Below are 57,671 nucleotides of genomic sequence, written 5' to 3'. Positions count from 1 at the left end.
GCATTTGCGGCCGTCCAGCAGCCCGGCCTCGGCCAGGATAAACGCGCCGGTGCACACCGAGCAAATGCGGATGCCCCGCGCGTACTGCTCGCGCAGCCAGGCAAAAAAGCCGCTTCCCTCCTGCCTGAACGCGGCGGAGCGCAGGTATTCCATGTCCACCCCGGGCACGAAAATGAAATCGCCGGCTTCAACCTGAACATCCTCAACAGGCACCAGCGGCCCCAGGCCCAAACCGGCCGAGCTGGTGCTCACAGCACCGGCATAGGAACAATACGTAAGCTGATACGGCCGGCCATATTCGGCCGCTTCGTAGAAAACCTGCACCGGTCCCGTTAAATCGAGCAGGTGCACGCCCGGCGGCACTACAAACACAACGTGGGGCAAGATTTTCATTTATATGGTTGAATTTCTGAGTCAAAAGTACTGGCTCAGAAATTCAACCATCCGCCATTCACCGGACATATCCAGACAACGTTTTTACAGCCGCTCGCGCACCTGGCGCAGCACCCGCTCCACTTCGTTGCGCATGTCGCCGCTGTCCACCACGTGGTTGTTGTTCATGAAGGTGAAGGCCACCAGCCGGCCGCTTTTGGTGCGTAGGTAGCCGCACACGTTGAGGTTGTTGCTGAGGGTGCCGGTTTTGCCCCACACCCAGGGGCCGGTGGCATCGTGGTAGCGCTTGCGCAGGGTGCCCTGGCCGCCGCCGGCCGCCAGCAGACTCAGCAGGCGGCGCTCGGGTACTTCCTGGTGCAGCTTGAGCAGCAGCGCGGTGAGGGTGCGCGGCGTGATGAGGTTGAGGCGCGAGAGGCCGGAGCCATCGACCCAGAAAACCGGGTCGGGCAGGCCGGTGAGCAGGTTTTTGCGGGCGTAGCGAATCACGCGGCCAGTGCTGAGCGAGTCGTGCTTCCCGATTTTGGTGCTGCACATCAGCAGCAGCTGCTCGGCCAGGAAGTTGTCGCTCACGCGCAGCATGCGGCGGTAGAGGGAGTCGACGCGCAGCCCGTTGAGTGTCCGGATAGAGTCCAGCCCCGGCCGGGGCCGCCAGATGGCCCCGGTGGTGGCACGGCGCAGGGTGTCGCCCAGCAGCCGCAGCATCAGCCCGCTGCTGGTCACGAAGGGGGTTTCATCGACCCACTTTTTGGTGGTAGGCAGCACGTAGAAGCGGTTTTCGTGCAAAGCCCGGATGACGTGCGTGTCCTTATCTAGTCCCGGCGTAAGCAAATCTGGGCCGGCCGGCCCCACCAGCGGCGCGAAAAAGCGCGGCAGCACCCGCACCCGCGACTGCGCCGCCAGTCCCGGGCGCACGGCCGCCACGCCCCCAGCGCGGGCCGGCGGGGGCGGCGTGGCGTAAAAGCGCACGGTGTTGCCGTAAATTGGGAAGGCATCGCGCTCAGGCTGGAAATAGTAGCCGTAGTCGTCCCAGGTCCAGCTGGGGCCGAAGGGGGCCACGCAGGCTATGGCGCAATAGGCCAGGCTTTTTTCGGGCCGGTGCAGCAGGAAATTGAAGGCGCGGCGGCTGGGCACGTCGCCGTGCAGCAGGGTGGGGTCGCCGGTGCCCTGGAAAAACAGGGTGTCGTTGCGGCTGAAATAGCGCAGGCTGGGCAGCGAGTCGCCGAGCAGGTGCAGGCCGGTGTAGAAGCTGAACAGCTTCATGTTGCTGGCCGGCGTGAAATACTTGGTTTCCTGAAAGCCGTAGAATGGCCGGGTGCTGTCGGCGTAGGCCAGGCTCATGCCCACCTGGTGCTGGGCTAGCACCGGCGAGGCCGCCAGCAGCGAATCGAGCCAGGGCAGGCGCGGGCCGGGCAGCGGCGCGGCGGCCACCGGTGGCTTCTCGGGAGCCTGGGCGCAGGCCGATAATTGGGTGGTACCAATAGTAAGTAGCAGCAGGAAATAGAGCGGACGTAGCATGGGCCGCAACTTACGCAGCAAACGGGGCTGGGGTGGCTTTTTGGGGGAGAATTTGCGCGTTTAAAATGATAAACAGGCCGTCATGCTGAGCGCAGTCGAAGCATCTCTACCGCGCAACGAATCAGATTTAGTATTGCGGTAGAGATGCTTCGACTGCGCTCAGCATGACGGCCTGCGTGAGGTTATATAAATCAAAATCCCTCCCACTCGGTTGTTGTCAACTTTTCCATCATACGCAGAAAGCAACCGCATATTATGTCCACTAACGCCCTCTTCGCGCCCTTCGCGCTGAAATCCCTCCAACTCAAAAACCGCATTGTGATGGCCCCCATGACCCGCTCCTTCTCGCCCAACGGCGTGCCGGGCGCGGACGTGGCCGCCTACTACCGCCGCCGCGCCGAGGGCCAGGTCGGCCTCATCCTTTCCGAAGGCACGGTGGTCGAGCGCCCGGCCTCGTCCAACGACCCCAACATCCCGCATTTCTACGGCGAAGCCGCGCTGGCCGGCTGGCAGCACGTCATCGACGAAGTGCACGCCGCCGGGGGCAAAATGGGCCCGCAGCTCTGGCACATGGGCGTGATGGCCGAGCACCGCTCGGGCTGGAAGCCGTCGGAAAACTTCGAAGGGCCCTCTGGCCTCATCAAGCCTGGCCAAGCCACCGGCAAGGCCATGACCGAAAACGATATCACTGACACCATCGCCGCCTTTGCCCGTGCCGCCGCCGATACCAAGCGCCTGGGCTTCGACTGCCTGGAGCTGCACGGGGCGCACGGCTACCTCATCGACCAGTTTTTCTGGGCCGGCCTGAACGAGCGCACCGATGCCTACGGTGGCGACAACCTCACCCAGCGCAGCCGCCTCGCCGTGGAATTAGTGAAGGAGGTACGCCGGGCGGTAGGCGAGGATTTCGTCATCAGCCTGCGCCTCTCGCAGTGGAAGCAGCAGGACTACACCGCCAAACTGGCCCACACACCCCAGGAAATGGAAGCCTGGCTCCAGCCCCTGGCTGAGGCCGGCGTGGACATTTTCCACTGCTCGCAGCGCCGCTTCTGGGAGCCCGAGTTCGAAAGCGAAGGCTCCGATTTGAACTTCGCCGGTTGGGTGAAAAAGCTCACCGGCAAAACCACCATCACCGTGGGCTCGGTGGGCCTCTCGGGCGAATTCCTGGCCGGCTTCGCGGGCGAAGCGTCCGAGCCGCAGGGCATTGAGGAGCTGCTGCGCCGGCTCGACCGCAACGAATTCGACCTCGTGGCCGTGGGCCGCCAGCTGATTGTGGACCCGAACTGGGTGGAGAAAATCGAGCAGGGCCGCGCCGACGAGATGGTAGGCTTCAGCCGCGAGGCGCTGCGCACATTGGTGTAATATTCCGGCAGGTGAGCGGGCCGCTTTTCGGGGCTTGAAAAACGTAGAATCCCAGTCGCCCGGCAACGCGGTGGCTGGGATTTTTTGCTATAGAGCGATTCGCAGGAGAGTGTACGATGTAGGGGCGGGGCCTGCCCCCGCCCCTACACCGGCCTGAGCAGCCCATGATGGCCCTGAAACATATTCGCATTTTTTTACAGATATGTTTCAAACCTTGAAACATATTCCTTATTTTTAGTCGAATAAGTTTCAAGCCACTCCCGCTTCATGGCCCGCCCTTCCAATTTCCCCGATTCCCGGCTGGCCGTTATGCGGCAGTACCTGGGCCTGCCGCAGCAGGAACTGGCCGACTTTCTGGGCATCAGCCGTAGCCTGCTGGCCAACCTCGAAGCCAACCGGCGCGCCATGAGTCGGGCGGTGCACGAGCGCGCCGCGCCCCTGCTGGCTCTGGTACCCGATGGCGCGCTGCACTTGGTGCTGGGCATCCCGGAGCCGCCCCCCGCCCTGCCCACCGCGCCGGCCCCCGGCCCCCTCGAAGCCCGCCGCGCCTACTGCGTGTGGCGGGCGGCCAACCTGCGTTACGAGCTACGCTCCCTGCACCAGCGGGCCGCCGTGGGCCTGCGCTGGCAAGCTGCCCTGCCCGCACTGCTGGCTGCCCTGCCCCCGGCCGCGCCCGACCCTGCTCCGCCCGGCGACTGGTCGCGCTTCACCTACCCGCGCGAGCTCGCGCAACTCTGGGCCACCGCCTTCACGCCCGACGATGCGGCCCGTTTTCACCTGCTCCGGTTGCAGGCCGAAGCGCTGGAGACGGAAGCGGCGGCACTGGCCGCGCTCCTCGCGGAGTAGCAACTCCACAACGTACTGAAACCCGAAAGCAGGCGGCGCGGCAGCAGCTGTTTCTGGCGGGGAACGGGCTACTTCAGCACTGCGGCCTCGGGCTGCCCGGCCGATGCGGCGGCCACCGGGGCGGTCCCGAACCGGGCCTTCAGCTCGTCGTAGGCGGCGGGCGAAATGGCCAGGTGCTGCACCACGGTGGCCGTCGATTCGGAGGCTTTGCCTTTGTCGTCGACTTTGGGGGTCACGTTTTCCAGCGTCAGGTACTGGCAGCCGGGGTCGTTGGCCACGCGGTGCAGCTTGAGGCGGGCAAAGGGGGCTACTGCGGACTGCGCTACGTGGGGCAGCAGGGTCCGGAACTGGCCGGTTTCGAGAGAGGCCCGGGTTTGGGCCGCATCGTGGGCGTAGGCAATTGGATGGGCCAGGGCTTCTTCATCGGCCCACTCGTTGGTGAGCTCCGAGAAAGGCTCATCGGCCTGCGAGCTGGCCATCAGGTAAGCCCCGCCGAGTATGATGACCAGCTCAACCACCCACACAAACCACAGAAACGCGCCCGAGGGCGTAGCTCCTTTTAAAGACCAAGTACCCGTTGCGTTGATTTTGTCAATGGCGGCCCACATCGCGGCCGGATGGGTGAGCACATCCCCAAACAGGGCCGCGCTGAACGAGGTGCTGGTATCGGCATCGCGGCCGGTGCCGGTGGTTTCGGTATTGAAGAGCAGCGTGAGGTACACGCTCCACTCCAGGTAGATAGCGGCCAGGCCCACCAACACGGCCAGCACGGCCACACCTTTGGGGCTACGCAGCTTGCCGGCGCGCGCCAGCAGCAGCAAAATCCCGCCCAATACCAACCCAAAACCCAGGCAGATAAAGAAGTTGATGTAGACAAACGGAATGTACCAGACGGCATATATGTAGACGAATGCCAGCACGGCCGCCGCCAGCACACCACCCAGCAAAAACAGTAGCACGCCCCCAAGGGGCATTTTATTGGAAGGCTGGTAATAAAGACTCATGCGAAAGGGAAGAGGTGAAAGGAAACCGGCCGCAATAAACGAATAACGCCGGGCCGCCACAGCGGCTCGTGCCCTTCAGTGCAACAGCGCTACCGGGGCTGGCCCCGCCCCTACCGTTCGATGTGCTTCACCTTGGCCTCGTCCAAATCGAGCTGGGCTTCCTGCTGGCGCAATACTTCCTCATCGAACGAGTCGTGGTGGCGCAGGTGCTCCAGCGCCTCGCGCTCCACTTGCAGCACGTCGAGCAGTACCATGTGGTACTGGCGCAGGGCATCGCGGCCCGACTCATCTACTTCCAGCGAATTGAGGGTGCGGGTGGTGAGGCTAACCTCGGTTTCCATGCGCTGCTGGAGGCGGGCCACCAGCTCATTGGCGGCCAACTCGGCGGGGTACTGACGCTTCAGGTGTTTCACGGCGGCGGTGCGCAGGTGCAGGCGCACACCGGCCTCCTGCTCTTCAAGGGGCGTACTATCGTCGCGCTCGGCTATTCTGGTGAAGCGGATGATGGCCGGCAGCGAAAGGCCCTGGAGCACCAGCGTGACCAGAATGACCACGAAGGTGATGAACAGAATCAGGTTGCGCTGCGGAAACGCCTGCCCATCGGCCGCCAGCAGCGGCACCGACAGCGCCGAGGCCAGCGACACCACCCCGCGCATGCCCGCCCAGCCCAGCACCAGCGTGCCCTGCCAGCCCGGACTGGGCTCGCTGTTGCGGATGCTCCGGCTCAAAAAACGCGGAATAAAAGCCGCCGGATACATCCACAGCAGCCGAATCACAATCACCAGCCCGCTCATCAGCAAGCCGTAGGTAATGGCCTGTTGCAAGGAATAATTGCCCAACCCTTCCACCGCAATGGGCAGCTGCAAGCCGATGAGGATAAACACCAGCCCATTGAGCACGAAGCTCACGCTGGCCCATACGCTGTTGGCCTGCAGGCGCGTATTGGCATCGAACACCCGGTGCGATAAATGCGAAAGCAACAGCCCGCCGCTCACCACCGCCAGCACGCCCGAAAAGTGAAATTCCTCGGCCAGCAGGTACATCACGTAGGGCGCCATGAAGGTGAGTACCGTGTTGATGCTGGGCGTGGTGGGCAGGTATTTATGGATGAGGAAAAAGCCATACGCCACGCCCAGCCCCACCACCAGCCCCATGCCGCTGGTCAGCAAAAAGCTGGTGGCTGCCTTCTGCCATACAAACGCCCCCGAAAGCACCGCCAGCAGCGCAAACCGGAACACAATCAAGCTGCTGGCGTCATTAATCAAGCTCTCCCCTTCGAGAATGGCCGTCACCCGCCGGGGCACCTTGATGCCGCGCAGCACCGACGTGGCCGCCACGGCATCGGGCGGCGAAATAATGCCGCCCAGCAAAAACCCCAGCCCCAGTGTGAACCCTGGAATGACGGCCCGCGCCACATACGCCACGATGAGCGAGGTGAACGCCACCAGCCCGAACGCGAGCAGCCCAATGGCTCGCCGCCAGCGCCAGAAGTCTTTCCAGGAAGTATTCCAGGCCGCTTCGTAGAGCAGCGGCGGCAGGAAAATCAGGAAAATCAAATCCGGCGCGATGGCCACGCGCGGCAGGCCGGGCACAAAACTCAGCCCCAGTCCGCCCAGCACCAGGAAAATGGGGTAGGAAATGCCCAGCTTCTGCCCCAGCATCACCAGAAGAAACACGGCGAACAGCAGGCCGAGAATGAGGAGTAAGCTTTCGTGCAGCATAGGGCCGGGACTGGGTTCAACAACCCAAAGAAACGCTAGGCGAAGCAAGTGCGTTGGATAGCTATAGAACGTCATGCAGAGCGCAGCGAAGCATCTTTACCGCAGTAGTAAATCAAATTACTATTGCGGTAGAGATGCTTCGCTGCGCTCTGCATGACGGGCTTATTGTATCAGCCGATGCCCACACCCGGCTCCGTTCACCTGAAATTTCTCTTAGAAATGCCACAGCTTCCGCCCCACCGTCGGGCGCCTGGGCCTATCGAAAAGCACCACGTAGAGCACCCCCAGCAAGGGCGTGAGCAATAGAGCCGTTAGCAGGCGCAGGTGCCAGTAATGCACCGGGGCCAGGCCCCAGGATTGGACGAGGTGATTGATGAAATTTGCCATTAATAAATGTACGCATTTCCCCAATCGTTTGCAATACCAGATGCGGGATGGCGCGTGAGTTGTTGCGGCAACTGCCGTTTGCCACTGGTTTTGGGGTGAGGCACGGACCGAAATAATTCACATTCAGCTTTTCAGGCCGGTGCGGCTGGGCCGCGTGGGTCGTTACTTTGCCCAAAAGTCCTTGTTGCGGATGGCCCAATTCTGCGGCTCCTAACTTTTTATTTCTCTTCCAGTCTTTTACTATGCCTCACTTCTCCCCATTTATTGTTGCACGCCCGGCCCGCCCTCTGGCGACTCTGGGACTGCTGCTGGCCACGGCCGGCGCGGCCCACGCGCAGATGCCGGCACCGGCTAGCTTCGCCATGCCTAGTGTTTATTCAACTGGTGCCTATAGCAGTCCCAGTGATGTTGCTGTGGCCGACTTAAACAACGATGGCCAGCCGGACATCGTGACAGCCAACGGGGGTACCAACGCCGTGGGGGTACTGCTGGGGCAAGCCGGCGGGGGCTTTGCCGCCGTCACCTCTTACTCAGCCGGCACCAACAGCCAGCCCGCGAGTGTGGCGGTGTCCGACGTGAACGGCGACGGCCGCCCCGACATCGTGACGGCCAACCTCATTGGCAGCTCAGCCGGGGTGCTGCTGGGACAAGTCGGCGGGGGATTTGCCGCCGTCAGCACCTACCCTACCGGAGCCAACAGCAACCCACGTAGCGTGGTTGTGGCTGACATAAACCAGGATGGGCGAGTTGACCTCGTAACAGCAAACTACTACAGCAACTCAGCCGGGGTGCTGCTGGGACAGGCCGGTGGGGGATTTGCCGCCGTTAGCACCTATTCGACGGGCATTGGTCCCGCTGGTGTGGCTGTGGCTGATGTTAACAGCGACGGACGGCTGGATATTGTGACATCTAACTACAACAACGGAACCGGCGCCGTGGGGGTGCTGCTGGGGCTGGCCAGTGGGGGATTTGCCGCCGTCAACTCTTACTCGGCTGGCGGTAACTTTCCCAATGATGTGGCCGTGGCCGACGTGAACGGCGATAGCCGATTAGACATCGTGACGGCCAACAACGGAACCGGCACCGTGGGGGTGCTGCTGGGGCAGGTCAGTGGGGGATTTGCTACTGTCAGCACTTATCCCAGCGGCTCTGACCTCCGCAGCGTGGCCGTGGCCGACATGAATGGCGATGGCCGACGGGATATCGTGACGACCAATTCCAGTGCCGGCACCGTGGGGGTGCTGCTGGGGTTGGCCAGTGGGGGATTTGCCGCCGTCAGCAACTACTTAACCGCCACTATTCGTGATTATCCCATTGGCATAGCCGTAGCAGATGTGAATGGTGATGGCCGACTTGATATCGTGGCCGCCAACTCTGGTAATGGCACGGCCGGGGTATTACTCAACACTGGCACTTTTACGCCCCTGGCCGCCGCGCCCGGTGCCGAAGTAGCCGAGGCATCCCTGTTTCCCAACCCGGCGCACGGCGGCTTCAAGGTGCAGCTGCCCGCCGCCCGGGGTGCCGCTTCTGCGCGAGCTGAATTGCTGAATGCGCTAGGCCAGGTAGTGTGTCAGCAAGACGCCGGGCTACTTGCCGACGAAACATTTTCCTTTGCCACCACCGGCCTGGCCCCGGGCTTGTACACCCTGCGGGTGCAGGCCGGCAGCCACACGCTAACCAAGCGCGTGGTGCTCGAATAACTTGCCAACAGCCGATACTCTTACTCTTACTGATAGAAAGCCCCGTTGCCGCTCGGCAGCTGGGGCTTTTTTGGCGATGATGGAGAGCAACCAGAGCCGTAGCGACTCAGGCCATTGCGTATCATAGTGGCTGGCCGGCGCGCAATGGCCGGCGCTTTTCCCCGGCTTCCCAACTTCCGCTGCCGTACTTTTGACTCCCGTCATGCCCGAACGCTCCAACCCCTCCCCCTCCGCGTCGGCAGCGAAATACATTTTCGTTACCGGCGGCGTCACTTCTTCACTCGGCAAAGGAATTATTTCCGCCTCGCTGGCCAAGCTTTTGCAGGCCCGCGGGTTCCGAGTCACCATCCAGAAGTTCGACCCCTACATCAACATCGACCCCGGTACGCTCAACCCGTACGAGCACGGCGAGTGCTACGTGACCGACGACGGGGCCGAAACCGACCTCGACCTCGGCCACTACGAGCGGTTCCTGAACACGCCCACCTCGCAGGCCAACAACGTCACCACCGGCCGCATCTACGACCACGTCATCCGCCGCGAGCGCGAAGGCGCGTTCCTCGGTAAAACCGTGCAGGTAGTGCCCCACATCACCGACGAAATCAAGCGGCGCATGCTATTGCTGGGCCAGAACGGCCAGTTCGACGTGGTCATCACCGAAATCGGCGGCTGCATCGGCGACATCGAGAGCCTGCCCTTCGTGGAGGCCGTGCGCCAGCTCCGCTGGGAGCTGCCCGATGCCGACTCGCTGGTTATCCATCTCACGCTGGTGCCGTATCTGAAAGCCGCTGGGGAGCTCAAAACCAAGCCCACGCAGCACTCGGTGCGCGATTTGCGCGAGGCCGGCCTCCAGCCCGACATCCTCGTCTGCCGCACCGAGCACCCCATGCCGCCCGAGATGCGCCGCAAAATCGCGCTGTTCTGCAACGTCAAAATCAACTCGGTTATCGAAAGCCTCGATGCCGACAGCATTTATTCGGTACCCTTGCTGATGCGCAAAGAGGGCCTCGATGAGCGGGTTATCAAGCGCCTGAAGCTGACCGGCGGCACCTTGCAGCCCGATTTGGAAGCTTGGAAAGACTTCCTCGGCAAGCTGAAAAACCCCACCGAGGAAGTGACCATTGCCCTCGTGGGCAAGTACGTGGAGCTGCCCGATGCCTACAAATCCATCAACGAAGCCTTCGTGCACGCCGGCGCCCAGAACGAGTGCAAGGTGACGGTACGCAGCATTCAATCGGATAACATCACGCCCGAAAACATCGCCGGCCTGCTCCACGGCTGCGACGGCGTGCTGGTAGCCCCCGGCTTCGGCGAGCGGGGTTTTGAAGGCAAAATCGTGGCCGTGCGCTACGTGCGGGAGCACAACATTCCGTTCTTCGGCATCTGCCTGGGCATGCAGGTGGCCGTGGTGGAGTACGCCCGCAACGTCCTCGGAATGCTCGATGCCAACTCGACCGAGATGGACGCCCTCACGCCCAACCCCGTGGTGGCCATGATGGAAGAGCAGAAAAACGTGACCCTGAAAGGTGGCACCATGCGCCTCGGCGCTTACGCCTGCGACCTGCGCCGCGGCTCGAAAGTCGCCAAAGCCTACGCCAAAAACCACATCAGCGAGCGCCACCGCCACCGCTACGAGTTCAATAACCAGTACCTGAAGCAGTTCGAGGACTCCGGCCTGCAAGCCACCGGCACCAACCCAGAAACCGGCTTGGTGGAGGTAATTGAGCTGCCCACGCACCCCTGGTTCGTGGCCGGCCAGTTCCACCCCGAGCTGAAAAGCACCGTGGAGCAGCCGCACCCGCTGTTCGTACGGTTTGTGCGGGCAGCCATCCAACATAGGAAGGGTTAAGTCGTCTGCATCGTCGCGAGTCGCCTGTCATCCTGAGCAGAGCGAAGGACCTTATCACCGCTGAACGGGTTTGCTGTAATGGCAGACAATGAAACGCGATAAGGTCCTTCGCAAGCTCAGGATGACAGGCGACTTCATTCTTCATTCCTAATTCCTCATTCTTCCTTGAGCGCAGCGTTACCTTTGCCCCTTCGCAACCTTTTTTACTAATGGATAGAAATTCAGCAACCGGCCTGTTCCTTATCTCGGCCTTGCTCCTCGTGTACCTGTTCTTCTTCAGCCCGAAGAAAACGGATGAAAAAGCCGCCGGCAAAACCCCGGCTGCTACCACCGCCGCCGCTCAGGCCGGAGCCACCCCCGCCGCCCCCACGGCCCTGGCCCCGGAAGCCGCCCTCGATACCACGTCCGGCGCGGCCAAGGACGTGACCCTTGCCAACGAGAACCTGACCATCACCTTCTCGACCCGTGGTGGCCGCGTGACGGCCGTGCGGATGAATAAGTACAAGACGTTCTTCGGCCAACCGCTCGATTTGTTCGATGCAAAGAGCGCCCGCATGGACACCAAATTCCGCACCGTAGATGGCAAAACCATCAAGTTTTCGGATTTGAATTTCCAGGCCGTGCCTTCGCAGGCGGCCGCTGGTTCGGTGCTCACGTTCTCGGCCCCGGTGGCCGGTGGCAGCATCGTGCAGACGTACTCGCTGCCCGCCAACAGCTTCGAGCTGAAGTACGACCTGCGCCTGCTGGGCCTGGAGCGCACCGTGGCCCAGGAGCCGCTCACCTTCACCTTCGTGGACCAGGTGCGCCAGACTGAGCAGGACCTCAAGCAGAACCGCAACCACACCACCATCAACCACTACCTGGCCGCCGGCGACCAGGGCGCGCTGGCCGAAGCCAGCGAGAAGCCCGAGGAATACAAGGCTGCCGGCCCCGTGAAATGGGCTGCCCACAAACACGATTTCTTCGTGGCCGGCCTCATCGCCGACCAGCAGCCCTTCGCGGGCGGCGCGTTCAACGCCGACGTGGACTTGGCCGATTCTCTGACCATCAAAACGCTGAGCTCGACGCTGACCATTCCGGTGGCGGAGGTGGAGCAGGGCCGCGGCCAGTACCGCTTCTTCTTCGGCCCGAACTCGTTCAACCTGCTGAAGGCCGTGACACCGGAATTCGACCGCAACGTGTACCTCGGCTGGGGCCTGTTCCGCTGGGTGAACCGCTTCGTGGTGCTGCCGGTGTTCCACTTCCTGGAACAGTTCATCTCGTCCTACGGCGTGATTATCGCGCTATTGGTACTGCTAATCAAGCTGGTAACCTGGCCCCTCACCTACAAAACCTACGAGAGTCAGGCCCGCATGAAAGTGCTGAAGCCCGAGATTGACGAGCTGAAAGCCAAGCACGGCGACGACGCTACCAAGGTGCAGCAGGAAACCATGAAGCTGTACCAGGAATTCGGCGTGAGCCCCCTGAGCGGCTGCGTGCCCACCTTGCTCACGCTGCCGATTCTGTTCGCCATGTTCCAGTTCTTCCCGAACGCCATTGAGCTGCGCCAGCAGAGCTTCCTCTGGGCCAAGGACTTGAGCAGCTACGACGTATTCATCAAGCTGCCTTTCTACGTGAAATGGTACGGCGACCACGTTTCCATGTTCACGCTGATGATGACGGCCTCGACCCTGCTCATGACCTGGCAGAGCAACCAGACCAACACGGCCATGCAGGGACCGATGAAGACCTACAGCTACCTGATGCCCATCATCTTCCTGTTCGTACTGAACAGCTTCGCGGCGGGCCTCACCTGGTACTACTTCGTGTCGAACGTCATCACCTTCGCCCAGCAGGCTATCACGAAAACCTTCGTGGACGACACGAAAATCCGCGCCCAGCTCGACGCCAACAAAATCAAGAACAAGGACAAGAAGCCCGGCGGCATCCAGGGCCGCATTGCCGAAGCCATGAAAGCCGCGCAGGAACGCGAGGCCCAGGCCCGCAAGAAGTCGTAATCAGAACGATTGAATAGTTAGAACGTCATGCTGAGCGAAGTCGAAGCATCTCTACCGCAGCAGTAAATAATTACTTTGGCGGTAGAGATGCTTCGACTTCGCTCAGCATGACGTTCTACTGTTTACCCCCAAAACGGTCATTCGAAACGCCAGGCATGGTTTTCGTATGACCGTTTTTTGTTCGCCTAATTTTACGCCTACAATCCCTCACCCCAACCGCCATGCGCCTCCTCTCGCTCCTGCTGTTACTTGGTTTCTTTGGTTTCAGCCTCGTGCTCCCGGCTAATGCTCAGCACACAACCACCAAAAAAGTGAAGGTCAAAAAAGCGGCTAAAAAGACCGTAACCACTACCAAAGTCGTCACACCAACTGCTGCCGGCCCGGTTCTAACCTTCGAGCGCACGCCCTGCTACGGGCGCTGCCCGGCCTACATTATGCAGGTATATGCCGATGGCCGCGTGGCCTACGAAGGCCGCCACTCCGTGCCAATGATGGGCAAGAAAGACCTCAAGCTGCCCGCCAGCGCCGTGGCCGATATGCTGCGCCAAGCCAAAGAGGCACACTTTGAAACCTTCGAGAAAGAATACCGGAGCGGCGCAACCGACCTGCCAAGCACCATCGTCACCATCCGCCAGCCCGACGGCACGCTGAAAAAAGTGACGGCCGAAAACAACGCCCCCGAGAACGTGAAAAACTATTTCACCTACCTCACCACGCAGTTCGACCAGTTGGCCCAATTGAATGGGCTGGAGAAATAGTATAGCCGTAGCGCGAACTACAAAGTCCACGCTACCGGATGCCTTTACCGTGCTGCTTTGGCTTGCGGCTTGAACACCACCCGAAACGCCCGCAGTGCCGCCGGATGATAGATAGTGGCGTGCGTTTCTTCCGGCATCGGCGCGTAGTACCAGTTGCCCAGGCGCGCCGCCTGGGGCCGGACCAGCGCCATTAGGCGGCGCGTGGCGGCCGTGTCACCGTGGATGCTGGTGGCTAGGTACACGGTTGCCATCGGACGGCTTTTTTGCAATAGCGTACCAGCCTGCGCGGCCAGTTGGCCGTTGTTCCACCACAGGCTGGGGTCGAAGGCGAGGTAAGTATTGAACAATTTGGGCTCTAGCAGCAGGGTTTCGACCACGAACAGGCCAGCCAGCGACTCGCCCACGATGGCCGTTTCGGCCGTGGTGCGGTAGCGTTGCTTCACCTGCGGCATCAGTTCCTCGCGGATAAACTGGCGGTAGGCCACCGAGCCGCCCACTTTAGGTGCGATTTTCTTATCCTCAGCATTAGTGGTGGGGCCGGTGAGGTCGCGCCGCCGCTGGGTATTTTCGATGCCGACCAGAATGAACGGCCGCATGGTGCCATTGCCCGTGAGCACCTGCACGAGGCCCGCGACGTGCAGAAAATCCTCCCCTATCCCACCATCAGGCATATACAGCACCGGCAGCCGCACCGTGGCCGAGTCGGTGTAGGCGGGCGGCAAGTACACGTTGATGCGCCGCGTTTCGCCCAGCGCTTTGGATTCGATGGTAAAGGTTTGGCCGATGTTCAGCGGGGTAGCCGCCACGCTTAGAGCCGCCGTTTGCGCTTGGCCCATTCCTGTTGCAGCAGTTGCTATTGCTGCCGTCGCTACTATCATTCGCAGATACCGCATCGTTTGTTCCGTTTTGGTGAAAAGCTATTCCTTGCGCACCCGCTCCAACAGCAGCTGGTTCATCGGGTTCGGGGTGAGGCCGCGCACGTTATTCTGCGTTAGGCGTACTACCTCATCGTAATATAGGCTGATAACGGGCGACTCTTCTACCACAATTCGGTCCATGGCCTGGTACAGTTTGGTACGTTTGGCTACTTCCTGGGTGCGGCGGGCTTCGTCGTAGAGCTTATCGTAGGCCGCGTTTTTGAAGTGCGTTTTATCCGGGCCGGCGGGGCTGAAATTGGGGCTGTAGAACAGCGCCAGATAGTTTTCCGCATCGGGATAGTCGCCCAGCCAGCTTTTGGCGAAGAAGGCCACACGGCCATTGTCCACCAAATCCTGTTGCGCGGCCGATTGGTTGATATCAATCTGGACCTGCACGCCCACGTCAGCCCATTGCTTCTGCAAATACTCGCCTATCTCCTTGCGTTCCAGCACGGTGCTCAGGCGCAGCTTCAACGGCCGTTGCGGGCCGTAGCCGGCGGCGCGTAGTAGCTGGCGGGACTTCTGCGGCTGGTAGGTGTAGCCGGGCACTTCTTTTTCGGAGAACGAAGGCAGCGCCGTGGGCACGAAGCCCGAGGTGCCCGCATGACCTACCCGATTCAGCAGGTAGGCCAGCATTTCGGGCTTATTGAGGGCGTAGTTCAGGGCCTGGCGCACCCGCTTATCGCGCAAGGCCCGGCCCTGAATGGCCTGCTCCCCAATCAAATTGGCCGAATCGAGCTGAATGCCCAGGTACTCGGTATTCAGGTACGGCGCTTTCTGCACTGTGAACTTACCCTTGAAATCCTCCCGAATGGTGCCATCGGGGTGCATAATCAGGTCACGCGAGCCGGCCCGGATACCGGACAGGAAATCCAGCTTGCCTTGCATAAAGGTCAGAAACTCGGTTTTGCGGTCGGGCAGGAAACTCACGGCTACCGCATCCAGATAAGGCAGCTTGCGCCCCTGTCGGTCGCTTCTCCAATAGTCGGGATTACGCTCGTAGAGCAGCACGTTGCCCTCATCCCAGAGCTTGAACCGGAACGGCCCCGTACCCACCGGATGCTCGCGGAAATCCTTGCCGTATTTCTCTACGGCCTCATGCGGCACCACATAGGTATACGGCATGGTGAGAATGCCCAGAAACGGAATGAAAGGCTCCTTTAAATGAATGCGCAGCGTGGAGTCATTCGCCGCCACGAAAGCCGTGTCGCTGATGCTGCCATCAGGCTTCTCCAGCACCTTACCCCGGAAAATCCAGCCGCCCGAGCTGGCCGTGGCTGCATCCAGAATGCGCTTGAAGGAATAGACAAAATCTTGGGCCTTCACTTCCCGGCCCTTGCCACCGGCAAAAACGTCGCTATCGTGAAACCGCACGCCCTTCCGTAGCACAAACGTGTACTGCCGCCCATCGGGCGAAATCGAGTAGCGCCGGGCCAGTGCGGGCACTGGCAGCAAGGTCGAATCCAGTTCCATCAACCCATTGAACAGCTGCGAAACGGCCCAGGAATTGGCCTGGTTGCGGGCAAAAGCGGGGTCGAGCGAGGACAAGGCCTCGGGCTGGTTGTAGCGGAATACGCGGCGCTCGTCGGCAGCCGGACGGGCCGCGTCGTGGCAGCCGACCAGCGCCAGCGCACCCAGCCAGAATCCAAAAGGTTTAGCCGATAAGCTAGCCCAACGAGCCAAAAAAGGGGCCATGCGAACAGGGAAAGAATGTATCTTTGTGCAATGCTACGGCAAAAGTTATTAGTTTTTAGTCGGCCGTTGTTTGTTGTCAGGTAGTAGTTGAAAGGCCGTAAAAAGCCCACTACCTGATGATGAAGCACTGAACGACTAACAACTGACAACGAACAACTGACAACTAGAGAGACTCATGGGAAAAATCATCGCGGTAGCCAATCAGAAAGGCGGTGTGGGCAAAACCACTACCTCCATTAACCTCGCGGCATCCCTGGCCGCCCTGGACTACCGGACCCTGCTCGTCGACGCCGACCCCCAGGCCAACGCCACCTCGGGCGTGGGCTACGACCCCAAGGACATCCAGAACAGCATCTACGAGTGCATGGTGGACGGCATTAATGCCCGCGACATCATCGTGCCCACCAACATTCTGCCCCACCTCGACCTCATGCCCTCCCACATCGACCTGGTGGGCGCCGAGGTGGAGATGATAAACCTGCCCAACCGCGAGGAAAAAATGAAGGAGGCCCTGCGCCCCCTCGCCGCCGAGTACGACTTCATCATCATCGACTGCTCGCCCTCGCTCGGCCTCATCACGGTCAACGCCCTCACGGCCGCGCATTCGGTTATCATCCCGGTGCAGTGCGAGTATTTCGCCCTCGAAGGCTTGGGTAAGCTCCTGAATACCATCAAAATCATTCAGAGCCGCCTCAATACCGAGCTCGAAATCGAAGGCATCCTGCTTACGATGTACGACGTGCGCCTGCGCCTCTCCAACCAAGTGGTGGAAGAAGTGCGGATGCACTTCCAGCAGCTGGCCTTCGACACCATCATCCCCCGCAACGTGAAGCTGAGCGAGTCGCCCAGCTTCGGCATCCCCGTCATCCTGCACGACGCCGAGAGCAAAGGCTCCATCAGCTACCTCAACCTGGCCCGCGAGATTGTGGAGAAAAACAGCGTGGAGGCCACGGAGGAAACGGCGGAGGACGAGCGGATTTAAGTTTGTTCGCCCCTAAAAGCCATTCTGAAGCCCCAGTGGGGCGACATATCGGTAGCAACTCCGGATTCTTAAGATTCTAGAAGCCCCGTGGGGGCGGCCTTCGTTGAACGAGTGCCGCCCCCACGGGGCTTTTCCGTTCTCAACACCTCTATTTTCTACCGATGTATCGCCCCGCTGGGCCTTTTCATCGGCCTGATTTTAACCGCAACCGCCCGCGTCAAACTTATCGGCTTGCCCTTCGCCCAACAATCCGTAATTTTGACATCCGTTGCCGCAAGCCTTTTATGGGCGCGGCCGATGAACTATGCCGCTAGAGAAGAACGAAGAGAAATTGCAAGCTGCCCTGGCCGCCGCCGCCGCAGTGAAACGCAAAGGTGGGCTGGGCCGGGGCCTCAACGCCCTGATTGAAGGCAGCTACGACAAAAAAGGCGACCGGCCCGGCTCCAGCGACCGCCTGGTGTCGCACCCCGTCAACTCGGTGGGCTTCATCGCCGTCGAGCACATCGAGGCCAACCCCTACCAACCGCGCACCCACTTCGACAAAGAAGCGTTGCAGGAACTGGCCGATAGCATTAAAATTCAGGGCATTATCCAGCCCGTGACCCTGCGCCAGCTCGGCACCAACTCCTACCAGCTGATTTCGGGCGAACGCCGTTTGCAGGCCTCCAAGCTGGCGGGTTTGGAGACGATTCCGGCCTACATCCGCAAGGCCGACGACCAGCAAATGCTGGAAATGGCTCTGATTGAGAACATTCAGCGCGAAAACCTGAATGCCATCGAAATTGCCCTCAGCTACCAGCGCCTGCTGAGCGAGTGCAACCTACGCCAGGAAGAGCTGGGCGACCGTGTGGGCAAGAACCGCACGACCGTGACCAACTACCTGCGCTTGCTTAAGCTGCCGCCAGACGTGCAGATTGGCCTGCGCGACGCCGAAATCAGCATGGGCCACGCCCGCGCCCTCATCGGCCTCGACGACCCCAAGCTGCAAGTTGAGCTGTTCCGCAAAACCGTGGCCGAGGAGCTTTCCGTGCGCCGCGTGGAGGAACTGGTGCGCAACGGCTACGGCCGTGGTGCCGAGGCCAAGCCCAAAGCCGAGGGCGATACCACCCCTGCCCCGTCGACGGTGCCGGTGGCCGAAATCCGCCGCGCCGAGCGCCACCTCACCGACCGGTTTGGCTCGCGCGTGCAGGTGCGGCCCACGCCTAAGGGCAACGGCGAAATCAAAATCGCCTTCGATTCGGTGGAGGACATGCAGCGCATTCTACACATTCTGCAGCCGTCGTAAGCCCGTTGCCCCGCCGGCTGCGCAGCCTGGGTCGATGGATTGCGGCAGCTGTTTTTCGCTCTTCGTGGACCCATGCGCTAAACGCCGGCGTTTCTCGTTAACAGGCTTGCCATGAAAAATCTATATTCCTACCTCGCGGGTTTTGCCCTGCTGGCTGGCAGTTTACTGAGCAACTACCGTGTTCAGGCGCAGGTATTTACTTCGCCCGGCACTACCGCCACGCCCACTACCATCGTACCCGATACCACCGAGCGCCGGGAAGTGGTGGTGACGCCCGCCGCCAAAAAGCAAAAAGCCGCCGCCGACTCGGCCAAGCGCACCGAGCATATGTTCCGGGCCTTCGGCTTCAAGGGCATTCGCCTCACGCGGCCCGGCAAGGCAGCGATGTTGGCCTTGGTGCTGCCCGGCGCGGGCCAGATTTACAACCACCGCTACTGGAAGCTGCCGCTGGTGTACGGGGCGCTGGGTGGCGTGATTTACGGCGAATGGTACTACCAGAAGCATTACAGCGATTTTGCCTATGCCTACAATCAGGTGACGGACGGCAAAAAGAAAGTCCTCGACCCTGACTTCAAGAGCGGGGCTGAGAAAGTAAAAAGCGTGGATGCCCTCAACAGCGGCGTAATATTCTATCGGGGCTACCGCGACATTTTCTACCTCTACATCGGCCTGGCCTACGGCCTGCAAATCGTAGATGCGCTGGTTGACGCTCACCTCCAGGATTTTGACGTGAGCGACGACCTGAGCCTGCACTGGGAACCCAAAATGATGGCCGTGCCCGGCCAAACGAGCTTCCTGCCCACGGCTCCCGGCGTCATGTTTGCGCTGCGGGTGAAATAAACCTGTTTCAGCAGCTTTGTCCTTTCTACCTGCTACTTACTGCATTCCGACTACCTGAACAAATGAAAATTCTCCTCATCGGCTACGGCAAAATGGGACAGACCATTGGCGCGCTGGCCGCCCAGCGCGGGCACGAAATCGCGGGCATCGTGGACCTGCACGCCAGCCAGTCCATCATTACCGATTTCACCCCGGAAACCGTCGATGTCGCCATCGAATTCACCCACCCCGATTCGGCTTTTGCCAATGTGATGACCTGCCTCGGGCAGGGCATTCCCGTGGTGTGCGGCTCCACGGGCTGGCTGCATCATTTTGAGGAAGCCCGGGCGCTGACCACCGAGTTGGGCGGCAGCTTGTTCTACGCCTCCAACTACAGCGTGGGCGTGAACCTGTTCTTCCATTTCAACGAGTACATCGCGGCCAAGATGGCCCAGTTTGGCGGCTATGACGTGGCGATGCGCGAAATCCACCACACCCAGAAAATCGACCAGCCCAGCGGCACCGCCCTCACGGCCGCCGAAGGCATCCTGCGCCACTTCCCCGCCAAAACCACCTGGCGCAACGCCCCCGCCGAAGCGCCCGCCGAGCTGGCCATCATCAGCGAGCGCACCGGCGATGCGGTGGGCACGCACATCGTCACTTACACCTCCGACGTGGACACGCTAGAGCTGAAGCACGAGGCCCACAGCCGCGAAGGTTTCGCCCTCGGGGCGCTGCTGGCGGCCGAGTGGCTACCCGGCCGCCCGGGCGTTTTCGGAATGAAAGAGCTGCTGGATTTGTAGTCCTTCCGGTTTCTGGGGCTGGCGTTAGCGGCCCTCGCATTCTGCTGCGTTTCTTTGCCTGATTTTCATTGCCAAGCCTAAGCTTGCTCCCCCATGTCCTTGCTCAAAACCGACCCCACTGCCCCGCCCCAGCCGCCCAAAACGAAAACCCGCGAATGGGCCGATTCGCTGATTTTTGCCATCGTGGCCGCCACGCTCATCCGCTGGGCCACGTTTGAGGCGTACACCATTCCCTCACCCAGCATGGAGTCGTCGCTACTGGTGGGCGACTACCTGTTTGTGAGCAAGTTGCACTATGGCCCCATCACACCCCAAACGCCCTTGCAGGTGCCCCTCACGCACCAAACCCTTTGGGGTACGGGCCTGAAAAGCTACTCCGACCTCATCCAGCTGCCCACCTACCGGCTCCCGGGCTTCTCCGAAATCAAGCGCAATGACGTGGTGGTTTTCCACGTGCCCCACGAAACGCAATACCCCGCCGACCTGCGCACCAACTACATCAAGCGCTGCGTGGCCGTGGCCGGCGATACCCTCGAAATCAAAGAAGGCCAGGTGTTCCTCAACGGGAAGCCCGGCGTGACGCCTCCCGGCCTGCAAACCACTTATTTCATGCAGGTTGATAACCCGAATGATGAGGTACTGGCCGCTCTGCGCAGCCAGGGTGTAGTTGATTACGAAGCCCCCGGCGGCCTGCCGCAGGCCGTGCCCGGTCCCACGCAGGGCACTTACGGCTACACCATCAGCTGCACCCAGGCGGCGGCCGATTACTTCAAAAAGCAGCCTTACGTGAAGGCCATGACGGTGCTCCAGCCGCAGGTGCAGTTGTTCCCCGACGTGGCCGATTTCCACGGTTCGACGGTCATGAGCGCCACCCCGCGCAACTGGAACCTCGACAACTACGGCCCGCTGCCCATCCCCAAAAAAGGCCAGACCATTGCCCTTTCCCCCGCCAACGCCGCCATCTATTACAAAATCGTGGCCCGTTACGAGCACAACGAAGGCGTAACCTGGCAGGACGGCATGATTTACCAGAACGGCAAGATGCTGACCAGCTACACCGTGAAGCAGAACTACTACATGATGATGGGCGACAACCGCCACAACTCGGAGGATTCGCGCTTCTGGGGCTTCGTGCCCGAAGACCACGTCGTCGGCAAAGCCGTCCTCATCTGGCTCTCCACCGACCCCAACGCCGACTTCTGGCACAAAATCCGCTGGAGCCGCTTGTTTAATATCATCCATTAAGCTTGCTTGTCATTGCGAGTGGAACGCAGCGGAACGCGGCAATCCTTCCTCTCAAAACCAGACACGCTCTTTTATCAGAAAGCCCCGGCACTTTGCAGTACCGGGGCTTTCTGGTTTTTAAAAAGACCTTGTCACATCTTAAGGCTGGTCACTGAGAGAGGACGGATTGCCGCGTTCCGCTGCGCTCCACTCGCAATGACCGGCGGGACAGTTTACCACTTCACCGGCGTCATCCCATGTTCCACTAGCCAGACGTTGGCTTTGCTGAAAGGCTTGCTACCGAAGAAGCCCTTATCCGCCGCGTATGGCGATGGATGCACCGATTTTATAATCAGGTGCTTACGCTCATCAATCAGCTCTGATTTCTTGCCCGCGTAAGCGCCCCAGAGGATGAATACGACGTGCTTTTTCTCATTGGAAACCTTGCGGATAACCTCATCGGTAAATTCCTCCCAGCCTTTTTTCTGATGGGAGGCGGGCTCGGTGGCGCGCACCGTGAGGGTGGCGTTCAGGAGTAGTACGCCCTGCTCGGCCCAGCGGTCGAGGTTGCCGTTGGTGGGGGGAGGCGTGCCGGGAATATCGGCTTGCAATTCCTTGAAAATATTGACGAGTGAGGGCGGCGTGCGCTGCCCGTCCTGCACCGAAAACGACAGGCCGTGCGCCTGATTTTTCCCGTGGTACGGGTCCTGGCCCAAAATCACGACCTTGACCTTATCAAACGGCGTGGCCTCGAAGGCGTGGAAAATCTGGGAGCCCGCCGGATATACTGTGGCGGTGGCGTATTCGCCTTTCACAAATGCGATGAGGCGTTGGAAATAAGGTTTTTCGAACTCGTCGGCCAACACGGGCCGCCAGCTTTCGGCTATCTTTACCATTGAAGTTTTTGAGAAAATAAACGGGATTTGTGCAGCGTTCTGGAGCCAAATTTGCGTAAAACCAATTATGGCGGGCGGCTGTTACGCCCGCAGCTACCTCTTAGCTCCGCCGACTATGCCCACCACCACTACGCAAGGCGTCACCGTTTCGGTTACGACCAATTACTTGCCCGACTACTCCAGCCCTGGCCAGGAGCATTTCGTATTCGCCTATAAAATCGACATTCGCAACAACAGCGAGTTCACCGTGAAGCTATTGCGCCGTCACTGGCACATTCACGACGCCAACGGCGTGGTGCGCGAAGTAGAGGGCGAAGGCGTGGTAGGCCGCCAGCCCGTGCTGGAGCCCGGTGAGGCCCACCAGTACGTCAGCGGCTGCAACCTGAAATCCGGAGTGGGCAAAATGTGCGGCACATATCTCATGGAGCGCTTGGCCAACGGCCAGGAATTCACGGTAGAAATCCCCGAGTTCACGCTCATGGTGCCGTATCGGTTGAATTAACGAGCTTTCTCCCATTCTTAAAAAGCGGACGGCAGTGCGACCTTTGCGGTTCGCATTGTCCGTCCGCTTCTTGTTTCAACTCCTCGCTTACCTCCGCTTCTGGCTTCGTTCGGGCAATGCCCACGGGCTGCACTCGCCGTTCGTGTTCGGCCTCTATACTTCGGCTGTCCGGCACACGGGCCGCTATGGGGCCTACGCGGCCGTTGAAGCGCGGCGGCAGCAGCTGCTCAGCAGCCCGGCCAGCATCAGCGTTACTGATTTGGGGGCCGGTTCGCACACCGGCGCGGGCCAGCAGCGCCGCGTGGCCGATATTGCCCGCACGGCCGCCAAGCCGCCGCATCTGGCGCAACTGCTGTTTCGACTGGTCAATTATTTCCGGCCGGCCACTATTCTGGAGCTGGGTACTTCCCTGGGACTCACCACGGCCTATCTGGCCGCGGCCGACTCGCGCCACCAAGTCACTACCTTCGAGGGTTGCCCGAACGTGGCCAGCGTGGCCCGTGAAACTTTTGCTGCGCTAAAACTCGGCAATGTGAACATCGTGGAGGGCAATATTGACGATACGCTCGCTCCTGCCCTGGCGGCCCTGCCTGCCCCAGTCGACTTTGCTTTTTTCGATGGCAACCACCGCTACGAGCCGACGCTGCGCTACTTCGAGCTGTGCTTAGCCCACCGCACCGACGAATCAGTGTTTGTTTTTGACGACATCCACTGGTCGGAAGAAATGGAACGAGCCTGGGAGGCCATCAAAATCCATCCCGATGTGACGGTGACGGTCGACCTTTTTTATATCGGGCTGGTTTTCTTTCGGAAGAATCAACCCAAGCAGTATTTCTCGTTACGGGTGTGATTGTAACACCTGCTTTAGCTTGTGCCGGGACCGCCCGACGGTGCACAAGCTAAAGCAGGTGCTACAGGCTACGGCAGTTGGTTCAGTTCCACTTCGCCGCGGTCCTGAATAGCTTGGCGCACGCGCGTCAGCTTTATCAGTAAGGCTTCGAGCTGGTCGAGCGGCAGCATGTTGGCCCCGTCGGATAGTGCCGTGGCGGGCGTGGGATGGGTTTCGATGAACAAGCCATCGGCACCCACGGCAATAGCAGCTTTGGCAATGGTTTCGATGAGGGCGGGCTGGCCGCCGGTCACGCCGCTGGCCTGGTTGGGCTGTTGCAGCGAGTGCGTCACGTCCATCACCACGGGCACTTCGAAGTGGCGCATGGTGGGCAGGTTGCGAAAGTCGACCACCAGCTCGGAGTAGCCGAAGGAGTTGCCGCGCTCGGTGAGAATGACGTTGGGGTTGCCGGCCTGGCGCACCTTGTCCACGGCCCATTTCATGGCCTCCCCGCTTAGGAACTGGCCTTTTTTGATGTTGACGACCTTACCGGTCTGGGCGGCGGCCACCAGCAAATCGGTCTGTCGGCACAGGAAGGCCGGGATTTGCAGCACGTCGACGTACTCGGCGGCCAGCGCGGCTTCGGTCGATTCGTGGATGTCCGTCACCGTGGGCACTCCGATTTCGCGCCCCACTTTTTGCAGAATGCGCAACGCCGTTTCGTCGCCGATGCCGGTGAAGGAGTCCAGCCGCGAGCGGTTGGCCTTGCGGTACGAGCCCTTGAAGATGAAGGGAATCTGCAGCTTATCCGTCATGTGCTTGATGCGCTCGGCGATGCGCAGGGCCATGTCCTCACCTTCGATGACGCAGGGGCCGGCCATGAGGAAAAACTGGCCAGAATTGGTGTGGCGGAAGTGCGGGAGGGTGTTGGCGAGGGCTTGGAGCATGGGATATTATTTCTTTTTCAAACAAATAAACAGCTCCCGCCCCTGCCGGGGCTTGAGCGAATTGGTAGCGGTTTCGAAATGCCGAAACTCAAAATACGGGGCGAAATAGGCGCGGTATTCCTCCCGGCTGCCGCCAAATGGCGGCTCCTGCACCGGGCCGAAATCAGTATCAAACAGGAGGCCCATGAGCGTGCCGCCGGGGCGCAGCAGGTTGGCGCACTGCCGGGCATACGCCGGGCGCAGCGCTGGGTTCAGTGCACAGAAAAACGTCTGCTCCACAATTAAATCGTAGGCGGGGTCGTTGGGCAGGGCAAAGAAGTCGGCCAGCAGCAGGTGTTCCCGGGGGAAATCGGGTACGCGGGTGGCCAGCGCGGCGAGGGCTTCCGGGGCGATATCGGCCACGAACACCTGCCGGAAACCCAGCTGGTGCAGGTACTCGGCTTCGTAGGCGCGGCCGGCCCCGGGGATGAGGATGCGCGGCTGCGCGGCCACATCGAGCTGGTCGAAATAGGCGCGCAACGGCGGGGTGATGGTGTGGGCATCCCACCCATCGCGGCCGGTGGCGTAACGTGCTTGCCAGTAGGCCGCATCGAAGTTCGCAGAAACCGTTTCCATAGGGCCGAAGTATAGAATAAACTTGCCAGGGCAATAAAGTCCCCTATTTTTACGCCAAAGGTACGCGGCGCACAGCGGCACGAACCTTGATTTTTTTCCCGCTTCTCTCGCTTAACTATTCCCGCATGGACCCGAACGAAACCCCCGAACCCCGCTCCAATAACAGCCGCGTCCTCCTCTGGGTAGCCCTCGTGCTGGTACTCCTGGGTATCAACGGCGTTCTGTTTTACCTCAACCAGCAGAAAGGCCAGCAGAACGAAGTGCTGACCACCGAAGTGAAGGCAAAGGACAGCAAGCTCCAGGAGCAAATCAAGCAGTACGAAGCCCTAAAGGCTGATTTTGAGCGCCAAAGCCAGGAGCTGCAAGCCCTGGGCCTGAGCAACGATTCGCTCGAAGCTAAAATCGCCGGCGTGAATGCTGACCTGCTGAAACTGCGCTCCTTCAAGGCCGGCAGCTTCTCCATCGCCCAGCAAAACCTGTTCAAGCAGCGCGCCCAGAACCTGGAAGGCCAGCTCCGCAAGAAGGATGACGACATTGCCCAGCTAAAAAAGGACAACGAGTCGCTTTACACCGAAACCACCACGCTGAAAGAGAAGCAGAACAAGCTGTCTGATACCATCAGCACGGTGGTGCGCAGCAACAAAGAGCTGTCGGAGAAAGTATCGGTAGCCTCGCGCCTGCAGGCCGATAACATCCATGTCGCCATCATCACCTCCAAAAACAAGGAGAAGGACGACGACAAGGAAGAATTCAAAGCCAAGCGCGTGGAGAAAATCAAAATCACCGCCAACCTGGCCCGCAACGACGTGTCGCCGAAGGAAACCAAAGCCATTTACCTGCGCATCCTGGAGCCCGATGGTGCGGCCCTCTACAACCTGAGCACCGGCGGCGGCACCTTCACCGTGGATGGCCAGGAGGCGTTCTACACCCAGAAGCAGGATGTGGTGTACGACAACACCAAGCAGAAACTGGAATTCGTGTACGCCAAAGGTGCCGAATACAAGAAGGGCCTGCACACGGTGGAGCTCTACGAAAGCGGCCAGCTGATGGGCAAAACGACCTTCACGCTGAAATAGCCTGAACGTTTAGTTCGCATTACATAAAAAAAGCCGCTCTTGGGAGCGGCTTTTTTTATGTAGATAATACTCCCCTATTCTACCGCCAAGCGCTGGACCGGGCCGGCACCACGCAGCAGGTAGAGGCCGGCGGGCAGCCCTTGCAGGTCGAGGGCGGCCTCGGGGCCGTCCGGGGCGGGGTAGCGGCGCACGGCCCGGCCCAGCGCGTCGGTGAGGGTGAGGGGCGCGGGCGCGGTGCCGGCGGGCAGGCGCAGGGTGGCCGTGCCGTGGGCGGGGTTGGGGAAGAGCTGCTCGGGGGTTAGGGTGCGGGCGGCGGCGGTGGCCGTGAGGGTGGGGTCGGTGAGGGTGGCCAAGAAGCCGAGGGCATTGTTGGAGCTCGGTTTGGGAAGGGTGATGGAGCCGAAGCTCGCTGTGAGACTCTGGACAAAACCCGCCACATACACGCTGGTGCCACTCACAGCCAAGGCATTGGCTTCGTCATAGTCCGCACCGCCGGCCCGCTGTGCCCACACGAAGTTGCCTGCATTACCTACGTCAGTGAGCTTGGATACGAACACGTCGGAAGAGACCGTATTGGTATTGGTCAGCATGGTGGGGCCAAAGTCTGCCGTGGGGCTTCTGAAATAGCCCACCATGTACACGCTGCTGCCGTTCACGGCCAGTGCTTTGGCAAATTCGTAGCCTGTGCCGCCGGCCCGCTGCGCCCAGTTGAAGCTGCCCATACTACCCGTATCGGTGAGCCGGGCCACGTATGCATCATAGGCCCCTGTATTGGTCAGGGCAGTGGTGCCAAAGCTCGCAATGGGGCTCCGAAAACCACCGGCTACGTACACGCTGGTACCGCTCACGGCCAGCGCGCCGACGCCGTCATAGTCTGTGCCGCCGGCCCGTTGCGCCCACGCGAAGCTGCCCGTGCTGCCCGCATCGGTCAGCTTGGCCACGAATATGTCAGAATTGCCCACAGTAGTGCCCACATTGGCCAGAGTGGTTGCACCAAAGCCTGCCGTAGCGCTGCCAAACTCACCGGCCACGTACACGCTGGTGCCACTCACGGCCAGCGCGCTGGCACCGTCATAGTCCGTGCCGCCGGCCCGTTGCGCCCACACGAAGCTGCCCGTGCTGCCCGCATCGGTCAGCTTGGCCACGAACACATCATAAGCGCCTGAAGTACCACCTATATTGGTTAAGGTGGTGGGGCCAAAGCCCAACGTGGAGCTACCAAAAGCTCCGGCCACGTACACACTGGTACCGCTCACGGCCAGCGCGTTGGCATCATCGTTGCTCGGACCGCCTGCCCGCTGCGCCCAGACAAAGCTGCCTGTGCTGCCCCCATCCGTGAGCTTGGCTACGAATACGTCATCAAAGCCCGCATTGGTCAGGGTGGTGAGTCCAAAGCCCGCCGTGGAGCTACCGAAATACCCCGCCACGTACACACTGCTGCCATCCACAGCCAGGGCGGTAGCATATTCGTAGCTTGTGCCGCCGGCCCGTTGCGCCCACACGAACTGGTTGCTGACCGGGTTAAACTTGGCTACGAACACGTCATAGCTTCCGAGGCTCGTGAGCGTGGTGCCGCCCAGCACCACCGTATTACTAAAAATTCCGGTCAGGTACACGTTGCCCGCCGCATCAACGGCCGTGGCCCTCACTTCCGAGTAGTTATTGGCTGCTGCCGCTGTGGCCGCTGCGACGGCCCGTGCCGATTGCCAAGCAGGGACCTGGGCCGCCGCCGGCATGTGCAAGGCGAGGAGGAGCAGGACCAGCAGGCCCACGAAAAAAAAAGAGGAAAAAAAATTCATCAGGAAAGGAAAAGGGGGTTAGCAAAAACAAGGACCTACTCCACCGCCAGGCGCTGGGCGGGGCCAGCACCGCGCAGCAGGTAGAGGCCGGCGGGCAGGCCTTGCAGGTCGAGGGCGGCCTCGGGGCCGGCCGGGACGGGGTAGCGGCGCACGGCCCGGCCCAAGGCATCTGTGAGGGTGAGGGGCGCGGGAGCGGTGCCAGCGGGCAGGCGCAGGCTGGCCGTGTGGTGGGCGGGGTTGGGGAAGAGCTGCGCCGGGGCCAGGGCGCGGCTGGCGGCCGTGGCCGTAATGGTGGGGTCGGTGAGGGTGGCCAGGAAGCCGAGAGGGGTGTTGGTGTTCGGGTTGGTCAGGGTGATAGTGCTAAAGTCAGCTGTGAGGCTCTGAAAGTACCCAGCTATATACACGCTGGTGCCGCTCACGACCAGTGTTTGGGCTCTATCGTAGCCCGTGCCGCCGGCCCGCTGCGCCCAGGCGAAGCTGCCCGTGAGGCCTGCGTCGGTGAGCTTGGCCACGAACACGTCAGAAAGCCCCATATTGGTCACGGTAGCGGGGCCGAAGCCCGCCGTGGAACTCAGAAAATCCCCCGCCACGTACACGCTAGTGCCGCTCACGGCCAACGTGCGGGCTGTTTCGGTGCCTGTGCCGCCGGCCTGCTGTGCCCAGATGAAGCTGCCCGTGCTGCCCGCGTCGGTAAGCTTGGCCACGTACACGTCCGAAGCGCCCGTATTAGCGCCCGTATTGGTCAGGGTGGCGGGGCCAAAGCCCGCCGTGGGGCTGGAAAAACTGCCGGCCACGTACACACTGGTGCCGCTTACGGCAAGTGCATTGGCATAGTCGCCCCCCGTGCCGCCGGCCCGCTGCGCCCAGGCGAAGCTGCTCGTTGGGCCCGCATCCATGAGCTTGGCCACGAACACATCTCGACCACCCGCAGTGGTCAGGGTGGTGGAACCAAAGCTCACCGTGGGGCTCATGAAAGACCCAGTCACGTACACACTAGTGCCGCTCACGGCCAGCGCGGTGGCTTCGTCGTAGTCCGTGCCGCCGGCCTGCTGCACCCAGGCGAAGCTGCCCGTGGGGCCCGCGTCGCTGAGCTTGGCCACGAACACGTCGGAAGAGCCATTAGGGCCCGCATTGGTCAGGGTGATGGCACCAAAGCCCGCCGTGGGGCTGATGAAAAATCCCGCCACGTACACGCTGGTGTCGCTCACGGCCAGTGCATAGGCTGAAGCAGTGCCCGTACCTCCAGCCCGTTGCGCCCAGACAAAGCTGCCCGTGCTGCCCGCGTCGGTGAGCTTGGCTACGAACACGTTGGCAGCGACCACAGTGGTCAGGGTGGTGGTACCAAAGCCCGCTGTGGGGCTACGAAAAGACCCGGCTATATACACGCTGGCACCACTCAAGGCCAGGGTGTTGGCTCCGTCGTCATCCGTGCCGCCGGCCCGTTGTGCCCACACGAACTGGTTAGTGGCCGGGTTGAACTTGGCCACGAACACGTCAGAGCCTCCGAGGCTAGTCAGCGTGGTGCCACCCAGCACCACCGTGCTGAAGAAAGTCCCGGTCAGGAATACGTTGCCCGCCGCATCAACCGCCGTTGCCGTAACCTGCGAGCCATTACCGGTGGCCACCGTTGTGGCCGCAGCTACGGCCTGCGCCGACTGCCAGGCCGGGGCCTGAGCCGCCGCCGGGAGGCGCAAGGCGAGCAGGAAAATGGCCAGCAGGGTGCGAACCAATGCGGCAGGAAATGGGGAAGAGGAAATGTTTAGCATAGAGGAAAGGAAGTAGCGCAACGCGCTGGTTATGGGATGATACAAAAATAGGGTGCGGGAATAAGTCCCCGCACCCTACTTTTCAATGGGTAATAGCCTCGCTCCTACCCCACCGTGCTCGTCTTCTCGAACTCGTCCAGCTTGGCGATGGTGGCCGCGATGTTCTCCGCGAACATGGTGATAACCGCGCCTTGCGGGGCCGTTTTCAGAACGTGGTCGATGGCGTCGGGCTCCTTTTCGATGTAGGTGATTTTCAGGTCGGGCTTGTCGAGGCGCAGGCCGCGCTCCATGATTTCCTTGAGGAACTCCTTCGACTTGCCGCGCAGGTCGCGGTCCTGGCGCAGGATGACTTCATCGAAGATGCGGCCGGCGATGCGGGCGAAGCCCAGCGTGTCTTCGTCGCGGCGGTCGCCCAGGCCCGATACGATGCCGATTTTGCGGGTGGCCGGCGTGGCCTCCATGAACTCCGCAAATTTGGTGATGCCCGCCGTGTTGTGGGCGTAGTCTACCACCACGTCGAACTTGGGGAATTTGTAGACGTTCATGCGGCCCGGCGTTTTCGTGGCCGAGGGCACGAAGGTGCGCAGCGCGGTTTTGATGTCGTCGCTCTCAAAGCCCGCCAGGTAGCCGGCCAGCGCCGCCGCCAGGCAGTTTTCAATGTTGAAGCCCGCCCGCCCCTCAAACGTCACCGGAAACTCGGCGGCCCGGTCGATACGCAGCTTGTAGCTATTGCGGTAAATCGTGACATAGCCTTCCTCGTACACGGCCGCCACGCCGCCGGCCTCCACGTGCTCCAGAATGCGCGGGTTCTTTTCATCCATGCTGAACAGGGCCACGCGGCAATCCACGGTGCGGGCCATGGCATACACCAGGTCGTCGTCGGCATTGAGGACGGCCCAGCCGTTTTTGCGCACCGTGCGGGGCAGCACGCCCTTCACAGCCGCCATTTCCTCCACCGTGTAGATGTCACGCATGCCGAGGTGGTCGGCCGCTACGTTGGTTACCACCGCGATATCGCAGTTATGAAAGCCTAGGCCCGAGCGCAGCATGCCGCCGCGGGCCGTTTCGAGCACGGCGTAGTTCACCGTCGGGTCTTTCAGCACGAACTCGGCGCTTTGGCCGCCGGTGCAGTCGCCCTTTTGCAGCTGCACACCCTGGATGTAGATGCCGTCGGTAGTGGTGAAGCCCACTTTGTAGCCCTTGCTGGCCACCAGATGCGCGATGAGGCGCGTGGTGGTGGTTTTGCCGTTGGTGCCGGTCACGGCGATAATCGGAATGCGGGCCGTGCTGCCACGCGGAAACAACATGTCCACCACCGGGGCGGCCACGTTGCGCGGCAGGCCCTCAGCGGGCGAAATGTGCATCCGGAAGCCCGGCGCGGCATTCACCTCAATCACGGCACCCCGGCTTTCATTCAGCGGCACGGCGATATCCGTGGCCATCAAGTCAATTCCGCAGATGTCCAGACCCACGATGCCGGCCACGCGCTCAGCCAGCAGCACATTATAAGGGTGCATCTGGTCGGTCACGTCGGTGGCGGTGCCGCCGGTGCTGATGTTGGCCGTGCTTTTCAGGTATATTTCCTCGCCGGCCGGCAGTACTGACTTCAGACTCAGCTTGCGGGCCTTGAGGATATCCAGCGTGTGCTTGTCGGCCTTGATGCTGGTGAGCACCTTTTCGTGGCCAATCCCCCGGCGCGGGTCCTTGTTCACCTCATCAATGAGCTGCTGAATGGTGCTTTTACCGTTGCCCGTCACGGCGGCCGGCGTGCGCTTGGCAGCGGCAATGAGCTTGCCGTTCACCACCAACAGGCGGAAATCGAAGCCTTCGATGAACTGCTCCACAATAACCGCCCGCGAGTACACTTGCGCGGCTTTCAGGCCTTCGGCGGCATCCTTCCAGTTCATGATGCGGATGGTGGCGCCCTTGCCGTGGTTGCCGTCCAGCGGCTTGGTCACGATGGGGAAGCCCAGTTCATCAATGGCATCGCGCAGACCAGCCTCGGAGTACACCGTGGTACCGCGCGGCACGGGCACGCCCGCATCGTTGAGCATGGCCTTGGTGCGGTTCTTATTGCCAGCCACTTCCACGCCCGCATGCGAAGTCAGGCTGGTCGTAGTGGCCCAAATGCGTTTCTGATTTACCCCATAGCCCAACTGGATAATACTGGAATTCTTGAGTTGGATGTAAGGAATGTTGCGCGAAGCCGCCTCAGCCACGATGCTGTAGGTACTTGGCCCAAAAAATTCATCCTCCCGAATTTCGTGCAGCTCGGTGATAATGGGTTTCAAATCCACCTTTTCCTTCTTGCACACGGCTTCCACGATTTCCACGGCGGCCTCAGCGGCGCGGCGGCCAGCGCGCTCCTCCTGGTAGGCAAACACCACGTACTCCACCCCTTCCTCGTGCGCCGGGTAGCTCTTGCCCCAATACACGGGCATGGCGGCCTGCCGCTGCAGTTCCAGCGCCACGTGCTGGATGACGTAGCCCAGCGGCTCACCGTCATTCAGGGCCTCCAGGGTCAGGGGCTGGTGCTTGGCGGCCTGCTTGCCGCTCATGCCGCCCGGCTGCACGGTCCCGATATTCGGAAACAGCTTCATCAACCGCCCGGCAAAGCCCGGCACGGCATTCGACCACTGGCCGGCAAACTCCTGCAAATCAACTTTGGCAACAATGAGTTTGTGATGTTTAACAGACCAATAGCTCGGCCCGCGCATGGTGCGGAGGTCAACAATCTTCATAAGGGGATGGGGTGGTAAGAGACGGGGTTCAGGCGCAAGTACGGCCAATGGCCCAGCTTGGCTACGAAATGTAGGCATAATGTGCCCAAAACCCGCCGCGCGCCGCGCCGGGCACGAAAAAAGCCCCATCGGCCGGGTGGCAAATGGGGCTTTTTCGCAACAATAATCAGAGGTGACGGGCGGATTCGAACCGCCGTAGGAGGTTTTGCAGACCTCTACCTAGCCACTCGGTCACGTCACCAGTAGTGGTCTTTTGGGAGCGCAAAGGTAGGCAGCCAGTTTGGGCTGAGCAAGGTTTCGGCACAAAAAAAGCCCCGGCACGAATGCCGGGGCTCCTTTCTGCAACTAAGCTAGGCGGTTAGGCTTTGGCTTCGTCGTCTTTTTTGTCGGCAGCGTCGTCACCGGCAACCAGGCCTTTGGCCTTGTCCACCAGGTCACCGGCTACTTCCGAAGCTTTGTGGAAAGCCTCCGAGTGCGTCACGGCATCAACAGCGTCGGAAGCAGCGTGCTTCACGGTGTCGATAGCAGCAGCAGCAGCACCGCTGATGCTGGCCAGCAGACCACCTTCTTCAGCCGCGGGAGCAGCTTCGGCGGCGGGAGCTTCGGCTTTCTCAGCTTTCGGAGCGGCTTCGGCCTTAGGAGCCTTGGCAGCGGCGGCGAGCTTCTGCTCACCAGCCTTGCGCTCGTTGCCCATCATCTGGTCGCGCAGGGCGCTCAGAGCGTCGAGGTCGCCGAGGGTCGACTTCTCTTCCGTCTTCTTCAAGTCGCTGATTTTGCCTTCGCCCTGGGGTTCGCCAGCTTTCGCGTTGGTTTTCTTCTTGAACTTGTTGTTGCGGCTGTCGTCTTCAGCGGCGGCTTCCTTGTTGAATACAGCCGTGTGCGAGAGCACGATGCGGCGGTCATCCTTCGAGAACTCCGTTACGCGGAAGTCGAGCGACTCACCGTTTTCAGCGTTCGAGCCATCTTCCTTCACCAGCGATTTGGGGTAAGCGAAGCCCTCGATGCCGTAAGGCAATTCGAGTACCGCGCCACGCTCCGACTTCTCGGTGATGGTAGCCTTGTGAACCGAGCCGGGGGTGAACACCGTCTGGAAGGTATCCCAGGGGTTTTCTTCCAGCTGCTTGTGGCCCAAGGCCAGGCGGCGAGCGCCGAGGTCCAGCTCCAACACAACAACGTCCAGCTTGTCGCCCACCTTCACCATTTCCGATGGGTGCTTGATTTTCTTGGTCCAGCTCAGGTCCGATACGTGCACGAGGCCGTCTACACCCTCTTCCAGCTCAACGAACAGGCCGAAGTTGGTCAGGTTGCGCACGAGGCCGCTGTGCTTGGTGCCCACGGCGTACTTGTCGGCGAAATCGCCACGAGTCCACGGGTCTTCGGTCAGTTGCTTGATGCCAAGGCTCATCTTGCGGTCTTCGCGGTCGAGCGTCAGAATCTGCGCTTCTACCGTGTCGCCCTGCTTGATGAAGTCCTGCGGGTTGCGCAGGTGCTGGCTCCAGCTCATTTCCGAAACGTGGATGAGGCCTTCCACACCGGGTACCACTTCCATGAAAGCGCCGTAGTCGGCCACGTTCACGATGCGACCCGATACTTTCGAACCCGGCTGCAGGTCGGCCGGCAGCGAATCCCACGGGTGGGGCGTCAGCTGCTTCAGACCGAGGCTGATACGCTTCTTGGCTTCGTCGAAGTCCAGAACCACGATGTTCAGTTTCTGGTCCAGGGTCAGCACTTCGCTCGGGTGAGCGATGCGGCCCCACGAGATGTCCGTGATGTGCAGCAGACCGTCGACACCGCCGAGGTCGATGAACACGCCGAAATTGGTCATGTTCTTGATGTTGCCTTCCAGAATCTGACCTTTCTCAAGGTTGTTCAGGATAGCCTCACGCTGCTTCTCGAGGTCTTTCTCGATGAGTACTTTGTGCGAAACCACCACGTTGTCGAAAGCGGAGTTGATTTTCACAACTTTCACTTCCATACGACGGCCAACATAAATGTCGAAGTCGCGGATGGGCTTCACGTCGATTTGCGAGCCGGGCAGGAAGGCTTCCACGCCGTCGAGCTCCATGATGAGGCCGCCTTTGGTACGACGCTTCACTACACCTTCGAGGATGGTATCCAGCTCGAGGGCATCGTAAATGGCCTTCCAGGCCTGCTTGATTTTAGCTTTCTTACGGCTCAGGATGAGCTGGCCGTTGATGTCTTCCTGGTCTTCGATGAACACCTCAACCTCGTCACCGATTTTCAGGTCGGGCAGGTCGCGGAATTCGGTGATGGACACAAGGCCATCGGATTTGAAGCCGATGTTCAGGATTACGTCGCGGTCGGTGATGCCAACTACGGTACCCTTCACTACTTCTTCCTCCTGTACGGTCGTCAGCGTGTCGCCGTACATTTTCTCCATCTCAGCACGCTGGTCCGAAGAATAGTTACCGCCGAAGCCAGTGGCTCCAACGTTGTCCCAATCAAAATCATCAATCAATTCTGCCATAATAGCTTTTGGGTACCTCTTAGATAAACGAGAAGGCCGGTACCCGGGCCAATTCGCGGTTCTTATTGAACACCTTGCCGTTGTGCAGCAAGGCCCGCCACCCTGGCGGGGCCGCAAAGGTACGGGTTTTCAGGTGGTTTTCCGAATGCTAAAGGCAGGTTCTTTACTTGCCAATCTCCTCATTCAGAAAGGCTGACTTGATTTGGATGCTATTGCGCACAGCAGCTACCGTTTCTCTGAATTCCCGGCTGTCTTTGCCTTTAAAGAAAACCCGCACTTTACGGTTAGGCCCGAAATAGCTGATTGATTTACAATAGTACACAGGGCCTTTTTCATCCGTCTTCCCTTTGTAGCTGATTTCTATTGTTTTGTTTTCCAGTGAGACAACTATTTCCTCATCTGTAGCAGAAGGGTTTTTCTGTTTTAAGACCTGAGATTCTGCCTTCACATCTGGCTTAAAGGCAATGGAACGATTGAAGCTCCCTGGTTGGATTTCTGAGCCAACGATACAAAAGTTTCTCTCGGGAGGAGTTATATGTATTTGCACCAAAGAATCTTCTCCAAAATAGTCACTTGCTTCGCTATAGGAGCATCCGCTGCAATCAGAAGTCCATCCGTGAATTATCTGGTGATTTGCCCATTCAGATGGAATTGAGAAGCTCACATTTCCTCCCAATGCTATAGCATGCTTAAGCACTGGAGAAGGCTGGGCACATCCTGTGACCATCAAGCAAAAGCAGCAAGTTTTGAATATTATCCCTTTCATATCAGATTTTTTGTATGACGGAACAGGTATGGTAAAGTCGTTGTGACCTGCACAGTTTATTGCAATAACCCACAATCTTAGCACAAGGCCGCAAAACCTCTCACTGTGCCCCGCCCGTAAGGAGGATGTATCAATTCATCTAAAACTCCTTTCACAAATGGCTCATATCAAAGCAGGCAACGACGCAGCCGGGCATCCGGTCCAGATTTTTTACGAAGACTGGGGCCAGGGCGCGCCGGTAGTGCTCATCCACGGATGGCCGCTCGACCATACCATGTGGGAGCATCAGGCGGTGGCGCTGGCCAAGGCCGGCAAGCGTGTGATTGCCTACGACCGGCGCGGTTTCGGCCGCTCGTCGCGTCCTTGGGGCGGCTATGACTACGACACGCTGGCCTCGGACCTGAACGCGCTGCTGACCGAACTCGACCTGACCGGCGTGACGCTGGTGGGCTTCTCGATGGGTGGCGGCGAAATTGCCCGCTACATCGGCAACTACGGACAGGCGCGGGTGGCTAAGGCGGTATTTGTGAGCGCCGTGACGCCCTACATGCTGCAAACCGGTGACAACCCCGACGGCGTACCGCAGAAAGTATTCGACGGTATGCACGAGGGCATTGCCAAAGACCGGTTTGCCTTCTTGGAAGGCTTTGCCAAGGACTTCTACGGCCAGAGCCTCATCAGTCACCCCGTGAGCCAGGCGGTGCTGAACTGGAACCAGACAGTGACCACACTAGCCGCACCTAACGCCACGGACGACTGCGTGACCTCGTTCTCAGGCACGGACTTCCGCGATGATTTGAAAAAGATAACCGTGCCTACGCTCGTGATTCACGGTGATAAGGACCAGACGGTGCCGTTCCCGGTAAGCGGCGAACGCACCGCCAAAATGGTAGCTGGCGCTGAGCTGAAGGTGTACGAAGGCGCGCCGCATGGCTTGTTCTTCACCGAGAAGGATAAGCTGACTGCTGACTTGCTGGCATTTATTGGCAAGTAAACGGCTTTCAGAAGCATGAAAAAGGCCCCGATGCAATTGCGTCGGGGCCTTTTTCATACTTCTGTTATCGTTCAACGACGAGACGCTAATATGCGTCTCTACGCGGCGCGGCCCATCTGGCGGAGGAAGCCGACGTGCGAGGCAATGGCGGTGCGGGTACGGGCGTAGTTGTTGTACGTCACATCGAACTCGATGCATACCTGTTGCACGATTTTGCTGATGGCGGGGTAGTGTACGTGCGAGATTTTCGGGAACAGATGGTGCTCTATCTGGAAGTTGAGGCCGCCTACCAACCAGCTAACCAATTTGTTATCGGTAGCGAAGTTCGCCGTGGTGCGTACTTGGTGGATGGCCCACTCGTCTTCGAGCTTGTGGGTAGTGGGGCACGGCACTGGAAAGGCGGCATCTTCCACGGTGTGGGCCAACTGGAACACCATGCTCAGGACGAGGCCGGCTACGGCGGTGCTCAGCATGAAGCCGGCGAACCACGGCAGGAAGCCAACCATGTAGATGGGCAGGGCCACGTAGAGCAAGAGGTTCAGCACTTTAAAGCCCCAGAAACTGACGTGCTCGCCGGTGTTCATGGGCTTGAGGCCGATGGCGCCGATTTGGCGGGAGAAATACTTCTGGTAGTCCATGGCGAAAATCCAGGACGTGTAGAGCATGCAGTAGAGCGCCCAGAAGTAGAAGTGCTGGTACTTGTGCAGCGGGTGCTTGGGCTGGTCGGGCGTCATGCGCATCCAGGGCTGGATGTTGATGTCGTCGTCGTGTCCCTCGATGTTGGTGTAGGTGTGGTGGATGAGGTTGTGCTTGGAGTTCCACATGTAGGGGCTGCCACCGAGCACGCCGAGCGTGTAAGCGGCCAGCTTGTTCATCCACGGGAAGCGTGAGAAGCTGCCGTGGGCACCGTCGTGCATTACATTGAAGCCGATGGCGGCGATGACGCAGCCAAGCAGGGCGCATTCTAGCAGAGCCCAGCCGGTGGCGGGCGTGAAGAATACGAGGTGGACGTAGAGTGCCACCATCAGGCCAACCAGAAATATTGCTTTGAACAAGAGACTGGCATTACCCGTCATTGGCCGGCCGGATTCTTCAAAGTATTGATTTATCCGGGTTTTCAACTCGGTGTGAAATGAACGAGTTGCGGCGAATTTGGGTAAGGCCATGGGCACGAATTGGGGAAGATGAAGTACAAATGTACTTCGCTCCAACGCGGCACGGCCGAACTTAGTTTAGATACGCGTGCCAGTTCTGGTCGATGGTGCCCGCCGAGAGGCGCAGGAAACCCGCCAGGGTCGGCTTTTTGGGCTGCTGCCGGATGATTAAACCCGCTTCATTGGGTGTGTGGTGGCCTTTGGCGTGGTTGCAGCGGGCGCAGGCCGTGAGCAGGTTGGTCCACGAAGATTCTCCGCCCCGGGAGCGGGGCACGACGTGGTCGAGCGTGAGATTTTTAGTCGAGCCGCAGTATTGGCACTCGAAATGGTCGCGCTTGAAGATGTTGTGGCGGCTCAGGGCAATGCCTTTGTAGGGCACGCGCACGTAGCGCTGCAAGCGGATGATGCTTGGCTTGGGGTAGGCCTGCGAAATCGTTCGAAGGGTGCCGTCGGACTTGGCTACCATCTCGGCTTTGTCGAGAAACAGGAGCACAAACGCCTTTTGCACGCTGCACAGGGTGATGGCGGTATAGTCGCCATTCAGCACTAACACTTTTTGGTCCATACACGCGTTGGGTTTCGGATAACCCGCCGAAAGCTAGCGGTTTCCGACCAGATAAACAAGCGTGTTGGGGTTAAGTTCAGCGGGGAATCAGGGACGAAGCAAGAACGTCATGCAGAGCGCAGCGAAGCATCTTGTCTGCCACTAGTAATCCAATCGAAGGTTTACTGGTGGCGGGCAAGATGCTTCGCTGCGCTCTGCATGACGTTCTTCTTACTCTTAATTTCCTCCCTCCTACTCCGGTAGCAGGCGCTTTATCAAGCGCAGTTTGTGCGAATACTTTTGCCGGTCGCGGTTGTAGATGCCGTTGTGGTCGAGCGGGTCGAGGCGGACTTCGCCGTGGGCGTGCAGAATCTGGCCTTCGTCCATCACCATGCCGACGTGCACGATGCGGCCTTCGGCGTTGTCAAAGAAGGCGAGGTCGCCGAATTTGGCCTGGGCTACGAAGTGCACGGGGCGGCCGTGGTCGATTTGTTGGCGGGCATCGCGCGGGAGCTGGATGCCGACTAGGCCGTAGAGCTGCTGGCAGAGGCCAGAGCAGTCGAGGCCGAAGATGCTTTTGCCGCCCCACACGTAGGGCGCTTTCAGGTGGAGCAGGCCCACTTTGCGCAGCAGCAGGGCCTGGCGGGCGGCATCGGGGGCGGCGGTGGGGTTGGTGGCGGTGCCGTTGTAGAAGTAGTTGCGCTCGCCGATGCGCACGTTCATGCCATCGAAAAATGGCAGCCGGCAGCCCAGCGTGAGCGGGATTTTGGTGGTGGCGTCGCTCACGGCCTGCACCACGTCGAGGGCACGAGGGTGGTCCTGGGCACGCCAGGCGGCGTAGTACTCGGGCGAAACGGGCGTGTGCTGCTTGAAATCAATCCAGCCCACGTAGTCGTCGGCCGCGAGCTGGACTTGCAGCCAGCTTTCCTGCTTCACCAGAATGTGGTAGCACTCGCCGAAAAGCAGCTGGGTGACGAGCTCGGCCCGGTCGTTGGGCTCGGCGCGGACGGGGACGGCGCTAAGCGCGCAGATGCCGGGATTCAAAGGAGTGACGGGGTGAGGGAGTGACTGAGTAATGAGCGACTGAGTGCCAGAGCAACTGAGTGATTTGATGCAAAGAAAGGCAGGACATTATACATACGCCCTCTTTTCACTCAGTCACTCTGCCGCTCAGTCACTCGCTTAAAAGCGTTCCATGTCGCGCTTCTGGGCTTTTTCCTTCAGGTCGTTGCGCTTGTCGTAGAGCTTTTTGCCTTGGGCAAGGGCGATTTCGATTTTGGCGAAGCCGCGGTCCGTCACGAACAGGCGCAGGGGGATGATGGTGAGGCCCTGGTCGACGCTCTTGCCAGCCAGCTGCTTCAGCTCGCGCTTGTTGAGCAGGAGCTTGCGGGCGCGCATGGCGTCGTGGTTGTTGTAAGTACCTAAGGAATAAGGCGCGATGCGGATGCTGTGAATCCAGAGGTCGCCTTTGTGGTCGAAGGTGCAGTAGCCATCGGTAAGGTTTACGTTGCCTTCGCGGATGCTTTTTATTTCGGTGCCTTGCAACATCACGCCCGCGTCATACTTGGCCAGAAAGGTGTATTCGTGGCTGGCGCGGCGGTTTTTGATGTTGATGATGACAGGTTTATCGTCTTTGGCCATGATGGTAATGGGTTGTAGCACCTGCTTTAGCCGGTGCTTTGCTCTGGCGGGCACAAGCTGAAGCCAGTGCTACATCGCCGCGAACGGGGCGCGAAGCTACGCCTACGTGAGCTTCAGGCGCGGGTTGGGGCTGCTGAGCTGGGTGGCAAAATCACCGGCTTCGAACTGGAAATGCGCGGTCATGGCCACCATAGCGGCGTTATCGGTGCAAAAGGCGAAGTCCGGGATGAACACCTGCCAGCCTTGCGCCACCGCTTCGGCCTCCAGGGCGGTGCGCAGGCCGGAGTTGGCGGCCACGCCGCCGGCCAGGGCCACCTGGGTCAGGCCAGTATCGGCGGCGGCGCGGCGGAGCTGGCGCAGCAGCGTGGCCACAATGGTGTGCTGAATGCTGGCGCAGAGGTCGGGGAGGTTTTCGGCCACGAAATCGGGGTTGGCCGCCACTTCCTTTTTCAGGAAATACATCACCGAGGTTTTCAGGCCGCTGAAGGAGAAATCGTAGCCGGGCATGGCCCCTACCGGGAAGGCGAAACGCAGCGGGTTGCCCTGGCGGGCCAGCTTATCGAGGTGCGGGCCGCCGGGGTACGGCAGGCCGAGCAGCTTGGCGGTTTTATCAAAAGCTTCGCCCGCAGCGTCGTCGATGGTTTGGCCAATGACGTCCATTTCCAGGGCCGAGGTCACCACCACCAACTGCGTGTGACCGCCGCTCACGGTGAGGCAGAGGAAGGGAAATTCGGGCTTGGGGTCACGCAGGAAATGGGCCAGGATATGGGCGCGCATGTGGTTCACGGCCAGCAGCGGCTTGTCCAACGCCAGCGCCAGGGTCTTGGCAAACATGCCGCCTACTAATAAGGAGCCGAGCAGGCCGGGCCCCTGGGTGACTGCCACGGCGTCGAGGTCGGCTTTGGTGATGCCGGCTTCACGGAGGGCGGCCGTGACGACGGGCAGCAGATGCTGCTGGTGGGCGCGCGAGGCCAGCTCGGGCACCACGCCGCCGTACTGCTCGTGGACTTTCTGGGTGGCCACGACGTTACTCAGCAGCTGGCCGCCGGCCAGGACGGCCGCGCCGGTGTCGTCGCATGACGACTCGATGGCGAGGATGATGGGATGAGCGAGCATGGATTAAATTCGGAGTAGCTAATGGCGAAAACGAGCACGGCGCGGCAAAAAACCAACCGCTTCGGAGAGCCGGCTTGGGGTATTGCGCCGGCAAAGTTCGGCCGAAGGAGTTGAACCCCGACCCGGCATTGGCCGTTCCCTTGGCGTGATAGTTGTGTTTTCGCCGACGTTCGGTTGGCTGCAACGACTAAAAAGCCGCAACTTTGCGGATTAACCCGCGATTCTCGCATTCACATCTCTCTGGTCCGGTGCGTCGTTTCTTCGCCATTCTGCTAAAAATACTGCTGGGCCTCGTGCTGCTGGTGGTATTGGCTGTAGTGGGGGCCTTGGTGGCGTTGCGGATTCCGAGCGTGCAAACGCGGCTGGCCCACGAGGCGGCCGACATGCTGACGAAGAAGTTAGGGCAGCAGGTTACCATCGGCTCGGTCGATATTCGGCCGTTTTCGCGGGTGCTGCTCGATGCGGTGAGCGTGAAGGACCGGCGCGGCGGCGAGCTGTTCAGCATTGGGCGGGCGGATGCGGATATTTCGCTGTTTTCGGTGTTCGACCCGCGCCATTTGCACATCGCCAAACTCACGCTCAATGAACCGCGCTTTGAGCTAAAAAACCTGCCCGGCCAGCCTGACTCCACCACTTTCAGTCAGTTTATGACGGCGGTAAAGCGGTTGATTGGCCCTTCGAAGGATACGGCTAAGTCGGCTCCATTCGATTTTCAGATTGCCGCCGTGGCGCTGCGCAATGGGCATTTCGCCATCGAGAAAAGCGACATGCCCCACGCCAAAACCTACGGCCAGAGCATTGACTACGACCACCTTTTAGTCGATAGCATCTACGCCGACATCTCCAAAATCCGGCTCGAAGACACGTTGCGGATGCGCATCAGCCAGCTGCACGCCGTGGAAACGCCCTCCCGGACGCCGCTCCGCGAAATCACGGCGGACATGACGTATGGGCCGCATTTCTGGGAGTTTAAGGATTTGAGCCTGCGCGTGGGCCGCAGCCAGATTAAGGATTATGTGCGGTTTGAGTTTCGGGTTTTCGGCAACTTCACCGATTACAATGACTCGATGAAGACCATTGCGCACCTGCGCAATTCGAAGGTTTACTCGGATGACATTGCCAAGTTTGCGCCGCAGCTGAGCGAAATGCACGAGTCGGTGGCCATTTCGGGCGATGCTACGGGCTACGTGCGCGATTTCAAGGTGAATAACCTGGACGTGCGCTATGGTACCGGCACCCACATTGTGGCCAAGCGCGCCCACGCCGACGGGCTGCCTAACTATAAGGAGAGCTTTATTGACCTGCGCCTGCTGCCTTCGGTGGTGGTGGCTAATGATTTGAAGAAGTGGCTGCCAGCGGCGGCCAATAAGATTGTGCAGCGCCTGGGCACGGTGAAATTGCAGGGCCAGGTACTAGGTTTTTATAACGACTTCGTGGCCAATGCGTCGTTCGACACGGCACTAGGCTTTGTGGCAACGGACGTAAACCTCAAGACCAAAACCGACCTCACACACGCCACTTATGAGGGCACGGTGCGGTCTAATGCTTTTCAACTGGGCAAGTTTCTGGGCGATGAGAGCATTATTCGGGATGTGACGCTGAACGGGAAGGTATCGGGAGTAGGCTTTTTGCCGCCCTTTGCGCGGGGGCAGGCCGCGCTCACGGTGCCGGCCATCTGGCTGAACGGCTACCGTTACCACAACATCACGCTCAGCGGCGATTTCCACCAGCAGGCTTTCAATGGCCATATTACGGTGATGGACCCGGCTGTGACCCTCGTGGCCGACGGCCATGTGGACCTCGACCGCGAGCATCAGGATGTGGACATCAAAACCAAAATCGACCACGCCAACCTGCGCACGCTGGGCCTGATGAGCCAGCCGCTGACCGTGGCCACCACCGCCGACGTGAAATTTAAGGGCGTGCAGCTCGACTCGCTCATCGGCCACGCCTACCTGCGCCACTCGCGCTTTGCGCTGGAAGGCCGCAAGCTCAACCTCGACACGCTGGACGTGGTGAGCACCCGCAACCGCCTGAATCAGCGCCGGGTAACGCTGCGCTCCGAAGCGCTGAATGCCAGCCTGGCCGGCACCTTCAACACCTCCGATGTGGTGCGCGACGTGCAGACGCTCATCGCCGAATACCGGCTCAATTTTGAGAGTAATGCGGCGGCCACAGCCGACTACTACCGCCGCAAACGCCAGCGCACTTTGCCGGTGTATCAGGTTGATTTGCTCCTGAATCTAAAAAAGGCTAATCCGGTACTGACGCTGTTTGTGCCCGATTTGCGGGTGGCCGACGGAAGCCGCATCGACGGCTCGTTCCGGAACGGGGCCACGTCGATTTTCCAGCTCGGCGGCCACCTCGACAGTCTGCGATACGGCCCGGTACAAACGGTGAACGACAACTTCGACTTCCTTACCTCGAAGCTGCCTTACAAGCCCGATATCCTGGCCCAGGCCAGCATCACGAGCGACCGGCAGGTGCTGCCGGGGCTGGGGCGCACCGAAAAATTCATCGTGGAAGGCGTGTGGGACCAGCAGCGCATCAACTTTTCGACCTCGCTGGCCCAGACGGGCACTACCAATAAGGCTACCATCAACGGCTCGCTGGGCTTCCTTGCCCGGGCGGTGGAGGTGATTTTCCGGAAATCGGATGTCCATTTGCTGGATAAGGACTGGACCATTGCGGAGAATAACTCGGTGCGTATCTCCAACTACGGCAAGGAATTCGACATTAAAAACCTGACATTCAGCAATGGGGAACAGTTTGTGGGGGCGCAGGGCTTTATCTCGCCCGATGCCAATCAGCCACCCTTGCAGCTGCAAATCAAGGACTTTGAGTTGGCCACGCTCAAAACGCTGACTGGCCAGAACCTGGCGGGCCGCGTGAACGCGCAGGGCACCGTGAGCGGCGTGTATGGCCCGCTGGCCATCAGCACGACGCTGGGCGTGGACTCGCTGAAATACGATGGCACGCTGATTGGGCAGGTGGCCGGACGTGGCGACTGGGACAACGCCGCCGGCAAGCTGCGCGTGAACATGGACGTGGCCCGCGCCGGCCAGTCGGTGCTGACCGTGCTGGGCGACATCGCGCCGAAGGACCAGACCAACCAGTTCAATCTTACCGGCACGCTCAATGATGCGCCCATTGTGCTGGCGCAGCCCTTTTTGGGGTCGCTATTTAAGAATCTGGGTGGCACCGGGCGGGGCGAGCTGCGCCTGACGGGCCTGTTTGGCGCGCCGAATCTGCTTGGGCATGTTGACGTGAGCAACGGCCGCCTCACCTTCGGCTACCTGGGCACGACCTACACATTTGCCGACCGCATCAGCTTCACCAATAAGTCGATAGAGTTCCGCAACATCAAGCTGCGCGACGTACTGGGTAATACCGGCACTGTGGACGGCATCGTTACGCACCATGGCTTTAAGGACATGAGCCTGGACATCGCGGCCAACTTCCGGAAGATGCAGGTGCTCAACACCACACGCAAGGACAACGAGCTGTATTTCGGCACGGCCTACGCCACCGGCACTGCCCGCGTGACCGGCCCCACCGACGACCTGGACGTGACCGTACGCGCCAGTAGCGAGGCCGGTACCCGCGTCTCGCTGCCCCTTGATAACGCCGCGAAGGCCGAGAAGGCCGGCTACATCAAGTTCGTGAACAACAACCCGGTGGGCGATACCGTCATCACGAAAAAAGCCGTGGTGGTGGCCGCGCAGGACAAAGTGGATTTGTCTGGCATCAAGCTCAATATGAACCTGACCATCACGCCGGAAGCCTACGTGGAGATTTTGCTGGATGAAAGCACGGGGGATGTGATTCGCGGCTCGGCGGCCGGGCAGCTGCGCATGGCCATTGACACGCGCGGCGAATTTAATATGTACGGGCAGGTGGAAATTGTGCGGGGCGCGTACAACTTCACGCTGCAAGGCCTGATTAACAAGGAGTTTGTAGTACGGCCCGGCGGCATTATTTCCTGGAACGGCGACCCGCTGGCCGGCGAAATGAACGTAACAGCGACGTATACGCAGCGCACTTCGCTGGCTCCGGTGTTGGGCTCGGGCTCGTCGGGCAGCGTGGCCGTGGTGCCTGTGACGGCCGTGATGAACCTGACCGGGCCGCTGCTGCTGCCGGCCATCAAGCTCAACCTAGAATTCAACGACACGCCGGGCACGCTTCAGGGCGATTTGGCGGCCTTCACTACCTCGCTACGCAATGATGAGCAGGAACTCAACCGGCAGGTTTTCAGCCTACTGGTGTTTAAGCAACTTTCGCCGCCGGGCTCGTTCGGCAACACCATTTCCATTCGGGGGCAGGATAATACGGCCTTCAAAAGCCTGGGCCAGGTGCTGAGTACCCAGCTCGGCCTGCTCACCTCGCAAATCGACCAGAACCTGGAAATTGATTTCAACATCAACGGCATTACCGCCGAGCAGTTGCAAGCGCTACAGGTGCGCCTCAGCTACTCGTTCCTGAACGGCCGCCTACGCGTGACGCGGGAGGGCGGCTTCACCAGCAATTCTAACCTGGTAAACAGCACAACGCCTGGCGGTTCTACCACACCTATCAGCACCGGCAATACCGCCGGCCAAGCCTCCCTGCTCGGCGACCTCAGCCTGGAGTATTACCTGCGGGCCGACGGCAAGTTCCGGGCAAAGCTGCGCTATGAGACCACCCCGCGCGACCTGGAAACCATCAACCAGCCCCGGGCGGGCCTGTCGCTGCTGCACACCGAGCAGTTTAATACCTTCGGCGAGCTGTTCACGCGCAAAAACCCGAAGAAGAAGGAGCGCAACACTCAGAAAGCCCGCGAAGGCAAAGAGGTGATGACCGTGGACGACGACCCACGCACGAACCTGTAGGTAGTAAAGTACCGGTCAACTCCCCTCCTTAGCCAAGGAGGGGAGTTTTTGCGCAGCACAAACGGGGGTGGTTGGATTCGTTGAACGACACCCGCACCTGGATTGCCGCCGCGCAGCACCTCCTGTTCGGGTGTTGTTCAACGAATTCAACCACCCCAGCCAAAGGCATCCCCTCCTTAGCTAAGGAGGGGAGTTGTCGTTCTACTAGCCCGGTTTGTTACCTTTGCCGGATATGGCTGCCCCAACCACTTCCCATTCCCGCAAGAAAAAGCTCGGCTCCTACCCTACTTTGCTCGTGGTGTTCAGCATTACGCTGGCTCTGGTGGTGATTGGCTTATTCGGCCTGCTGCTGGTGCACGCCCAAAAGCTAAGCGAAGTGGTGCGCGAAAACCTGGAAGTGCAGGTGTACCTCGACCGCGACCTGCCTGAAACTGAATTGCTGCGCCTGCAGCAGGACCTCGGCCAGCAGCCCTTCGTGGCCGAGCGCAACGGCAAGCCCCAGATTCGCTTCGTGAGCAAGGAAGAAGGTGCCCGCCAGCTGCTGCAAAGCACCGGCGAGGACTTCCGCCAGTTCCTTGGCGACAACCCGTTGCGCGATGCCTACGTGCTCAAAATCAAGCCCGAATTCACCGACACCACCCACCTTGGTCAGCTCAACCGCAGCATTTCAGCCCAGCGCGGCGTGTTTGAGGTGCAGTACCCGCAGGACTTATTCGCCAGCATCAACAACAACCTGACGCGGGTGAGCCTCGTGCTGCTGGGCTTCGCGGCGGTGCTGGTGCTGGTGGTGGTCATTCTGATTAACAATACGATTAAGCTGGCGCTGTTCTCGCAACGGTTTCTCATCCGGTCCATGCAACTGGTGGGCGCTACGCGGCTCTTTATACAGCAACCTTTTTTGCGGCGGGCTACGTGGCAGGGCCTCGCTAGTGGCCTGCTGGCCGCCCTGATTCTGGTGGCGCTGCTGCAATACGCCTACCTCGAAGTGGAGCCGCTACGCCTGCTGCGCGACGACCTGCGCCTCGGCTTGCTGCTGCTCGGCGTCATCGTACTGGGCGTGGTTATCGGCTTTTTCAGCTCGGCCCGCGCCGTGCACAAATACCTCAAAATGTCGCTCGACGACTTGTATTAACACCTTCAGAGCCTTGTGCTTTGCTTCCATTCAGCATCAGGTTCTAACCGACAACGAATAACTGACAATACTATATGCAACCCACCAAACCCGCCTTCCGCTTCGCCTTTGGTCCCCGCAACTACCGCCTGATGTGGGCGGGCCTGGCCCTGCTGGCCGCCGGCTTCATCACCATGATGTTTGGCGACAAGTCCAACTACGGCGAAGATTTCGTGGGTATTACGCTCGGGCCGCTGCTGCTCATCGCCGGGTTTATCGTGGAGTTTGCGGCCATCATGGTACGCGATAAGTCGGTGGTTGCGGCTCCTGAAGCTCACGCGGTCACGCCCGCTTTCACTGCCGATACGGTAGCTGCGACCAATGCGCCCGCTGCCGCGCCAGCCTACAAGCGCCCTTATTAGCACTTACGCTGAGCTGTTTATCCGTTTCCCTGAATCGGTACAGCTCATCAGCAATTGCTTTCTGACACCTGATTACCTGTTAAATGACCTATTGGCACGCGCTGCTCCTCGCCATCGTGGAGGGCATTACCGAGTTTCTGCCCGTTTCCAGCACCGGGCACATGATTATTGCATCGGCCCTGCTGGGCATTCCGCCCACGCCGTTTTTTAAGCTCTATCTGGTGGTCATCCAGCTGGGCGCGATTCTGTCGGTGTTTGTGGTGTACTACAAGCGCTTTTTTCAGAATATTGACTTCTACCTCAAGCTGTTGGTGGCCTTTCTGCCCATTGTGCTGGTGGGGTTGCTATTCAAAAAGCACATCGACGCGCTGCTCGAATCGGTGACGACCGTGGCAGTGATGCTCGTGATTGGCGGCGTGGTGCTCCTGTTCATCGACCGCTGGTTTCCGCAGGAAGACCCGCAGGAAGGCGGCCACCCCGTCACCAATCCCAGCTTCAAGGAAGCGCTGATTATCGGCCTGTTCCAGTGCCTGGCCGTGGTGCCAGGCACCAGCCGCTCGGCCGCTACCATCATCGGCGGCCTCACCCAGAAGCTCACGCGCAAGGCGGCGGCCGAGTTTGCCTTTTTCCTGGCCATGCCCACCATGGCGGCGGCGGCCGTGAAGGACATTTACGATTATTATAAGGATGCCAAAGCGCAGGGTGTAGACGTGGCGCACCTATTCTCGGGCACCGAGCTGAAAATGCTGGCGCTGGGCAATGCGGTGGCCTTCGTGGTGGCGCTGCTGGCCATCCGGCTGTTCGTGGGCTTTGTGGCCAAATATGGCTTCCGGGCCTTTGGTGTTTATCGCATCATTGCGGGCGGTATTTTGTTGATTATGTTGGCGTTGAAGCTGCCCTTAAATCTGGTATAATGACGAAGACCCTGGCCGATTTCGACTTTGAAACGGGGGAAGTCCTGCTCCTGGACAAGCCCCTGACGTGGACTTCTTTCGACGTGGTGCGCAAAGTAAAAAACACGCTGCGCATCAAGAAAATCGGCCACGCCGGTACCCTCGACCCTTTGGCAACCGGCCTGCTTATCCTCTGCACGGGCAAGAAAACCAAGGAAATCGACCTCATTCAGGCCCAGGAAAAAGAGTATACCGGCACCTTCCGCCTCGGTGAAACCACCCCCAGCTTCGACCTGGAAACGGCCGTGGACATGGCCCGCCCCTATGCCCACCTCACCGACGAGCAGATTACGGCTGCCACGGCCCAGTTCACCGGCCAAATCCAGCAAACACCGCCCATTTTCTCAGCCGTGAAAATTGACGGCAAGCGCGCCTACGAGCTGGCTCGCACCGGCCAGGAAGCCGAAATCAAAGCCAAAACCGTCGAAATCAAGGCCTTCGAGCTCACGCGTATTGCGCTGCCCGAGGTGGATTTCCGGGTGGTATGCTCCAAGGGCACCTACATCCGAAGCCTAGCCCGCGACCTGGGTGTGGCTCTGGGTTGCGGCGCGCACCTCACGCGCTTGGTCCGTACCCGTATCGGCGAGTATCGGGTGGAGGATGCCTTCACGCTGGATGCCATTGAGGCCCTGCGCCCGCCCCGGCCCGAGGGCGAAGCATCTACTCGCCCTCGCCATGAGCGGCCGAAAACGGCTCCTAACCGCGCTGGGCTGCAGTATTTTGCCGCGCTTCAGGCTGATGCTCTGGCGGCGAAGGAACACCAGGCGCACGAGGAAGCCCCTGAAGCCAGCCCGGAGTAGCACCGCCGGATTATTGCGTCGTTGCGGCGTCTCAGGCCCATGCCCGCTACCTTCGTGGCGGTTTTTATCCCTTCAAATACGCTTCTCCGGCGCCTTATGCACGTCATCCGCGACCCGGCCCAGTTTCCGTTTCTTGGCAACGCCGTTGTTACCAGCGGCACCTTTGATGGGGTGCACGTGGGGCACCAGCGCATTCTGGCGCGGCTGTGTGAGGTGGCCCAGACCAGCGGCGGGCCGTCAGTGGTGATTACCTACTGGCCACACCCGCGCCTGGTGCTGGGGCCGCCTCCCTCCCACCCCGAACTGCTGGATTTGCAGCTGCTTAATACACTGGATGAGCGCATTGCCAAGTTAGCCGAGCGGGGTGTGGATTACCTGCTCATTGTGCCGTTCACCAAGGAATTCGCGCAGTGGACTTCGGAAGAATACATCCAGAACCTGCTGCTGAAAACCGTAGGAGCCAAGCAATTGGTTATCGGCTACGACCACCGCTTTGGTAAAAATCGTGAGGGCGGTTTCGACTATCTCAGCCAAAATGCTGACCGCTACGGCCTGACCGTGGAGGAAATTCCACGCGAGGATGTGGATGCCGTGGGCGTGAGCAGCACCCGCATTCGGCAGGCCTTGCGTCAGGGCGATATCGCCACGGCCAACCGTTACTTAGGCTACCATTATCCGCTCACGGGGCTGGTGGAACACGGCCAGAAACTCGGCCGCACCATCGGGTATCCGACGGCTAATCTGGCTGTTCAGGAGCCGTTGAAGCTGGTGCCGGCCCGGGGCATTTATGCGGTGTGGGCCACTACGGCGGCGGGCACGCGGCATCAGGCCATGCTTAGTATTGGGGTGCGGCCCACAATTGGCACTGATTTGGCCCAGACGATTGAGGTGAACCTACTTGATTTCAGCGGCGATTTATACGACCAACTGCTGACGCTGGAGTTTGTGGCTTGGCTGCGGGCCGAAGAAAAATACGACGGTCTGGACGCGCTAATTGCCCAGCTGGCGTTGGATGAGCAGAACACGCGGGCCGCGCTGGCTTAGCCGGCCGTCATTATTTTACCTTATTATTTCATAATGAGATATTTGCAATTATTGCTAATTTGCTGCTTGCTGGGAATGGGGAGTGCGGCGCAGGCCCAGGGCAAGCTCACCGGCGTGGTCATGGATTCGGTGACGCACGAGCCGCTGGCGTTTTCCAGTGTTTTCTTGGCCAATACCACGCTGGGCGTGACCACGACCGAGCAGGGCAAATTTGAATTTCCCAAGGTGCCGGCCGGCACTTATGACGTGGTGGGCTCCTACGTGGGCTACCGCTTGGGCAAGCAATCGGTGACCATGACCGCGGCCGCGCAGCAGATTACGCTGCAGTTGGCACCTACCGGCAACCAGCTGGGAGAAGTGGTAGTGAAGCCGGAGCCCAACAAGCCCGAGGAGTATCAGAAATTCGCAAAGTTGTTTCTGGGCGGGAGCACGTTTTCGGCGCAGTGCCGCATCAGCAACCCCGATGATGTGCGCGTTTTCTTCGATGACTCGACCAAAACGCTGACGGCGCAGGCCAAGGAATTTGTGCAGATTGACAACGAGGCGCTGGGCTACCGCCTGAAATATTACGGGCTCTATTTCGCGGCCAATGACGAGGATGGTTCGATTTCCTACTACGGCCAGCCGGTGTTTGAGGAGCTGAAACCGCGCGATGAGCGCCAGCGCAAGCAGTGGATGGCCAACCGACTAACGGCCTACACGGGCTCCTTCATGCACTTTCTGCGGAGCGTGTACAACAACCGCGTGCAGGCCGAGGGCTTCCTGACCCAGCAGATTATTGTGGGGCCAAACCCACGCTTCGAGCGCGCCGACGAGAAGCGTCGCGCCCTGCTGGCTAGCCGGCCCGATAACAAATTCACGGCCGCCGAGCAGGATTCGCTCGACAAATGGGAGGACATGGCCCCGGTTATCGCCACGCTCAACCAGGCACCGCTGCCGATTGATAGCATCCGCCGGGTGGGGCCCAACGGCAAGCGCACGTTCCTGCGCTTCACGGGCGAGCTGCAGGTGGCGCACTTCGGCGAGGCTCCCGACCCGCTTTACAAGAGGCCGATGTCGCCGCTGGGCTACCCCAAAATCCCGTATCCGGTCAAGCGGCAGGTGTCGCGCCTGAAGCTGCAGGGCCGCGAGGCTGCCATTCAGGCCAATGGCTCGCTGCTGAATCCGCTCGACGTGTACAATGGCGAATACTGGGGCTTTGAGAAAATCGGGGAGTTTCTGCCGTTTGACTACATGCCGCCCACGGCATCCACGGCAGCGCCCCGGCGGTAAGGGACCAGTTTTATCTTCATTCTACTCTTGGTCTGCCCGAATGCGCTTCTTCCCGGTGCTTCTGCTGTTTCTGGCGTTGCTGGTGCGGCCCGATAGCATTCGGGCACAGGGCCGGCTGAGCGGCGTAGTACTGGATTCGGTGACGCGCCAGCCGCTGGCGTTTGCCAGCGTGTTTCTGGCCAATACCACGTTGGGCGTGACGACGACTGAGCAGGGACAGTTCAATTTCCCCAGCGTGCCGGCCGGTAATTATGACGTGGTGGGCTCTTACGTGGGCTACCGGTTGGCCAAGCAGTCCGTAATAGTCGGCTTGGCGGCGCAGCAGCTTACGCTGCCGCTGGCTCCCACGACCAACCGCCTCGGTGAAGTGGTGGTGCGCCCCAACCCGAACCGCGCCAGCGACTACCAGAAATTCACAGAGCTGTTTCTGGGTCGCACCACGTTTTCGAGCCAGTGCCGCATTCGCAATCCTGATGACGTGCTGGTCGACTTCGACCCGGAGGCCAACGAGCTGACGGCCACCGCCATCAACTTTGTGCAGGTTGATAACCAGGCCCTCGGCTACCGCATCAAATACTACGGGCTGCGCTTCAACACCAACTTTACGCAGCACGTCGTCAGCTTCTACGGCCAGCCGGTATTTGAGGAAATGACGGCCCGCAATGCTCGCCAGCAGCGCCGCTGGGAAGCCAACCGGGCGGCAGCTTACCACGGCTCGCTCACGCATTTTCTGCGGAGCGTGCGCACCGGCCAGATAGCCGAGGAAGGCTTCACGGCCCAGCGCCTGCGCATCGTGGCCAACCCGCGCTTCGCCCGCGCCGACAGCCTGCGCCGCCAGTTACTACGCGAGCATTTTAATTCGGCCTTTACGCGGGCCGAACAGGATTCCATCGGGCGCTGGGCAAAAATGCCCCGGGCGTTTTCGCTGCTCTACACGAAAGTGCTGCCCGTGGATAGCCTGCGCCGCGTGGCGGCTGGGGGCGAGCCGGTGTTCCTGCGCTTTCGCGACAACCTACAGGTGAGCTACTTGCGCGAAGGCCCCGACCCATTGTACCGGGTGCGCACGGCGCTGCCCACCAATGTGCCCTTCCCGCCGGCCGACCGGCAGGTGTCGCAGCTGGTGCTGATGGTGCGCGAAATTGAGATTCAACCCAACGGCCAATTGACGAACCCGCTGGCCGTATTTACCGACGAATACTGGGGGTTCGAAAAAATGGGTGAATTTTTACCCGTGAATTACCTGCCGCCGGCTTCGGCCGCCTCCCCCCAAACCCACCCATGATAGACAAAACCGTTCCCAACGTACAAGCCGCCCTGCAAGGCCTCGCCGATGGCATGACCCTGATGCTCGGCGGCTTCGGCCTGTGCGGCATCCCCGAAAACTCGATTCAGGAAATCCTGCGCCTCGGGGTGAAAAACCTCACCTGCATCTCCAACAATGCGGGCGTTGATGACTTCGGCATCGGCCTCCTACTACAAACCAAGCAGGTGCGCAAGATGATTTCCAGCTACGTGGGCGAAAACGCCGAGTTTGAGCGCCAGCTGCTGAGCGGCGAGTTAGAAGTGGAATTGATTCCGCAGGGCACGCTGGCCGAGCGCTGCCGGGCGGGCGGCGCGGGCATTCCGGCCTTCTTCACCCCCGCCGGCTACGGCACCGAGGTGGGCGAAGGCAAGGAAAGCCGCGAGTTCAACGGTAAAATGTATTTGCTGGAAACGGCATTGCACGCCGATTTCGCTTTCGTGAAAGCCTGGAAGGGCGACACGGCCGGCAACCTCGTCTACAAAGGGACGGCTCGCAACTTTAACCCGATGATGGCCACGGCCGGTAAAATCACGGTGGCCGAGGTGGAAGAGCTGGTGCCCGCCGGCGAGCTCGACCCCAACCAGATTCATACGCCGGGCATTTTCGTGCAGCGCATTTATCAGGGCGAGAAGTATGAGAAGCGCATTGAGCAGCGCACGGTACGGGCCGCCTCGTAAGCAGTGACGCTATGCATGTTGCACTGCGTATCCGCCTGATACTGCGACTGCTGGTGTTGCTACTGGCACTGCTGCCGGTGGCTTTGGGGGTGTACATTAATGAAACCAGCCCGGCCCCAACCACCGCCCGGCTTGCCGGCCGTTGCTCGCGCTACTGCGAAACATACGGCTGCCCGCACGCAACGCCTGTTAATAGCCCGGCCTACTTTCGGCTGCGGCCGCTGTTCGTGGCTACCATTCAGGGGCTGATGAAGGGCGGCCGGGGTTGGTATGCGGCCGTCAACATTGCCTTCTACCTGGGGTTGATTCCGCTGCTGTTGCTTGGCCTCACGTATGGGGCGTTGCGCAACATGGTCCTGATTCGGCAGTTTAAAGCCCTGCGTCGTGAATAGCCTGCTTGCGTGGGGTGCCCGCTTTATTCATTTCGCGTTTTGGTATTGCACTGATTTCATGGTGAATCTGGCCAACCGCACCCACACTTCCTACAACGAAGCCAATACCTGGGTACTGTTGCTGTTTATTCCAGGAGTGCTCGCACTGCTGGTCGGTGTGCGCATCGCCCAGTGGTTTCAGCTGCGCCGCCTTACGGCTGCCCGCCGGGCATCCCACTCCCTACCTCGCTCCTGAACCACATCAAACAACTTGCTTATGATGGCTTTACGCAAAAAATACCTGGCGCTGGTGCTACTACTGGGCAGCTATGGTGCGGCGGCCCAGGTGGCGGCCACCACCCGGAAAGCCCCGGCCCGCCCGGCAATCACGGGCAAGCTCCGGCCGGCCATCGTCGCCCCCGGCACTGTTGACCCGGCCGAGGCCCGGCGCATTGATGAGCTGCTGACTCAGTACACCGCTGACGTGGGTACGCGGGGCGCGTATGGCCCATTATCACTGCCGACGGCCGAAGGCTCCATCCGCCGCTACGACAAGCACGTGCCCGGTGCCCTGGCGCTGGTGCTGCGCGATGGCAAGGTGGTGTACCGCAAATCTTTCGGCGTGGACAATATGTTCACCCAAAGCCCGCTACGCACCGATGCCATCTTTCGCATCGCCTCCCAGACCAAGGCCCTCACCAGTGTAGGGCTGATGATGCTGTTTGACGAAGGTAAATTCCAGCTCGACGACCCTATTTCGAAGTACCTGCCGGCCTTTGCCAATGCGCAGGTGCTGGCCAACTTCAACCCGAAAGACTCGACCTATACCACCGTGCCGGCCAATGGCCCGATTACCATCCGGCAACTGTTTACCCACACCTCGGGCATCAGCTACCCGGTCATTGGCAGTAAGGAAGCCACGGCCATTTATGCCAAAGCGGGCATCCCGAGTGGTATTGGCACGCCTTCGGGCACCTTGGCTACCTCAATGGATGCGCTGGGCAAGCTGCCCTTGATGCATCAGCCGGGCGAACGGTTCACCTACGGGCTGAGCGTGGACGTGCTGGGCCGGTTGATTGAGGTGCTCTCGGGCCAGTCACTGGACCAGTTTCTGCGCCAGCGCCTGTTTCAGCCACTGGGCATGAAGGACACTTATTTCTACCTGCCCGCCGATAAGCAGGCCCGCTTGGTGCGGCTGTACACCGAAAACGCCGCCAAGCAAAGCGTAGAAATGGAGCCACAGGGCCGCATGATACCCAACTACCCCAAGGCCAAGGGCACGTACTTTTCGGGCGGCGCGGGTCTGTCGTCCACCATCGACGACTACGCCATTTTCCTACAGATGATGCTGAATAACGGCACCCACCAGGGCCGCCAGCTGCTCAAGCCCGCCACCGTGGCCATCATCACCCAGAACCAGATGGGGGCCGTGAGCCAGGGCGGCAATAAATTCGGCCTGGGTTTCAGCATCACCACGCCCGAGAATGCCAAGGTGCCGGGCCTGTCGGCCGGCTCCTACGAGTGGGGCGGCATCTTCGGCACTACGTATTGGGTCGACCCGCAGCAGAAGCTGGTGGGCCTGATTTACACCCAGAAATACCCCAACAGCACCGGCCGCGACCTGGCTGGCAAATTTAAATCCGCTGTTTATGAATCGTTTGTTCCTGACCAGCAAGCTCCGGCCAGCATGGCTGCGCCAGCCGCCTCGGGCACCCGGTAATTTCAGTTTTCCTCCTAACTCCCACCCACAAAATCCGCGAAATCCGACCAATCCGTCGAATCCGTGGTCCAGAAAATTATGTTAGACAAACACGGCATCGCCCGACGCATCGCCCAGGAAGTGAAAGACGGCTCCTACGTCAACCTCGGCATCGGCATTCCCACGCTGGTGGCCAACTACATCCCCGCCGGCATCAACGTCGAGCTGCAATCCGAAAACGGCCTGCTCGGCATGGGCCCCTTCCCCACCGAAGACCAAGTCGACCCCGACCTCATCAACGCCGGCAAGCAGACCGTGACCACGCTGCCCGGCTCCAGCATCTTCTCCTCGGCCGATTCGTTCGGCATGATTCGCGGCGAGCACGTGGATTTGACCATCCTCGGCGCGATGGAAGTATCCGAGCGCGGCGACATTGCCAACTGGAAAATTCCCGGCAAGATGGTGAAAGGCATGGGCGGCGCGATGGATTTGGTGGCTTCGGCCAAGAACATCATCGTGGCCATGCAACACGTGGCCCGCGACGGCTCCAGCAAGCTATTGTCTGACTGCACCTTGCCCATCACCGGCCTGCGCTGCGTGAAGAAAATTGTGACCGAGCTGGCCGTCATCGACGTGACGCCCGACGGCTTCGTGTTGCGCGAGCGCGCCCCCGGCGTGACTGTGGAGCAGATTGTGGCCGCCACCGCCGGCAAGCTGGTGGTGCCCGAGGGGGAGGTGCCGGAGATGGTGCTGTAATATCCCGAAACGAAGGCAGCAGGTGTATCTTCGTCACCACCCTTCACTGCTGACTCTATGCGCCAACTCTTACCCCTGCTGCTACTCGTTGCCCTGCCCGCGCTGGCCCAGGCCCAGGTTTCGCCCATCATCGACCGGACCGATATGCCGGCCACCACAACCACCGTGGATAGCCTGCGGCTGAGCGTGGCCAGCCCGGTGCTGCCCGCCACCGTGCCGCCCCTCACGCGGCGCGGGGCCAACCAAACCTGGAATTACAGCACCCTCATGCCCGCCTCGCAGCGGGTCGAATCCTTCGTATCGGTGAGTAGCGTGACGGCTACTTCGCTCACGTATGCCTTCATCTTTGGGCCGTTCGGCGGGGCCAACCGGGCCACGGTAGCCTCGCCGCAGGCGCTGCCGCTGCCCGTGGCGGTGCCCATTCCCATCACCGATTCTTACCAGTTCTACGCCACTTCGGTGGCGGGAGCGGCGCAACAAGACTTCCGTTCTGTAGGTTTTGGCGCGTCGCTCAGCGGCACGGCCATTCCCGTCACGTATGCCAGCGCGGCCCAGCAGGACGTCATTTATCGCTTCCCGCTGAGTTTCGCCAGCCTGCCCGATTCCAGCAATTCCTACTTTTCGACGCCGGCGGCTATTGCCACAGTGGGCTACCTGAGCCAGAAGCGCAAGCGCGTGAACAAGCCCGATGCCTGGGGCACGCTCACCACGCCCTTTGGCCAGTTCCAGACGGTGCGCGTAGTCACCACCCTCATCGACCACGACAGCGTGGCCTTCGGCGGCACGGCCGGCCAGGGCTTCGATATTCCGCTGACCCGCGAGTATAAGTGGCTGGCCAAAACCCAGCACGTCCCGCTGCTCACCATCACCACCCGGATGGTAGCCGGCACCGAAACCGTGACCGGCGTGGAGTACCGCGACATTTACCGCCGCATTATCCGCACCGCTACCCGCGACGCGGCCACCGACGCCGTGCTCACCGCCTACCCCAATCCCTCGGCCATCGGCACGCCGCTCACCCTAACGGTACCCGCCGGCAGCGGCCCGCTCACGGTTTCGGCCACCGATGTGGTGGGCCGGCAGCTGTTTCGGCGCAGCTTCAGCGGCCATTCGGGCAGTCTGCGCATTGATGCCGACGCCTTTGGCACCTTCCGGGGCGTGCTGCTGCTGACGGTGCAAACGGCCCAGGGTACCGCTACCCGCCGGCTGGTGCGCGAGTAGCTTTGGCGGAACATTGCACCGTTTTGACCGTTTTTCCGTTGAA

49 protein-coding genes and 1 tRNA gene (1 of these 50 running past the window's edge) are annotated in these 57,671 nt (G+C 60.4%); 29 read left to right on the top strand and 21 right to left on the bottom strand.

The window, feature by feature from the left end:
• Positions 1 to 393, bottom strand: partial view of a GlxA family transcriptional regulator gene (locus AAFH49_RS05845; RefSeq protein WP_342296567.1) — the beginning only. The gene continues 549 nt to the left of window position 1, outside the view; only the first 393 of its 942 coding nucleotides appear in the window; its start codon is at positions 391 to 393; its stop codon lies off the left edge, out of view.
• Between the two features lie 84 nt (positions 394 to 477).
• Positions 478 to 1,908, bottom strand: a complete 1,431-nt coding sequence (locus tag AAFH49_RS05840) for a D-alanyl-D-alanine carboxypeptidase (RefSeq protein ID WP_342296566.1) — start codon at positions 1,906 to 1,908, stop codon at positions 478 to 480.
• Between the two features lie 255 nt (positions 1,909 to 2,163).
• On the opposite strand from AAFH49_RS05840, the gene AAFH49_RS05835 reads away from it, so the two are divergent.
• Positions 2,164 to 3,270 (top strand): NADH:flavin oxidoreductase, encoded by a 1,107-nt coding sequence (locus AAFH49_RS05835; RefSeq protein WP_342296565.1) that lies wholly within the window; start codon positions 2,164 to 2,166, stop codon positions 3,268 to 3,270.
• 267 nt (positions 3,271 to 3,537) lie between these two features.
• Positions 3,538 to 4,116, top strand: coding sequence for a helix-turn-helix domain-containing protein (locus AAFH49_RS05830; RefSeq protein WP_342296564.1), 579 nt, complete (start codon positions 3,538 to 3,540; stop codon positions 4,114 to 4,116).
• A gap of 68 nt (positions 4,117 to 4,184) precedes the next feature.
• Here AAFH49_RS05830 and AAFH49_RS05825 read toward each other — a convergent pair whose 3' ends face one another.
• From AAFH49_RS05825 to AAFH49_RS05815, 3 genes are all read right to left on the bottom strand, one after another.
• Entirely contained in the window at positions 4,185 to 5,120 is a 936-nt protein-coding gene (locus AAFH49_RS05825) for a hypothetical protein (protein WP_342296563.1), read from the bottom strand.
• A gap of 110 nt (positions 5,121 to 5,230) precedes the next feature.
• Positions 5,231 to 6,841 (bottom strand): Na+/H+ antiporter, encoded by a 1,611-nt coding sequence (locus AAFH49_RS05820; RefSeq protein WP_342296562.1) that lies wholly within the window; start codon positions 6,839 to 6,841, stop codon positions 5,231 to 5,233.
• 213 nt (positions 6,842 to 7,054) lie between these two features.
• A complete protein-coding gene (locus tag AAFH49_RS05815; protein ID WP_342296561.1) occupies positions 7,055 to 7,228 on the bottom strand; it encodes a hypothetical protein in 174 nt (57 codons plus the stop codon).
• Between the two features lie 242 nt (positions 7,229 to 7,470).
• On the opposite strand from AAFH49_RS05815, the gene AAFH49_RS05810 reads away from it, so the two are divergent.
• From AAFH49_RS05810 to AAFH49_RS05795, 4 genes are all read left to right on the top strand, one after another.
• Complete coding sequence (locus AAFH49_RS05810; RefSeq protein WP_342296560.1) at positions 7,471 to 8,928, top strand: FG-GAP-like repeat-containing protein; 1,458 nt, start codon at positions 7,471 to 7,473, stop codon at positions 8,926 to 8,928.
• 202 nt (positions 8,929 to 9,130) lie between these two features.
• Positions 9,131 to 10,777 (top strand): CTP synthase, encoded by a 1,647-nt coding sequence (locus AAFH49_RS05805; RefSeq protein ID WP_342296559.1) that lies wholly within the window; start codon positions 9,131 to 9,133, stop codon positions 10,775 to 10,777.
• Between the two features lie 209 nt (positions 10,778 to 10,986).
• Positions 10,987 to 12,774 carry a membrane protein insertase YidC gene (gene yidC / locus AAFH49_RS05800; RefSeq protein ID WP_342296558.1) on the top strand — a complete coding sequence of 596 codons (1,788 nt, stop codon included), beginning with the start codon at positions 10,987 to 10,989 and terminating at the stop codon, positions 12,772 to 12,774.
• Positions 12,775 to 12,995: 221 nt separating this feature from the next.
• Positions 12,996 to 13,532 carry a DUF6438 domain-containing protein gene (locus AAFH49_RS05795; RefSeq protein ID WP_342296557.1) on the top strand — a complete coding sequence of 179 codons (537 nt, stop codon included), beginning with the start codon at positions 12,996 to 12,998 and terminating at the stop codon, positions 13,530 to 13,532.
• Positions 13,533 to 13,576: 44 nt separating this feature from the next.
• Here AAFH49_RS05795 and AAFH49_RS05790 read toward each other — a convergent pair whose 3' ends face one another.
• Positions 13,577 to 14,368 carry an alpha/beta hydrolase gene (locus AAFH49_RS05790; RefSeq protein ID WP_342296556.1) on the bottom strand — a complete coding sequence of 264 codons (792 nt, stop codon included), beginning with the start codon at positions 14,366 to 14,368 and terminating at the stop codon, positions 13,577 to 13,579.
• An 81-nt stretch (positions 14,369 to 14,449) separates the two neighbouring features.
• Entirely contained in the window at positions 14,450 to 16,144 is a 1,695-nt protein-coding gene (locus AAFH49_RS05785) for an ABC transporter substrate-binding protein (protein ID WP_342296555.1), read from the bottom strand.
• A gap of 175 nt (positions 16,145 to 16,319) precedes the next feature.
• Between AAFH49_RS05785 and AAFH49_RS05780 the strand changes: the two genes are divergently transcribed.
• From AAFH49_RS05780 to lepB, 5 genes are all read left to right on the top strand, one after another.
• Complete coding sequence (locus AAFH49_RS05780; protein WP_342296554.1) at positions 16,320 to 17,126, top strand: ParA family protein; 807 nt, start codon at positions 16,320 to 16,322, stop codon at positions 17,124 to 17,126.
• Between the two features lie 304 nt (positions 17,127 to 17,430).
• On the top strand, positions 17,431 to 18,411 hold the full coding sequence (locus AAFH49_RS05775) for a ParB/RepB/Spo0J family partition protein (RefSeq protein WP_342296553.1): 981 nt from the start codon (positions 17,431 to 17,433) through the stop codon (positions 18,409 to 18,411).
• 111 nt (positions 18,412 to 18,522) lie between these two features.
• Positions 18,523 to 19,251: a DUF5683 domain-containing protein gene (locus AAFH49_RS05770; protein ID WP_342296552.1), complete on the top strand. Its 729-nt coding sequence runs from the start codon at positions 18,523 to 18,525 to the stop codon at positions 19,249 to 19,251.
• A gap of 62 nt (positions 19,252 to 19,313) precedes the next feature.
• On the top strand, positions 19,314 to 20,033 hold the full coding sequence (gene dapB, locus AAFH49_RS05765) for a 4-hydroxy-tetrahydrodipicolinate reductase (RefSeq protein WP_342296551.1): 720 nt from the start codon (positions 19,314 to 19,316) through the stop codon (positions 20,031 to 20,033).
• A 93-nt stretch (positions 20,034 to 20,126) separates the two neighbouring features.
• Positions 20,127 to 21,278, top strand: a complete 1,152-nt coding sequence (lepB, locus tag AAFH49_RS05760) for a signal peptidase I (RefSeq protein ID WP_342296550.1) — start codon at positions 20,127 to 20,129, stop codon at positions 21,276 to 21,278.
• Between the two features lie 212 nt (positions 21,279 to 21,490).
• Here lepB and AAFH49_RS05755 read toward each other — a convergent pair whose 3' ends face one another.
• Positions 21,491 to 22,153, bottom strand: a complete 663-nt coding sequence (locus tag AAFH49_RS05755; protein WP_342296549.1) for a uracil-DNA glycosylase — start codon at positions 22,151 to 22,153, stop codon at positions 21,491 to 21,493.
• 115 nt (positions 22,154 to 22,268) lie between these two features.
• Here AAFH49_RS05755 and apaG point away from each other — a divergent pair, with 115 nt between their 5' ends.
• Both apaG and AAFH49_RS05745 read left to right on the top strand, forming a co-directional pair.
• The gene (gene apaG / locus AAFH49_RS05750) at positions 22,269 to 22,655 is read left to right on the top strand and encodes a Co2+/Mg2+ efflux protein ApaG (RefSeq protein WP_198067932.1); all 387 of its coding nucleotides are present in this window, start codon (positions 22,269 to 22,271) and stop codon (positions 22,653 to 22,655) included.
• 70 nt (positions 22,656 to 22,725) lie between these two features.
• Positions 22,726 to 23,505 carry an O-methyltransferase gene (locus AAFH49_RS05745; protein ID WP_342296548.1) on the top strand — a complete coding sequence of 260 codons (780 nt, stop codon included), beginning with the start codon at positions 22,726 to 22,728 and terminating at the stop codon, positions 23,503 to 23,505.
• Between the two features lie 68 nt (positions 23,506 to 23,573).
• On the opposite strand, the gene kdsA is transcribed toward AAFH49_RS05745, so the two are convergent.
• The gene (gene kdsA / locus AAFH49_RS05740; protein WP_342296547.1) at positions 23,574 to 24,431 is read right to left on the bottom strand and encodes a 3-deoxy-8-phosphooctulonate synthase; all 858 of its coding nucleotides are present in this window, start codon (positions 24,429 to 24,431) and stop codon (positions 23,574 to 23,576) included.
• Positions 24,432 to 24,437: 6 nt separating this feature from the next.
• Entirely contained in the window at positions 24,438 to 25,046 is a 609-nt protein-coding gene (locus AAFH49_RS05735) for a methyltransferase domain-containing protein (protein WP_342296546.1), read from the bottom strand.
• 125 nt (positions 25,047 to 25,171) lie between these two features.
• Between AAFH49_RS05735 and AAFH49_RS05730 the strand changes: the two genes are divergently transcribed.
• Positions 25,172 to 26,122 carry a hypothetical protein gene (locus AAFH49_RS05730; RefSeq protein WP_342296545.1) on the top strand — a complete coding sequence of 317 codons (951 nt, stop codon included), beginning with the start codon at positions 25,172 to 25,174 and terminating at the stop codon, positions 26,120 to 26,122.
• Between the two features lie 74 nt (positions 26,123 to 26,196).
• Here AAFH49_RS05730 and AAFH49_RS05725 read toward each other — a convergent pair whose 3' ends face one another.
• The 6 genes from AAFH49_RS05725 to AAFH49_RS05700 all read right to left on the bottom strand — a co-directional run bounded on the left by AAFH49_RS05725 (position 26,197) and on the right by AAFH49_RS05700 (position 35,613).
• Positions 26,197 to 27,921, bottom strand: a complete 1,725-nt coding sequence (locus AAFH49_RS05725; RefSeq protein WP_342296544.1) for a T9SS type A sorting domain-containing protein — start codon at positions 27,919 to 27,921, stop codon at positions 26,197 to 26,199.
• 35 nt (positions 27,922 to 27,956) lie between these two features.
• Positions 27,957 to 29,687 (bottom strand): T9SS type A sorting domain-containing protein, encoded by a 1,731-nt coding sequence (locus AAFH49_RS05720; RefSeq protein ID WP_342296543.1) that lies wholly within the window; start codon positions 29,685 to 29,687, stop codon positions 27,957 to 27,959.
• Between the two features lie 104 nt (positions 29,688 to 29,791).
• The gene (gene cphA / locus AAFH49_RS05715) at positions 29,792 to 32,428 is read right to left on the bottom strand and encodes a cyanophycin synthetase (protein WP_342296542.1); all 2,637 of its coding nucleotides are present in this window, start codon (positions 32,426 to 32,428) and stop codon (positions 29,792 to 29,794) included.
• 170 nt (positions 32,429 to 32,598) lie between these two features.
• A tRNA-Cys gene (locus AAFH49_RS05710) sits at positions 32,599 to 32,669 on the bottom strand.
• 117 nt (positions 32,670 to 32,786) lie between these two features.
• Positions 32,787 to 34,916, bottom strand: a complete 2,130-nt coding sequence (gene rpsA, locus AAFH49_RS05705; protein ID WP_342296541.1) for a 30S ribosomal protein S1 — start codon at positions 34,914 to 34,916, stop codon at positions 32,787 to 32,789.
• 163 nt (positions 34,917 to 35,079) lie between these two features.
• The gene (locus AAFH49_RS05700; protein ID WP_342296540.1) at positions 35,080 to 35,613 is read right to left on the bottom strand and encodes a hypothetical protein; all 534 of its coding nucleotides are present in this window, start codon (positions 35,611 to 35,613) and stop codon (positions 35,080 to 35,082) included.
• 226 nt (positions 35,614 to 35,839) lie between these two features.
• On the opposite strand from AAFH49_RS05700, the gene AAFH49_RS05695 reads away from it, so the two are divergent.
• Positions 35,840 to 36,676, top strand: a complete 837-nt coding sequence (locus AAFH49_RS05695) for an alpha/beta fold hydrolase (RefSeq protein ID WP_342296539.1) — start codon at positions 35,840 to 35,842, stop codon at positions 36,674 to 36,676.
• Between the two features lie 98 nt (positions 36,677 to 36,774).
• Here the strand turns inward: AAFH49_RS05695 and AAFH49_RS05690 are convergent, their stop codons facing one another.
• The 5 genes from AAFH49_RS05690 to tsaD form a co-directional block, all read right to left on the bottom strand.
• On the bottom strand, positions 36,775 to 37,842 hold the full coding sequence (locus AAFH49_RS05690) for a fatty acid desaturase family protein (protein ID WP_342296538.1): 1,068 nt from the start codon (positions 37,840 to 37,842) through the stop codon (positions 36,775 to 36,777).
• A 61-nt stretch (positions 37,843 to 37,903) separates the two neighbouring features.
• Complete coding sequence (locus AAFH49_RS05685; protein WP_342296537.1) at positions 37,904 to 38,395, bottom strand: HNH endonuclease; 492 nt, start codon at positions 38,393 to 38,395, stop codon at positions 37,904 to 37,906.
• A 231-nt stretch (positions 38,396 to 38,626) separates the two neighbouring features.
• Positions 38,627 to 39,418 carry a C40 family peptidase gene (locus tag AAFH49_RS05680; RefSeq protein WP_342296536.1) on the bottom strand — a complete coding sequence of 264 codons (792 nt, stop codon included), beginning with the start codon at positions 39,416 to 39,418 and terminating at the stop codon, positions 38,627 to 38,629.
• 138 nt (positions 39,419 to 39,556) lie between these two features.
• Complete coding sequence (smpB, locus tag AAFH49_RS05675; protein ID WP_342296535.1) at positions 39,557 to 40,015, bottom strand: SsrA-binding protein SmpB; 459 nt, start codon at positions 40,013 to 40,015, stop codon at positions 39,557 to 39,559.
• Between the two features lie 102 nt (positions 40,016 to 40,117).
• Positions 40,118 to 41,131 carry a tRNA (adenosine(37)-N6)-threonylcarbamoyltransferase complex transferase subunit TsaD gene (gene tsaD / locus AAFH49_RS05670; protein ID WP_342296534.1) on the bottom strand — a complete coding sequence of 338 codons (1,014 nt, stop codon included), beginning with the start codon at positions 41,129 to 41,131 and terminating at the stop codon, positions 40,118 to 40,120.
• 248 nt (positions 41,132 to 41,379) lie between these two features.
• Between tsaD and AAFH49_RS05665 the strand changes: the two genes are divergently transcribed.
• The 14 genes from AAFH49_RS05665 to AAFH49_RS05600 all read left to right on the top strand — a co-directional run bounded on the left by AAFH49_RS05665 (position 41,380) and on the right by AAFH49_RS05600 (position 57,628).
• Positions 41,380 to 45,999 carry a translocation/assembly module TamB domain-containing protein gene (locus tag AAFH49_RS05665; protein ID WP_342296533.1) on the top strand — a complete coding sequence of 1,540 codons (4,620 nt, stop codon included), beginning with the start codon at positions 41,380 to 41,382 and terminating at the stop codon, positions 45,997 to 45,999.
• A 232-nt stretch (positions 46,000 to 46,231) separates the two neighbouring features.
• Positions 46,232 to 47,131 (top strand): cell division protein FtsX, encoded by a 900-nt coding sequence (locus AAFH49_RS05660; protein ID WP_342296532.1) that lies wholly within the window; start codon positions 46,232 to 46,234, stop codon positions 47,129 to 47,131.
• A gap of 74 nt (positions 47,132 to 47,205) precedes the next feature.
• Positions 47,206 to 47,532 (top strand): DUF3098 domain-containing protein, encoded by a 327-nt coding sequence (locus AAFH49_RS05655; RefSeq protein WP_342296531.1) that lies wholly within the window; start codon positions 47,206 to 47,208, stop codon positions 47,530 to 47,532.
• An 83-nt stretch (positions 47,533 to 47,615) separates the two neighbouring features.
• Positions 47,616 to 48,446 carry an undecaprenyl-diphosphate phosphatase gene (locus AAFH49_RS05650; RefSeq protein ID WP_342296530.1) on the top strand — a complete coding sequence of 277 codons (831 nt, stop codon included), beginning with the start codon at positions 47,616 to 47,618 and terminating at the stop codon, positions 48,444 to 48,446.
• Positions 48,446 to 49,285 carry a tRNA pseudouridine(55) synthase TruB gene (gene truB, locus AAFH49_RS05645; protein ID WP_342296529.1) on the top strand — a complete coding sequence of 280 codons (840 nt, stop codon included), beginning with the start codon at positions 48,446 to 48,448 and terminating at the stop codon, positions 49,283 to 49,285. The genes AAFH49_RS05650 and truB overlap by 1 nt, the downstream gene beginning before the upstream one ends.
• A gap of 96 nt (positions 49,286 to 49,381) precedes the next feature.
• Positions 49,382 to 50,329 carry a bifunctional riboflavin kinase/FAD synthetase gene (locus AAFH49_RS05640; protein ID WP_342296528.1) on the top strand — a complete coding sequence of 316 codons (948 nt, stop codon included), beginning with the start codon at positions 49,382 to 49,384 and terminating at the stop codon, positions 50,327 to 50,329.
• Positions 50,330 to 50,371: 42 nt separating this feature from the next.
• Positions 50,372 to 51,601, top strand: coding sequence for a carboxypeptidase-like regulatory domain-containing protein (locus AAFH49_RS05635; RefSeq protein ID WP_342296527.1), 1,230 nt, complete (start codon positions 50,372 to 50,374; stop codon positions 51,599 to 51,601).
• A gap of 40 nt (positions 51,602 to 51,641) precedes the next feature.
• Complete coding sequence (locus AAFH49_RS05630) at positions 51,642 to 52,883, top strand: carboxypeptidase-like regulatory domain-containing protein (protein WP_342296526.1); 1,242 nt, start codon at positions 51,642 to 51,644, stop codon at positions 52,881 to 52,883.
• Positions 52,880 to 53,581, top strand: coding sequence for a CoA transferase subunit A (locus tag AAFH49_RS05625; protein WP_342296525.1), 702 nt, complete (start codon positions 52,880 to 52,882; stop codon positions 53,579 to 53,581). The genes AAFH49_RS05630 and AAFH49_RS05625 overlap by 4 nt, the downstream gene beginning before the upstream one ends.
• Positions 53,582 to 53,592: 11 nt before the next feature.
• Entirely contained in the window at positions 53,593 to 53,973 is a 381-nt protein-coding gene (locus AAFH49_RS05620) for a hypothetical protein (protein WP_342296524.1), read from the top strand.
• The gene (locus AAFH49_RS05615) at positions 53,966 to 54,208 is read left to right on the top strand and encodes a hypothetical protein (protein WP_342296523.1); all 243 of its coding nucleotides are present in this window, start codon (positions 53,966 to 53,968) and stop codon (positions 54,206 to 54,208) included. The genes AAFH49_RS05620 and AAFH49_RS05615 overlap by 8 nt, the downstream gene beginning before the upstream one ends.
• Before the next feature lie 21 nt (positions 54,209 to 54,229).
• Positions 54,230 to 55,672 (top strand): serine hydrolase domain-containing protein, encoded by a 1,443-nt coding sequence (locus tag AAFH49_RS05610; protein ID WP_342296522.1) that lies wholly within the window; start codon positions 54,230 to 54,232, stop codon positions 55,670 to 55,672.
• A gap of 78 nt (positions 55,673 to 55,750) precedes the next feature.
• Entirely contained in the window at positions 55,751 to 56,407 is a 657-nt protein-coding gene (locus AAFH49_RS05605; RefSeq protein ID WP_342296521.1) for a 3-oxoacid CoA-transferase subunit B, read from the top strand.
• A 57-nt stretch (positions 56,408 to 56,464) separates the two neighbouring features.
• Positions 56,465 to 57,628, top strand: coding sequence for a hypothetical protein (locus tag AAFH49_RS05600; protein WP_342296520.1), 1,164 nt, complete (start codon positions 56,465 to 56,467; stop codon positions 57,626 to 57,628).
• The last annotated feature ends 43 nt before the right edge of the window (positions 57,629 to 57,671 follow it).

The organism is Hymenobacter segetis, assembly GCF_038448715.1.
In the GTDB taxonomy this organism is placed as follows: Bacteria; Bacteroidota; Bacteroidia; order Cytophagales; family Hymenobacteraceae; genus Hymenobacter; species Hymenobacter segetis.
The sequence above is the reverse complement of the archived record's forward strand: the minus strand, read 5'-3'. Positions and strand labels throughout refer to the sequence as shown.

Coding starts and splice junctions, on each gene's coding strand:
- lepB (WP_342296550.1), top strand. CDS start 20,127: ATGTCCTTGCTCAAAACCGACCCCACTGCCCCGCCCCAGCCGCCCAAA.
- AAFH49_RS05820 (WP_342296562.1), bottom strand. CDS start 6,841: ATGCTGCACGAAAGCTTACTCCTCATTCTCGGCCTGCTGTTCGCCGTG.
- AAFH49_RS05830 (WP_342296564.1), top strand. CDS start 3,538: ATGGCCCGCCCTTCCAATTTCCCCGATTCCCGGCTGGCCGTTATGCGG.
- AAFH49_RS05625 (WP_342296525.1), top strand. CDS start 52,880: ATGATAGACAAAACCGTTCCCAACGTACAAGCCGCCCTGCAAGGCCTC.
- AAFH49_RS05605 (WP_342296521.1), top strand. CDS start 55,751: ATGTTAGACAAACACGGCATCGCCCGACGCATCGCCCAGGAAGTGAAA.
- AAFH49_RS05640 (WP_342296528.1), top strand. CDS start 49,382: ATGCACGTCATCCGCGACCCGGCCCAGTTTCCGTTTCTTGGCAACGCC.
- truB (WP_342296529.1), top strand. CDS start 48,446: ATGACGAAGACCCTGGCCGATTTCGACTTTGAAACGGGGGAAGTCCTG.
- apaG (WP_198067932.1), top strand. CDS start 22,269: ATGCCCACCACCACTACGCAAGGCGTCACCGTTTCGGTTACGACCAAT.
- AAFH49_RS05835 (WP_342296565.1), top strand. CDS start 2,164: ATGTCCACTAACGCCCTCTTCGCGCCCTTCGCGCTGAAATCCCTCCAA.
- AAFH49_RS05840 (WP_342296566.1), bottom strand. CDS start 1,908: ATGCTACGTCCGCTCTATTTCCTGCTGCTACTTACTATTGGTACCACC.
- tsaD (WP_342296534.1), bottom strand. CDS start 41,131: ATGCTCGCTCATCCCATCATCCTCGCCATCGAGTCGTCATGCGACGAC.
- AAFH49_RS05695 (WP_342296539.1), top strand. CDS start 35,840: ATGGCTCATATCAAAGCAGGCAACGACGCAGCCGGGCATCCGGTCCAG.
- AAFH49_RS05690 (WP_342296538.1), bottom strand. CDS start 37,842: ATGGCCTTACCCAAATTCGCCGCAACTCGTTCATTTCACACCGAGTTG.
- AAFH49_RS05655 (WP_342296531.1), top strand. CDS start 47,206: ATGCAACCCACCAAACCCGCCTTCCGCTTCGCCTTTGGTCCCCGCAAC.
- AAFH49_RS05725 (WP_342296544.1), bottom strand. CDS start 27,921: ATGAATTTTTTTTCCTCTTTTTTTTTCGTGGGCCTGCTGGTCCTGCTC.
- AAFH49_RS05685 (WP_342296537.1), bottom strand. CDS start 38,395: ATGGACCAAAAAGTGTTAGTGCTGAATGGCGACTATACCGCCATCACC.
- AAFH49_RS05720 (WP_342296543.1), bottom strand. CDS start 29,687: ATGCTAAACATTTCCTCTTCCCCATTTCCTGCCGCATTGGTTCGCACC.
- smpB (WP_342296535.1), bottom strand. CDS start 40,015: ATGGCCAAAGACGATAAACCTGTCATCATCAACATCAAAAACCGCCGC.
- AAFH49_RS05825 (WP_342296563.1), bottom strand. CDS start 5,120: ATGAGTCTTTATTACCAGCCTTCCAATAAAATGCCCCTTGGGGGCGTG.
- cphA (WP_342296542.1), bottom strand. CDS start 32,428: ATGAAGATTGTTGACCTCCGCACCATGCGCGGGCCGAGCTATTGGTCT.
- AAFH49_RS05795 (WP_342296557.1), top strand. CDS start 12,996: ATGCGCCTCCTCTCGCTCCTGCTGTTACTTGGTTTCTTTGGTTTCAGC.
- AAFH49_RS05775 (WP_342296553.1), top strand. CDS start 17,431: ATGCCGCTAGAGAAGAACGAAGAGAAATTGCAAGCTGCCCTGGCCGCC.
- AAFH49_RS05770 (WP_342296552.1), top strand. CDS start 18,523: ATGAAAAATCTATATTCCTACCTCGCGGGTTTTGCCCTGCTGGCTGGC.
- rpsA (WP_342296541.1), bottom strand. CDS start 34,916: ATGGCAGAATTGATTGATGATTTTGATTGGGACAACGTTGGAGCCACT.
- kdsA (WP_342296547.1), bottom strand. CDS start 24,431: ATGCTCCAAGCCCTCGCCAACACCCTCCCGCACTTCCGCCACACCAAT.
- yidC (WP_342296558.1), top strand. CDS start 10,987: ATGGATAGAAATTCAGCAACCGGCCTGTTCCTTATCTCGGCCTTGCTC.
- AAFH49_RS05600 (WP_342296520.1), top strand. CDS start 56,465: ATGCGCCAACTCTTACCCCTGCTGCTACTCGTTGCCCTGCCCGCGCTG.
- AAFH49_RS05815 (WP_342296561.1), bottom strand. CDS start 7,228: ATGGCAAATTTCATCAATCACCTCGTCCAATCCTGGGGCCTGGCCCCG.
- AAFH49_RS05660 (WP_342296532.1), top strand. CDS start 46,232: ATGGCTGCCCCAACCACTTCCCATTCCCGCAAGAAAAAGCTCGGCTCC.
- AAFH49_RS05730 (WP_342296545.1), top strand. CDS start 25,172: ATGGACCCGAACGAAACCCCCGAACCCCGCTCCAATAACAGCCGCGTC.
- dapB (WP_342296551.1), top strand. CDS start 19,314: ATGAAAATTCTCCTCATCGGCTACGGCAAAATGGGACAGACCATTGGC.
- AAFH49_RS05810 (WP_342296560.1), top strand. CDS start 7,471: ATGCCTCACTTCTCCCCATTTATTGTTGCACGCCCGGCCCGCCCTCTG.
- AAFH49_RS05610 (WP_342296522.1), top strand. CDS start 54,230: ATGATGGCTTTACGCAAAAAATACCTGGCGCTGGTGCTACTACTGGGC.
- AAFH49_RS05780 (WP_342296554.1), top strand. CDS start 16,320: ATGGGAAAAATCATCGCGGTAGCCAATCAGAAAGGCGGTGTGGGCAAA.
- AAFH49_RS05620 (WP_342296524.1), top strand. CDS start 53,593: ATGCATGTTGCACTGCGTATCCGCCTGATACTGCGACTGCTGGTGTTG.
- AAFH49_RS05735 (WP_342296546.1), bottom strand. CDS start 25,046: ATGGAAACGGTTTCTGCGAACTTCGATGCGGCCTACTGGCAAGCACGT.
- AAFH49_RS05650 (WP_342296530.1), top strand. CDS start 47,616: ATGACCTATTGGCACGCGCTGCTCCTCGCCATCGTGGAGGGCATTACC.
- AAFH49_RS05790 (WP_342296556.1), bottom strand. CDS start 14,368: ATGGGCCAAGCGCAAACGGCGGCTCTAAGCGTGGCGGCTACCCCGCTG.
- AAFH49_RS05805 (WP_342296559.1), top strand. CDS start 9,131: ATGCCCGAACGCTCCAACCCCTCCCCCTCCGCGTCGGCAGCGAAATAC.
- AAFH49_RS05630 (WP_342296526.1), top strand. CDS start 51,642: ATGCGCTTCTTCCCGGTGCTTCTGCTGTTTCTGGCGTTGCTGGTGCGG.
- AAFH49_RS05755 (WP_342296549.1), bottom strand. CDS start 22,153: ATGGTAAAGATAGCCGAAAGCTGGCGGCCCGTGTTGGCCGACGAGTTC.
- AAFH49_RS05785 (WP_342296555.1), bottom strand. CDS start 16,144: ATGGCCCCTTTTTTGGCTCGTTGGGCTAGCTTATCGGCTAAACCTTTT.